General features: G+C 53.3%; 56 protein-coding genes and 3 tRNA genes (1 of these 59 cut by a window edge). 13 read left to right on the forward strand and 46 right to left on the reverse strand.

The features are described 5' to 3' along the window. From D467_RS19885 to D467_RS0116175, 7 genes are all read right to left on the reverse strand, one after another. Positions 1 to 587: retention module-containing protein (locus D467_RS19885; RefSeq protein ID WP_026285805.1), on the reverse strand; the 587-nt coding region annotated here is incomplete at its 3' end. A gap of 259 nt (positions 588 to 846) precedes the next feature. Further along, entirely contained in the window at positions 847 to 1,473 is a 627-nt protein-coding gene (locus tag D467_RS0116150) for a response regulator transcription factor (RefSeq protein ID WP_018918578.1), read from the reverse strand. Then, positions 1,473 to 2,903 (reverse strand): HlyD family type I secretion periplasmic adaptor subunit, encoded by a 1,431-nt coding sequence (locus tag D467_RS0116155; protein WP_018918579.1) that lies wholly within the window; start codon positions 2,901 to 2,903, stop codon positions 1,473 to 1,475. Before D467_RS0116155 ends, D467_RS0116150 begins: the two co-directional genes overlap by 1 nt. Next, positions 2,903 to 5,080, reverse strand: coding sequence for a type I secretion system permease/ATPase (locus D467_RS0116160; RefSeq protein WP_018918580.1), 2,178 nt, complete (start codon positions 5,078 to 5,080; stop codon positions 2,903 to 2,905). The genes D467_RS0116155 and D467_RS0116160 overlap by 1 nt, the downstream gene beginning before the upstream one ends. A gap of 161 nt (positions 5,081 to 5,241) precedes the next feature. Beyond that, entirely contained in the window at positions 5,242 to 6,693 is a 1,452-nt protein-coding gene (locus tag D467_RS0116165; RefSeq protein ID WP_244147844.1) for a TolC family outer membrane protein, read from the reverse strand. Positions 6,694 to 6,948: 255 nt separating this feature from the next. Then, positions 6,949 to 7,836 (reverse strand): DMT family transporter, encoded by an 888-nt coding sequence (locus D467_RS0116170; RefSeq protein ID WP_018918582.1) that lies wholly within the window; start codon positions 7,834 to 7,836, stop codon positions 6,949 to 6,951. Beyond that, the gene (locus D467_RS0116175) at positions 7,833 to 8,102 is read right to left on the reverse strand and encodes an Rdx family protein (protein WP_018918583.1); all 270 of its coding nucleotides are present in this window, start codon (positions 8,100 to 8,102) and stop codon (positions 7,833 to 7,835) included. Before D467_RS0116175 ends, D467_RS0116170 begins: the two co-directional genes overlap by 4 nt. 81 nt (positions 8,103 to 8,183) lie before the next feature. Here D467_RS0116175 and D467_RS0116180 point away from each other — a divergent pair, with 81 nt between their 5' ends. From D467_RS0116180 to ettA, 4 genes are all read left to right on the forward strand, one after another. Continuing rightward, entirely contained in the window at positions 8,184 to 9,506 is a 1,323-nt protein-coding gene (locus tag D467_RS0116180) for an MFS transporter (protein WP_018918584.1), read from the forward strand. 165 nt (positions 9,507 to 9,671) lie between these two features. Continuing rightward, a complete protein-coding gene (locus tag D467_RS19355) occupies positions 9,672 to 10,121 on the forward strand; it encodes a PAS domain S-box protein (protein WP_018918585.1) in 450 nt (149 codons plus the stop codon). Positions 10,122 to 10,256: 135 nt separating this feature from the next. Next, on the forward strand, positions 10,257 to 10,463 hold the full coding sequence (locus tag D467_RS0116190; protein ID WP_018918586.1) for a PA3496 family putative envelope integrity protein: 207 nt from the start codon (positions 10,257 to 10,259) through the stop codon (positions 10,461 to 10,463). Between the two features lie 204 nt (positions 10,464 to 10,667). After that, positions 10,668 to 12,329: an energy-dependent translational throttle protein EttA gene (ettA, locus tag D467_RS0116195; RefSeq protein ID WP_018918587.1), complete on the forward strand. Its 1,662-nt coding sequence runs from the start codon at positions 10,668 to 10,670 to the stop codon at positions 12,327 to 12,329. A 79-nt stretch (positions 12,330 to 12,408) separates the two neighbouring features. On the opposite strand, the gene D467_RS19745 is transcribed toward ettA, so the two are convergent. From D467_RS19745 to phaR, 7 genes are all read right to left on the reverse strand, one after another. Next, on the reverse strand, positions 12,409 to 12,567 hold the full coding sequence (locus D467_RS19745; protein WP_018918588.1) for a DUF1328 domain-containing protein: 159 nt from the start codon (positions 12,565 to 12,567) through the stop codon (positions 12,409 to 12,411). 212 nt (positions 12,568 to 12,779) lie between these two features. Then, positions 12,780 to 13,421 carry a 2-polyprenyl-3-methyl-6-methoxy-1,4-benzoquinone monooxygenase gene (coq7, locus tag D467_RS0116205; RefSeq protein WP_018918589.1) on the reverse strand — a complete coding sequence of 214 codons (642 nt, stop codon included), beginning with the start codon at positions 13,419 to 13,421 and terminating at the stop codon, positions 12,780 to 12,782. 50 nt (positions 13,422 to 13,471) lie between these two features. Further along, positions 13,472 to 13,813: a histidine triad nucleotide-binding protein gene (locus D467_RS0116210; protein ID WP_018918590.1), complete on the reverse strand. Its 342-nt coding sequence runs from the start codon at positions 13,811 to 13,813 to the stop codon at positions 13,472 to 13,474. A 51-nt stretch (positions 13,814 to 13,864) separates the two neighbouring features. Continuing rightward, a complete protein-coding gene (locus tag D467_RS0116215; protein ID WP_018918591.1) occupies positions 13,865 to 14,737 on the reverse strand; it encodes a phosphoribulokinase in 873 nt (290 codons plus the stop codon). Next, a complete protein-coding gene (locus D467_RS0116220; RefSeq protein WP_018918592.1) occupies positions 14,737 to 15,177 on the reverse strand; it encodes an acyl-CoA thioesterase in 441 nt (146 codons plus the stop codon). Before D467_RS0116220 ends, D467_RS0116215 begins: the two co-directional genes overlap by 1 nt. A gap of 55 nt (positions 15,178 to 15,232) precedes the next feature. Further along, entirely contained in the window at positions 15,233 to 16,522 is a 1,290-nt protein-coding gene (gene purD, locus D467_RS0116225; RefSeq protein ID WP_018918593.1) for a phosphoribosylamine--glycine ligase, read from the reverse strand. Between the two features lie 67 nt (positions 16,523 to 16,589). After that, on the reverse strand, positions 16,590 to 17,054 hold the full coding sequence (gene phaR / locus D467_RS0116230) for a polyhydroxyalkanoate synthesis repressor PhaR (RefSeq protein ID WP_018918594.1): 465 nt from the start codon (positions 17,052 to 17,054) through the stop codon (positions 16,590 to 16,592). A 132-nt stretch (positions 17,055 to 17,186) separates the two neighbouring features. On the opposite strand from phaR, the gene D467_RS0116235 reads away from it, so the two are divergent. Further along, entirely contained in the window at positions 17,187 to 17,900 is a 714-nt protein-coding gene (locus D467_RS0116235; protein WP_018918595.1) for a 16S rRNA (uracil(1498)-N(3))-methyltransferase, read from the forward strand. Between the two features lie 18 nt (positions 17,901 to 17,918). On the opposite strand, the gene rloA3 is transcribed toward D467_RS0116235, so the two are convergent. From rloA3 to hemH, 11 genes are all read right to left on the reverse strand, one after another. After that, entirely contained in the window at positions 17,919 to 18,467 is a 549-nt protein-coding gene (gene rloA3, locus D467_RS0116240; protein WP_018918596.1) for a retropepsin-like aspartic peptidase RloA3, read from the reverse strand. Positions 18,468 to 18,503: 36 nt separating this feature from the next. After that, positions 18,504 to 19,772: a lytic murein transglycosylase gene (locus tag D467_RS0116245; protein WP_018918597.1), complete on the reverse strand. Its 1,269-nt coding sequence runs from the start codon at positions 19,770 to 19,772 to the stop codon at positions 18,504 to 18,506. A 103-nt stretch (positions 19,773 to 19,875) separates the two neighbouring features. Continuing rightward, positions 19,876 to 21,294, reverse strand: coding sequence for a DASH family cryptochrome (locus D467_RS0116250; protein ID WP_018918598.1), 1,419 nt, complete (start codon positions 21,292 to 21,294; stop codon positions 19,876 to 19,878). Positions 21,295 to 21,643: 349 nt separating this feature from the next. Beyond that, positions 21,644 to 22,048 (reverse strand): monovalent cation/H(+) antiporter subunit G, encoded by a 405-nt coding sequence (mnhG, locus tag D467_RS0116255; RefSeq protein ID WP_018918599.1) that lies wholly within the window; start codon positions 22,046 to 22,048, stop codon positions 21,644 to 21,646. After that, positions 22,041 to 22,310, reverse strand: coding sequence for an MrpF/PhaF family protein (locus D467_RS0116260; protein ID WP_018918600.1), 270 nt, complete (start codon positions 22,308 to 22,310; stop codon positions 22,041 to 22,043). Before D467_RS0116260 ends, mnhG begins: the two co-directional genes overlap by 8 nt. Then, the gene (locus tag D467_RS0116265; protein WP_018918601.1) at positions 22,310 to 22,783 is read right to left on the reverse strand and encodes a Na+/H+ antiporter subunit E; all 474 of its coding nucleotides are present in this window, start codon (positions 22,781 to 22,783) and stop codon (positions 22,310 to 22,312) included. Before D467_RS0116265 ends, D467_RS0116260 begins: the two co-directional genes overlap by 1 nt. Continuing rightward, positions 22,780 to 24,381 (reverse strand): Na+/H+ antiporter subunit D, encoded by a 1,602-nt coding sequence (locus tag D467_RS0116270; protein WP_018918602.1) that lies wholly within the window; start codon positions 24,379 to 24,381, stop codon positions 22,780 to 22,782. The genes D467_RS0116265 and D467_RS0116270 overlap by 4 nt, the downstream gene beginning before the upstream one ends. Further along, complete coding sequence (locus D467_RS0116275) at positions 24,378 to 24,725, reverse strand: Na+/H+ antiporter subunit C (protein ID WP_018918603.1); 348 nt, start codon at positions 24,723 to 24,725, stop codon at positions 24,378 to 24,380. Before D467_RS0116275 ends, D467_RS0116270 begins: the two co-directional genes overlap by 4 nt. A gap of 18 nt (positions 24,726 to 24,743) precedes the next feature. Next, complete coding sequence (locus D467_RS0116280) at positions 24,744 to 25,175, reverse strand: Na+/H+ antiporter subunit B (RefSeq protein ID WP_018918604.1); 432 nt, start codon at positions 25,173 to 25,175, stop codon at positions 24,744 to 24,746. Next, on the reverse strand, positions 25,168 to 27,519 hold the full coding sequence (locus tag D467_RS0116285) for a putative monovalent cation/H+ antiporter subunit A (protein WP_018918605.1): 2,352 nt from the start codon (positions 27,517 to 27,519) through the stop codon (positions 25,168 to 25,170). Before D467_RS0116285 ends, D467_RS0116280 begins: the two co-directional genes overlap by 8 nt. A 306-nt stretch (positions 27,520 to 27,825) precedes the next feature. Then, on the reverse strand, positions 27,826 to 28,908 hold the full coding sequence (gene hemH, locus D467_RS0116290) for a ferrochelatase (protein ID WP_018918606.1): 1,083 nt from the start codon (positions 28,906 to 28,908) through the stop codon (positions 27,826 to 27,828). 213 nt (positions 28,909 to 29,121) lie between these two features. Between hemH and D467_RS0116295 the strand changes: the two genes are divergently transcribed. Next, the gene (locus D467_RS0116295) at positions 29,122 to 29,526 is read left to right on the forward strand and encodes a thiol-disulfide oxidoreductase DCC family protein (protein WP_018918607.1); all 405 of its coding nucleotides are present in this window, start codon (positions 29,122 to 29,124) and stop codon (positions 29,524 to 29,526) included. A 74-nt stretch (positions 29,527 to 29,600) separates the two neighbouring features. Here the strand turns inward: D467_RS0116295 and D467_RS0116300 are convergent, their stop codons facing one another. The 9 genes from D467_RS0116300 to rnr all read right to left on the reverse strand — a co-directional run bounded on the left by D467_RS0116300 (position 29,601) and on the right by rnr (position 37,469). After that, positions 29,601 to 29,903, reverse strand: coding sequence for a DUF6482 family protein (locus tag D467_RS0116300; protein WP_018918608.1), 303 nt, complete (start codon positions 29,901 to 29,903; stop codon positions 29,601 to 29,603). Between the two features lie 146 nt (positions 29,904 to 30,049). After that, the gene (locus tag D467_RS0116305) at positions 30,050 to 30,343 is read right to left on the reverse strand and encodes a hypothetical protein (protein ID WP_018918609.1); all 294 of its coding nucleotides are present in this window, start codon (positions 30,341 to 30,343) and stop codon (positions 30,050 to 30,052) included. Positions 30,344 to 30,412: 69 nt separating this feature from the next. Continuing rightward, on the reverse strand, positions 30,413 to 31,798 hold the full coding sequence (gene dnaB, locus D467_RS0116310; protein WP_018918610.1) for a replicative DNA helicase: 1,386 nt from the start codon (positions 31,796 to 31,798) through the stop codon (positions 30,413 to 30,415). Between the two features lie 291 nt (positions 31,799 to 32,089). Then, positions 32,090 to 32,536, reverse strand: a complete 447-nt coding sequence (rplI, locus tag D467_RS0116315; protein WP_018918611.1) for a 50S ribosomal protein L9 — start codon at positions 32,534 to 32,536, stop codon at positions 32,090 to 32,092. Between the two features lie 15 nt (positions 32,537 to 32,551). Continuing rightward, the gene (locus tag D467_RS0116320) at positions 32,552 to 33,403 is read right to left on the reverse strand and encodes a hypothetical protein (protein WP_018918612.1); all 852 of its coding nucleotides are present in this window, start codon (positions 33,401 to 33,403) and stop codon (positions 32,552 to 32,554) included. 12 nt (positions 33,404 to 33,415) lie between these two features. Further along, on the reverse strand, positions 33,416 to 33,643 hold the full coding sequence (gene rpsR, locus D467_RS0116325) for a 30S ribosomal protein S18 (protein ID WP_009097135.1): 228 nt from the start codon (positions 33,641 to 33,643) through the stop codon (positions 33,416 to 33,418). 33 nt (positions 33,644 to 33,676) lie between these two features. After that, entirely contained in the window at positions 33,677 to 34,069 is a 393-nt protein-coding gene (gene rpsF / locus D467_RS0116330; protein WP_018918613.1) for a 30S ribosomal protein S6, read from the reverse strand. A gap of 197 nt (positions 34,070 to 34,266) precedes the next feature. Continuing rightward, a complete protein-coding gene (gene rlmB, locus D467_RS0116335) occupies positions 34,267 to 35,064 on the reverse strand; it encodes a 23S rRNA (guanosine(2251)-2'-O)-methyltransferase RlmB (RefSeq protein ID WP_018918614.1) in 798 nt (265 codons plus the stop codon). A 2-nt stretch (positions 35,065 to 35,066) separates the two neighbouring features. Beyond that, positions 35,067 to 37,469: a ribonuclease R gene (gene rnr, locus D467_RS0116340; protein WP_018918615.1), complete on the reverse strand. Its 2,403-nt coding sequence runs from the start codon at positions 37,467 to 37,469 to the stop codon at positions 35,067 to 35,069. A gap of 245 nt (positions 37,470 to 37,714) precedes the next feature. Here rnr and D467_RS0116350 point away from each other — a divergent pair. The 3 genes from D467_RS0116350 to D467_RS0116360 all read left to right on the forward strand — a co-directional run bounded on the left by D467_RS0116350 (position 37,715) and on the right by D467_RS0116360 (position 38,084). Then, positions 37,715 to 37,801: transfer RNA gene (locus tag D467_RS0116350), tRNA-Leu, on the forward strand. A 69-nt stretch (positions 37,802 to 37,870) separates the two neighbouring features. Continuing rightward, positions 37,871 to 37,957: transfer RNA gene (locus D467_RS0116355), tRNA-Leu, on the forward strand. Between the two features lie 40 nt (positions 37,958 to 37,997). Continuing rightward, positions 37,998 to 38,084, forward strand: a tRNA-Leu gene (locus D467_RS0116360). Between the two features lie 214 nt (positions 38,085 to 38,298). On the opposite strand, the gene D467_RS0116365 is transcribed toward D467_RS0116360, so the two are convergent. Together D467_RS0116365 and D467_RS0116370 are read right to left on the reverse strand one after the other, a co-directional pair. Beyond that, on the reverse strand, positions 38,299 to 39,162 hold the full coding sequence (locus D467_RS0116365; RefSeq protein WP_026285808.1) for a DNA/RNA non-specific endonuclease: 864 nt from the start codon (positions 39,160 to 39,162) through the stop codon (positions 38,299 to 38,301). Positions 39,163 to 39,366: 204 nt separating this feature from the next. Continuing rightward, on the reverse strand, positions 39,367 to 39,642 hold the full coding sequence (locus tag D467_RS0116370) for an Lrp/AsnC family transcriptional regulator (protein WP_018918618.1): 276 nt from the start codon (positions 39,640 to 39,642) through the stop codon (positions 39,367 to 39,369). A gap of 243 nt (positions 39,643 to 39,885) precedes the next feature. Between D467_RS0116370 and D467_RS0116375 the strand changes: the two genes are divergently transcribed. Continuing rightward, positions 39,886 to 40,200, forward strand: coding sequence for a high-potential iron-sulfur protein (locus D467_RS0116375; protein WP_018918619.1), 315 nt, complete (start codon positions 39,886 to 39,888; stop codon positions 40,198 to 40,200). A gap of 70 nt (positions 40,201 to 40,270) precedes the next feature. On the opposite strand, the gene D467_RS0116380 is transcribed toward D467_RS0116375, so the two are convergent. From D467_RS0116380 to D467_RS0116400, 5 genes are all read right to left on the reverse strand, one after another. Next, entirely contained in the window at positions 40,271 to 41,833 is a 1,563-nt protein-coding gene (locus D467_RS0116380) for a SpoVR family protein (protein ID WP_018918620.1), read from the reverse strand. A 21-nt stretch (positions 41,834 to 41,854) separates the two neighbouring features. Then, on the reverse strand, positions 41,855 to 43,144 hold the full coding sequence (locus D467_RS0116385) for a YeaH/YhbH family protein (RefSeq protein ID WP_018918621.1): 1,290 nt from the start codon (positions 43,142 to 43,144) through the stop codon (positions 41,855 to 41,857). A 32-nt stretch (positions 43,145 to 43,176) separates the two neighbouring features. Next, entirely contained in the window at positions 43,177 to 45,099 is a 1,923-nt protein-coding gene (locus D467_RS0116390; protein ID WP_018918622.1) for a PrkA family serine protein kinase, read from the reverse strand. 361 nt (positions 45,100 to 45,460) lie between these two features. After that, positions 45,461 to 46,516, reverse strand: coding sequence for a threonine aldolase family protein (locus tag D467_RS0116395; RefSeq protein WP_018918623.1), 1,056 nt, complete (start codon positions 46,514 to 46,516; stop codon positions 45,461 to 45,463). A 161-nt stretch (positions 46,517 to 46,677) separates the two neighbouring features. Continuing rightward, complete coding sequence (locus D467_RS0116400) at positions 46,678 to 48,699, reverse strand: NADPH-dependent 2,4-dienoyl-CoA reductase (protein WP_018918624.1); 2,022 nt, start codon at positions 48,697 to 48,699, stop codon at positions 46,678 to 46,680. Positions 48,700 to 48,821: 122 nt separating this feature from the next. On the opposite strand from D467_RS0116400, the gene D467_RS0116405 reads away from it, so the two are divergent. Continuing rightward, positions 48,822 to 49,733 carry a DMT family transporter gene (locus tag D467_RS0116405; protein ID WP_018918625.1) on the forward strand — a complete coding sequence of 304 codons (912 nt, stop codon included), beginning with the start codon at positions 48,822 to 48,824 and terminating at the stop codon, positions 49,731 to 49,733. A 46-nt stretch (positions 49,734 to 49,779) separates the two neighbouring features. Continuing rightward, positions 49,780 to 51,348 (forward strand): bifunctional GNAT family N-acetyltransferase/carbon-nitrogen hydrolase family protein, encoded by a 1,569-nt coding sequence (locus D467_RS0116410; RefSeq protein WP_018918626.1) that lies wholly within the window; start codon positions 49,780 to 49,782, stop codon positions 51,346 to 51,348. A 117-nt stretch (positions 51,349 to 51,465) separates the two neighbouring features. On the opposite strand, the gene D467_RS0116415 is transcribed toward D467_RS0116410, so the two are convergent. The 5 genes from D467_RS0116415 to D467_RS0116435 form a co-directional block, all read right to left on the reverse strand. Next, complete coding sequence (locus tag D467_RS0116415; RefSeq protein ID WP_018918627.1) at positions 51,466 to 51,765, reverse strand: MGMT family protein; 300 nt, start codon at positions 51,763 to 51,765, stop codon at positions 51,466 to 51,468. Between the two features lie 42 nt (positions 51,766 to 51,807). After that, positions 51,808 to 52,416 carry an FMN-dependent NADH-azoreductase gene (locus tag D467_RS0116420; protein WP_018918628.1) on the reverse strand — a complete coding sequence of 203 codons (609 nt, stop codon included), beginning with the start codon at positions 52,414 to 52,416 and terminating at the stop codon, positions 51,808 to 51,810. A 163-nt stretch (positions 52,417 to 52,579) separates the two neighbouring features. Continuing rightward, positions 52,580 to 54,031, reverse strand: coding sequence for an alanine/glycine:cation symporter family protein (locus tag D467_RS0116425; RefSeq protein WP_018918629.1), 1,452 nt, complete (start codon positions 54,029 to 54,031; stop codon positions 52,580 to 52,582). A 343-nt stretch (positions 54,032 to 54,374) separates the two neighbouring features. Then, on the reverse strand, positions 54,375 to 54,803 hold the full coding sequence (locus D467_RS0116430; protein WP_018918630.1) for a secondary thiamine-phosphate synthase enzyme YjbQ: 429 nt from the start codon (positions 54,801 to 54,803) through the stop codon (positions 54,375 to 54,377). Between the two features lie 252 nt (positions 54,804 to 55,055). Continuing rightward, the gene (locus D467_RS0116435; protein WP_018918631.1) at positions 55,056 to 55,991 is read right to left on the reverse strand and encodes a LysR family transcriptional regulator; all 936 of its coding nucleotides are present in this window, start codon (positions 55,989 to 55,991) and stop codon (positions 55,056 to 55,058) included. 149 nt (positions 55,992 to 56,140) lie between these two features. On the opposite strand from D467_RS0116435, the gene D467_RS0116440 reads away from it, so the two are divergent. Then, positions 56,141 to 56,872, forward strand: partial view of a tartrate dehydrogenase gene (locus D467_RS0116440; RefSeq protein WP_018918632.1) — the 5' portion only. It continues 342 nt past the right edge of the window; only the first 732 of its 1,074 coding nucleotides appear in the window; it begins with the start codon at positions 56,141 to 56,143; its stop codon lies beyond the right edge, outside the window.

A 56,872-nucleotide genomic window follows, 5' to 3' on the forward strand; every position in this document is an offset into this window, starting at 1 on the left:
GCGTCTGCGTCTGCGTCTGCGTCTGCGTCTGCGTCTGCGTCTGCGTCTGCGTCTGCGTCTGCGTCTGCGTCTGCGTCTGCGTCTGCGTCTGCGTCGTCAATGTTGGCGTCGGCGGCTAAAGTTACGCCATCGAATTCAAAGAATTCAGCGGCGCCTAGGCTACCTGATGTTTCAAAACTTAAGGGGTCGGTTTCTTCGGCAACGCGCGCAACGCGAACGAAGTCGTGGCTTCCACCACCGCCTCCGCCAGCGCCACCAGCGGCTGTCGCGTCAAGTAGTTCAAGCAGGTCGCCGTCTTCATCAAGAGCGGCCAAGAGAGCCTCAAGGTCTTCATCTAGTACACTGGCTTCATCGGTAGCAACGATCTGTTCGTTATCAAGCTCTGGCGTCACGACAACTTCTTGTCCGCCCTCTACCAAATTGATACCCGTGCTGTCGGCAAAATCTAGCTCGACCCGGCCATCGCTTGAGGTGATAAGCGTTTCACCTTCCTGCAATACATCGCCAATGCTCAATTCGCGAAGATTGCCCGCCTCATCACGTGCCCAAGCTTGTCCGGTAATCGAGATAATAGTTGCCGCGGCCATATGTTACTCCTAGATAAACAGAGAGGCCGTCTTGGCTAGCACTGCATAAAGGCGTGTTAGATAGAGGGACGGCATATGAGCGCATAATAGGGGAGAAGGACTAGTAAAAAATACTGTACCGTTGGACAGAATATAAATTAAATCGTACTAGCCAGGTCATTGATTAGCAGCAGGTGGGCGGGCTGTGCTTAGTACTTTAATTAGTACTTGAAGCCGTACAGAAGTATGTACAAGACACCATAAAGCACAGCTTTTTTTCTTAAGGGTTGAGGCGGTAATCGTTGTTCGCAAGTTTCAGGATGAGTTGCAAGCGATCACGCACGCCGAGCTTTTTAAAGATGGCACTCAGGTGAGCTTTGACCGTCCGTTCAGTAATGTCCAGTTGCCGAGCGACTTCCTTATTGGCAGCGCCAGACGTTACGGCAATCGCAACACTCTGCTCACGCTCAGTGAGAAGGCTGAGGCACTCGGCGGTAGGCCGCGCACCTTGCTCCGTTCGCTGCTGTAGCGCTTTAAAAGACCCACCTAATACTTTAGAAAGCAGTTCCTGCCCTACCCATACGCCTTGGTTCGCCACCACCAGAGCCACTTGCTTTAATACGTCGACTGCCGCAAGCGTATGCACATAGCCTCTTGCCCCTTGATCCAGTGCTTTTAGCGCTTCCCGGTCATTGGGCGCATAGCTCAAAATAACGACGGTTACGCCTTTAGCCACTAAACGCTGCGTTAGCTCCGGCCAAACCTGCACCGAGGTTGCCAGCCAAATAATATCGTCGGCTTTTATCCGGCTCTCGATATTAAGGTCTAGCGCTGCCTGCGCATCCGGAAAGGCTGCCACCCAACGCGATTTTAGGTCGCCATTTTTTGTCACAAACCAATTTGTCATTAGCGTTCCCCCATTGAATCACGCCATGCCCTTAATACAGGCTTAAGCATAAACTGCATCACCGTTCTTTTTCCGGTCACGATATCGACTTGTGCTGTCATACCAGGAATGACCTGGAGCCGATCCGCAATGCTTTCATTTTCTAAGCTGCGTACCCGAACAAGATAAAAGGTGTTGTTATCATCATCGGTGATGGTATCTGCGCTTATAAGCTCCAGTTCAGCCTGCAAGCCGCCATAAATGGCGTAATCGTAAGCCGTCAGCTTGATAGTGGCTGGCTGTCCAGGATGCAGAAACGCAATATCCTGAGGCGCGATTCTAGCTTCTACCAATAGCTGATCATCGCTTGGCACAATCTCAACGACCTCTTGCCCAGGCTGTGCCACCCCCCCAATGGTGTTGATATGAATGCGCTGTACCACGCCGTCAACCGGTGAGCGTATTTCGGTTAGCCTTACCCGGTCCTGCAGTCCTGTGCCTGATTGCTGCAATGCATTTAAATCACCTATCGCCTGAGCAAGATCGTTACGCCACTCGCTTCTGCGCTCTGCGCTTAGCTCGCGCAGCTGTGTCTCGGCTTCCTCTACGGCGGCGGTTAAACGAGCGACCGCTGCATCAGATTGGCTACGCTCGCCGGTCGCAGCAGACACTTGACGTTGCAGGCGAAGAATTTCGACTTCAGAAACAGCGCCAGAAGCTAGCAAAGGCCGTGTCAGGTTTAACTCCTGGCTTGCCATATTGACTTCACGCTGCGCGGTATCGCGACGCGCCACGGCTTCGCGCAACTCTTCCTGGCGCTGGCGAATACGATCGCCCAACACATTACCCTGCTCACGCAGCTCTTCGCGTCGGCTTTCGTAGGCCTCGCGCTCCTGCATCACAATATCCGGCACTTCCTGGCGCAGCTCTTCTGAAGGCTCGAACGGTGTGTCAGTAGCCAACGCGCGTAGCCGCTCGGCTCTTGCCTGAAGGGCAAAACGCTGTGCACGGTTCTCACGAAAATCAGATACAAACCGGGTCGGGTCGATTTGCATCAGCACTTCGCCCGCGCTTACCATTTGCCCTTCTCTCACCATAACCCGTTCAACGACCCCGCCATCGAACGATTGAACACGCTGTAATTGACTAGCCGGTATAACGCGACCTGCACCACGCGTTACTTCATCTATCGAGGCGAAGTAGGCCCATACCAATAGCGCGATAAGGGTGAGCAAGACGGTGTAAAGAAAAAGCCGCGCACGAATGGGCTCTTGCTGCATGCGCGCCCAATCCGTGTCGCTTGCCCAGTCGCGATTCAAATGCGCTGAGGTAACCCGCTTGGCAAATAGCCGGTCCATAAAAGGACGAAACGGTTTTTGGCCTTTTTCAGAAAACCGGCCAATCGCATCGAAGCCCTTTTGCTCTGCCGTTGAAGAGGATTTTTTAGCCATTACGATGCCCTCCCGATCTGGCCATTTCGCAGCGCCTCAACCACGGTATCGCGAGGACCGTCGGCAACGACTTTGCCGGCATCCATAACGATGATGCGATCCACTAGCGAAAGCAGCGACGTACGGTGAGTAACCACCAATACCGTTTTACCTTCAGCCACTTTGGTAAGGTTGGCTTTAAACGCCTCTTCACTAGCGTTATCCATTGAACTGGTGGGCTCATCCAGCAGCAATATGGAAGGGTCTTGGACCAGGGCACGGGCAATGGCTACCGACTGTTTCTGACCACCGGAAAGCGCTTGACCACGCTCCCCCACCTGCAAATCGATTCCGCTCGGATGCCCATTCACTAGTGATTCAAGCCCGGCTATCTGTAGCGCACGCAACAGCTCGTCATCATCAATACGATCACTTCCCCCGCCAGCCACAATATTGTCGCGCAGCGAGCCGGCAAAAAGACTGACATCCTGAGGCACATAGCCGATATGACTGCGCAGCTGTAGAGGATCCAGCTGCCGGATATCGACGCCATCCAGCAAAATGGACCCAGAGGTAGGTTGATAAAAACCGAGTATCAGCTTGTTGAGTGATGACTTACCGCAGCCAATGCGTCCGAGCAAAGCAATTTTTTCACCGGCCTTGATTGAAATGGAGACATCACGTAGCGCATCACGCTCTTCATCTGGATACCGCAGGGTGACTTTATCCAGACGAATGCTGCCGGCCACGCTTGGTTTTTCAACGTAAGCTTTACCCTCATGGCGCTCCACACGCTTATCCATCACCTTGTTCAATGACTCAAGCGCTGTGGACGATTGATGGTACTGGGCAAGCAGAGCGGCAGCCTGACTGATGGGCGCCATGGCGCGTGACGAGAGCATGTAGGCTGCAATCAATCCGCCTTGGGTCAAATTACCTTCAATAATTTGATAAACCCCGACAATAATCACACATACGGCCACACTGTTCTGCGCCCACTGCGCCACGCTGGAAACAGAGGTGCTCACGTGCTTTAACTGCGCCCCGGTGCGCGATAAAAAGGCCGACGCTTTTTCCCAATGACGCTGAATACGGCTTTCGGCGCGCAACGCTTTTACCGTCTCTAACTGAGAAATTGATTCGACCAACAGTGCATTGCGCCTGGCCCCTACTTCCCACGTCGTCTGAGACAGCTCATGCAACTTGCCTTGGGCAGCAAGCGCATAGAGCAGCACAAATACGATTCCGGCCAGTACAGGAAGCACCAGCCAGGGATTGATCAAGGCAATAATAGCGGCAAATAGCAATACAAAGGGCAAATCGACAATCCCTAAAACCGTTGCCGAGCCGATAAACGCACGCACCGATTCAAACGATTGCAAGGTAGAGGTAAACGAGCCGGTGGATGCGGGCCGCTCTTCCAGGCGCATGCCCAGCGACTTGGCCATAATAGCGGACGACAGATTCACATCAGCCCGGCTAGCCGCCAAATCAACAAATCCGGAGCGCATAAGACGTAGTGCCAGATCAAAGCATAAAACGATAAAAACGCCGATCGCCAGAACCCAAAGCGTTTCAGTAGCCTGGTTGGGAACTACCCGGTCATAAACATTGAGCACAAATAGCGGCATCGCCAGAGCAAACAGGTTGACCGCTACCGAACCGAGCACGATATCCCGGTAGAGACGCCGATTCTCGCGAATAACACCCCAAAACCAGTGTTGGTCACGCTGTTTTTTTACGCCGGGTTCTGAGACGTTGTCTGCTCTGAACTTAGGGCGCACGTAAATGGCTTCACCACTATAACCGGCGTACAGCTCATCAAGGGGTATCTCAATAGCCGCTTCTGAAAGCTCAGGAAAAATAACCTGGGCTTTTTGACCTTTCAGATCCAGCGCCAGCAGCACGCAGGCACGTCCAGGTTCCAACAACAAAACGGCGGGCAATAACGCAGGGTTAAGCGCTGAAAGTTTGCTTTTTACAATACGGGCCGTCAGGCCCGCGCGTGAAGCCGCTCGCCCAAACACAGAAGGAATTAGCTTACCTTCTTCCAGGGGCAAGCCTGCGATCAAAGCTTCTGAAGAAACTTCATGCTGATGAAACGTAGCAATGGCTTTAAGGCATTCTAAAAGCTCATCATTAACTTTTTGTCTACCACGTTGCAGGGGTGCGGAAGTTTCCAGCTTGCCTTGTGTCACAAAGACCTCGTTACTTTAAGCAGTCGCGTACGTGAAGAAATGTCACCCAGGATATATAAGCTTTTCGTATGAATCCTATCGTTCAGGGGTGACCTGATCCAACCCTCTTTTTAAATAGAAGGTCGGTTCAGTCATACGTACCCAAAGGAAGAGTCAACCGCTTAACCTGCGGTAAAGTCCTGCAACGTAAAGCCCTGAGGGCCATCGGTGGTACATACCTGGCCTGGGCTTAATGAAGGATCTTCATAGCCTAAGTCAGCTAAGCTTGGAATATCATCACGCACTACTTCCAAGGTTTGCATCAATTGTCCCATTGCGGCGAGTGTTCGCGCTTCGGCTAGCGTGCGATCAAACTCAGCATTGGCGTAGGCCCGGCTAGCTTCAAAATATTCATTTTCGCTATCCAGGACGTCTAAAAGCGTACGCTGGCCAATATCAAACTGCTGTTGATAAGCACCACGTACCCGGTCGATGGATTGACGGTGATCGTTTAAGTAATTGAGCTGCTCGGTCAGACGCTGAGTATCGTTATAGGCAATCTGAGTGGTTTGGCGCACATTTGTACACGCTGTTTCACGCTGATTAATAGCCTCTTCGATACGCGTTGCTGCCGCATCAAATGCTGCTCGGTCACTGCCGCCACGGTAGATATTCATGCTGGCCACCAGCTGAATGCTATGCTCGTCGCTACGGCCAGTCAGTGAGTTATCCTGATTGTTGGTACCGGTACGTCCTTGAATATCCAGGCGTGGCATAAGCGCTGACCGAGCACTATTTTGCTCAGCGCGTTGCACCTCGATATTTTCCATCGCGGCATAAAAATCAGGGTTACCTTGGAAAGCCATTTCAACAGCTGCGTTGACACTGGCAGGCAACTGATCGGTGAGTGACGGCGCAGGCAGCATGTTCTGGGCAGGAAGCACACCCACAATCCGCTGATAGCGTGCGGTGACATCGTGAAGGTTAGAGGCTTCTGACATCAGGTTGGATTCAGCCAGCGCCAAACGGCCGCTAATTTGCTCTAGATCCACACCACGGCCTGCACCGGAAAGGGCACGCTCTTCAATTTGAGAGAAAACCCGTTGGTGCTGACGGTAGTTATCTTGTGCTAAGCGAACGAGTTCACGGTAACGCAGTACATCCAAGTACGTGCGAAATGCCTCTAACGCTATATTCTCGCTTGTGCCCAGTAGCTCGAAATAAGCAATAAGACGAGTACGCCCTAAACGCTCAACTTCACTACGTGTCGCAAAACCATCAAATACCATTTGCGTTAGGGTTAATTCGGCAAAATCACTGTTATAGCTGCCCTGACCATCATTTTGTTGGTCCTGGAGGCCTACGCCTGCTCTTACATCAATGGTTGGCAGATAGTTACCTTGAGCAGCCCGAACATCACTACCCGATGCATTAAAGTTGGCCCAGGCAGCGTTAACTTCAGGATTGGACACGATGGTTTGCTGAATAGTACTCGGCAGGTCTGTGGAACCCGGCGCATAAAGGCTTGCCGGCAATGATTGCGCCAAAGCCGAAAGCGGCATACAGGCCAGGGTAGCAACCGTTAGTGGTTGAATAGCACTATGTAAGAAAATCTGTTTTAGTTTTACTTTCATATTACCTTTCATCAAGAGTGATCCCTATTGCGTTAAACGCTTATCAAGCAATGGAGTCGCTACTTTCACCACCCCGTTGCGCTTTCATGATGCTATGCGCTTAGTAATCTCATTAATTACAAAACTAATATTTTTACTTACTTCAACACTTTAGTAGAGATTGTGTTACTGGGACTAATGAAAATTACCTAGCAAGAAAGCGTATCAGACAAAAGTTACGGCAAATTTACAAGATGCAAACAAAAATAAACATTTTCACGGTTCAGCCGTTACTGGCTTTCTCTGTAATTGCTGCAGTGCCAACCCAGATAAAATGAAAAGCAAACCCACAAAGGTAGAAGGCAGAAGTGGTTCATCAACCACTAAATAAAGCAGAAACAACGAAATAGGCGGGGAAAGGAAAATGAGCATTGAGACTTTCGATGTGCGCGAGACTTTATGAACCGCCATTTGCCATAAAACAAACGCGATACCCATTTCAAACAGCCCAACATACACACCCGCCCCGACTGCTTTCCAGCTATGCCATTGAAAGCCCGGCCCAATGAGCAATAACACAGTCAAGATCGGCAACCCGACGGTAAAGTTCTGCCACTGCCCCACTAATGGCGAGCGCTCGTCGCGTGCGTTGAGCAGCCAATATAGCGCCCACAGAAGCGTGGAGCTTAATGCCAGTAACACGCCAAGCGGATCTTCAAATGACATATTGAATACCGCGCCGCGTGTTGCAATCACCCAGACGCCCGCATAGGCCACTAAGCCTGCGACAATATCCATGCGCGTTAGCCGTTGCCCTAGAATAGGAACCGCTAAAAAGGCCATCGCTAGCGCCCACGTATAGTTAAGTGCCATGGCCTCTTGCCCAGGCAGACGGTCGTAAGCGGCAAACAGTACCAGATAGTAAGCGACGGGATTCATAACGCCTGCCCATAAGGCCGTTTTCCATCCGCTGTTTAGCGCCTGCCTCATGGTGCCCTGTTTGAGTACCAAGCCTCCCATTAATAGCCAGGAAACCAGCGCGGCAAGCCACATCAGCTCAAGCGGACTCATCCAGCCAAGGCCGACTTTAAACGCTGTCGCTACCGTCGACCAAAGCCCCACTGCGCCTAACCCATAGAGGATAGCCTGGCGATCCTGATTCATCGGTCGATATGCCCTAAGTCACGGTTCGGCTCTATCTGATCACGAACACGCTGTTTGAGCACTTTACTATCAGGAAAACCACCATCGCGCTTGCGCTCCCATAGCAACGTATCATCGCACCAAATTTCAAAGGTGCCGCCGTGCGAAGGCGCAAGCGCTACTTCCTTTAAGCTTTCGCCAAAGGTGGAAAGTAATTCCTGGGCATACCAGGCGCTGCGTAAAAGCCATTGGCACTGCGTGCAATAGCGAATCTGAATTCGTGACACTCTTAAGCTCCTTCTCAGTATAATGTGGTGGTTTCTTACTACATTTTGTCACCCTGGGATGGTAAGCGCCAAGGAGCTCTAATGGCTGAACGCAATATTTCTCAAACGCGTCTTTTTGAATGGCTGACAGGCGATGAGGATAGTCGCCTGTGTGACGACATTCCGGAGAAAGCCTGCTCCGAACAGCCCCACAATTTTTTTCTACATCTATGGGCATCTCTGGGTAACAAGCTTGCTGATGAGCTTTCAAGTGCACGTTTAGTTCTCCCCTGGCTCATGGGAATTATTGGCGCCCCGGTATGGATGGTAGGCTTGCTGGTCCCAATTCGTGAATCAGGTGCCCTTCTGCCTCAGGTATTTGTGGCAGGCTTTATTCGCTTAAAGCCTAAGCGAAAAGGCGTATGGGTGATGGGCGCGGCACTCCAGGCATTGGCGGCGTTAATACTTGCCGTACTCGCCCTTAAAGGTAGCGGCAGCGTAGGCGGCGCCGGCGTTTTAATCGTTTTAATACTGTTGTCGCTGGCGCGCGGTCTTTCATCTATCGCCAGTAAAGACGTTATGGGCAAAACCATCGCCAAACGCCGTCGCGGTACGCTGATGGGATGGAGCGGAAGCGTAGCGGGCGGTGCCACTCTGGCAGCGGGCGGCGTACTCATGCTGCTGGGCGATCGTCCCGGCAATACTGCCCTGGCGGTTTTGTTAAGTGTGGCGGCACTTAGCTGGTTATTGAATGCTTTTTGTGCAGCGCGAATTAGAGAAGTACCTGGCGCGGTTGATGGCGGAGAAAACGCCTGGGATAGCGTCAAGCTTGGCTTATCGTTGTTAAAAGAAGACCGCACGTTTCTACACTTCAACGTTGCCAGGGCTCTCCTGCTTTCCAGTGCATTAGCCCTGCCCTATATTGCGTTGCTTGGCCAGCAGCAAAGCGGCTCGGAACTCGGCGGGCTAGGCCTTCTGGTAGTAGTTTCAGGGCTTGCAGGGATGGTCGCAAGCCCCATCTGGGGAAAACTGGCCGATCAATCCAGTCGTCGCGTTATGCGCAACGCCGCTATTGGCACGGTTGCCTGCTGCTTGCTCGGTGCAAGCTTTGCTTGGCTACCCGGCACCTGGACCCAAAGCGTTTGGCCGTATGCCGTGGTTTATGCACTGCTGGTCATCGTTCACCATGGCGTCCGTTTGGGACGTAAAACGTATATTGTGGATATGGCGAGCCAAGATGATCGTGCACTTTACGTTGCGCTTTCCAACACGCTGACAGGCGTATTAATGCTACTGGTAGGTGGCGTTATCGGCGGCTTGGCGCAGTGGCTGGGCAGCGCAGCATTACTTTTGCTGCTAGCCTTAACCGCAGTTGGCGCGATACTCAGCGCACAGAAATTACCCGAGGTCGAACAACAATCATGATTGCAATGAACCGCAACGCTCGCCATCATGGCAAGCGTATGGCAGCGATATGCGGATAGTTTGCTATTCTAGAGTAGATAAGTGATTTGAAATGCCGCTTAGCTCCTGCGCTGATACACAGCGCCATGGCTACGGAAGAACCGAAGCAGCAACAGGAATCCCTTGATGAAACGATCTCCCCTGATCAGCCCCGAATTACTTGAACGTATTGTTGATGCTTCCCAGGACGGCATTGTCGTTGCCGAGCAGGAAGGCGATGAAAATATCCTCATTTATGTCAACAAAGGGTTTGAGCGCTTGACGGGTTATAGCGCCGACGAAATTCTTTACCGCGACTGTCGTTTTCTACAAAACGATGACCGTGACCAAGAGGCGCTTAACGTTATTCGTGATGCGTTAAAGAATCTGCAGCCTTGTCGTGAAGTTCTGCGTAACTACCGCAAAGATGGCTCGATGTTCTGGAATGAACTCTCCATGACGCCCGTATTCGATGAGGCCGATCACCTCATGTATTTTATTGGCGTACAAAAAGATGTCACTGAACGCGTTGAAGCCCAGCTTGCGTTAGCGAAATTACAAGACAATCAAAACACCTCTAGCAAAGCACACGCATAATAAAATCCGGACTAATACTTGACCTTCACCCCAAGTGGCGTTATATAGCGGCTAGGCGCTATTTTAGCGTTTGGCGCTTCTCTTAAAAGAAGCCGTTGTGATGCCGGTGCGCCGGCTTGGGTTGGAGGGCATACCATGAGCCGTGACCCCTTAAATCGTGAAAATTTTTCAGCGGAAGGTCATGAAGCTGAAGAGTTCGATAATCTTGATGCTGTGAATGACGAACACTACGGCAAGCACAAGCCTAGCAAGGCTGATTCGCTACGCGCTCGCCGTCAGGTAGAAGCCTGGCTTGAAGAACGTCGCCTGCAGCGTGCCATAGAAGATGACTGGGACGCTTAAGCCAAGGCAGCGCTTAATGCTTGGAGAGCCTGTTTTAAAAGCTATCAGCGCCTTGCTTTCCCAAGCACCAGATTCGCAATACCGTTTTTAACAGCGCAGCGCGATGTCATTCCCGGCGCGTTCTGGCCTTTCCAAGCGTAGGGCACTATCATTTGAGCCCTACTCAGCACTTTGCTGTCGTTTTCATCAACCTAATGGATTTCCATGGCGCAATACGTATTCACCATGAATCGGGTTGGCAAAGTCGTGCCGCCCAAGAAACAAATTCTCAAGGATATATCGCTGTCGTTTTTCCCGGGCGCCAAAATTGGCGTGCTGGGCCTGAACGGCTCGGGTAAATCCACACTGCTGCGCATTATGGCCGGTGTCGATAAAGAGTTTGAAGGTGAAGCTCGTCCGATGCCGGGTATCAATGTAGGTTACCTTCCTCAGGAGCCGCAGCTCGACGATGAGAAGAACGTACGCGATACGGTTGAGGAAGCGCTCGGTGCCATTAAAGAGGCCCAAGAGAAGCTAGATGCCGTGTACGCAGCCTACGCTGAACCTGATGCCGACTTCGATGCCCTGGCAAGCGAACAGGCACGCCTTGAAAACATGATCGAAGCAGCCGACGCGCACAACCTTGAGCGTAAGCTTGACGTTGCCGCAGAAGCACTGCGCTTACCGCCCTGGGACGCTAAAGTCGGCAACCTTTCAGGTGGTGAGCGCCGCCGCGTTGCCCTGTGCCGCCTGCTGCTTTCAAGCCCCGACATGCTGTTACTCGATGAGCCAACCAACCACCTGGACGCCGAATCGGTTGCCTGGTTGGAGCGCTTCCTCCACGACTATAACGGTACCGTAGTGGCGATCACCCACGACCGTTATTTCCTGGATAACGTTGCCGGCTGGATTCTGGAACTTGACCGTGGTCAAGGCATTCCTTTTGAGGGTAACTACTCTCAGTGGCTGGAGCAGAAAGAGCACCGCCTGACTCAGGAAGCCAAGCAGGAAGCCTCGCGTCAAAAAGCCATCAAGCAAGAGCTTGAATGGGTTCGCAGCAATGCGAAAGGTCGCCAGGCAAAAAGCAAAGCGCGTCTTAACCGCTTTGAAGAAATGCAGTCGGGCGACTTCCAGAAACGTAATGAAACCAATGAGATTTATATTCCGCCTGGCCCACGCCTGGGTGACAAGGTCATCGAATTTCATAACGTTACCAAGCGCTTCGATGACAAGCTGCTTTACCAGGATCTCTCGTTCACCATTCCCCAGGGCGCGATCGTGGGCATTGTCGGGGGGAACGGTGCGGGTAAATCAACCCTTTTCAAGCTGGTAACGGGCCAAGAGCAGCCGGACGCGGGTGAAGTGGTCATCGGGGAAACCGTTGATATCGCTTATGTCGAGCAGCTTCGTGATGCGCTGGATGATAAGCAGACTGTTTGGCAGGCGGTATCTGGCGAGCAGGATATCCTCAATATCAATGGCTACGAAGTCTCTTCGCGCGCCTATGTTGGCCGTTTCAACTTTAAGGGTAACGACCAGCAAAAGCGCCTGGATGAACTTTCAGGCGGTGAACGTGGACGTTTGCAGCTTGCCCAAACCCTCAAACAGGGCGCCAACGTACTGCTGCTGGATGAGCCTTCGAACGACCTGGATATCGAAACGCTACGCGCACTGGAAGAAGCCCTGCTGGCGTTCCCAGGCTGTGCCATGGTGATTTCTCACGATCGCTGGTTCCTGGATCGTATTGCTACGCATATTCTGGCTTTTGAAGGTGACTCAGAAGTCGTCTTCTTCGACGGTAATTACACCGATTATGAAGAAGACCATAAAAAGCGGGTAGGTAACGACACGCCCAAGCGCATGAAGTATAAGCGTATCGATGCCTAATATGCTTTAGCGCTAGCCAGTATGCAAAAAGCCCCATAGTGGGGCTTTTTGTTTACCTGGTTTTGGCTGAATAAATACGCTAGCGACGGCGTCCGGTAAATAACGATACGACGAACAGAATTAAAAACAGAACAAATAAAATTTGTGCAATGGTTGACGCAACACCTGCAATACCCGAAAAGCCGAGCACACCCGCGATAATCGCAATAATCAAAAAAAGCATCGCATTGCCTAGCATCGTCTTTCTCCTTTTCCTTGGTGACGCTTTTCCACTTAAAAGCGTACGTTACCTTACGTACGATCTGCTTTGACAAAATTAAGCTTTGGCGATAATCCGCTATTCGTCAAGAAATTAACAATAAGTTTATCGTTGTGCTTACGTACGTTTTTAGTACTTAAGCCCACCTCAAAACATTACGCTTTTAAAACTATATTTTTAAAACTATGTTTTTAAAAATAGTAAGCGCCTTTGGTCAAGCCTTGAGCCACAAGGCGCATACCCCATTTAATCGGCGCGGGAAAACGTAAACCGCCCGCCTCAATGGCCTGATGGGCATGGTGTGCCTCATCGGTGGCCATCTGGCGAAGTAATGCCTGGGAGCGCTGATCGCCCTCGATCAACCGGGCTTGCTGCAGCTCAAAGTGCTTACCAGCCACCTCTTGGGTCGCCGCCACCATTCCCAAGCTAAGGCGGTCGCTGGTCACCCCAGATAGAGCGCCTGCTGCGTAGGCTGATGCATAGAAAAGCGGAGTGAAGTGGCTTGTCCGGCTGTTTAGCTGCATCAGCCGCTCTTCACACCACGCCAAATGATCAAACGCTTCAGCCGCGGACTGCTCCATTTGCAGACGAGAGTGAGGAAGCGCCGCAGTGGCGCTCTGCCCTTGGTAGAGGCCTTGATTAAACACGCTGATCAAGTGGTTGGTGCGCATTAACCCAGCGGTATGGCGGCGCTCATGCGTGTCAAACGCGATGTCCTCTACCTTGCTAACCGGGTGATTACGCTGCGACTTGGCGGCGTTAGGGATCAGCGAGCGTAGCGCAGTATCGAACTGATGAATAACGTAATCAGACCGACTAAGTTGACGCTTCATGGCTTACTCCGCTTATCGACAAAAGGGGAAGTCAAATAAACAATGGCGGCTTAGCCTGCAGGCCAGGTGAATTGACGGCCACCGAGCAGGTGCATATGGATATGGTAGACCGTCTGCCCGCCCTTTTCGTTGCAATTCATCACCACACGGTAGCCGTCATCGGCAAAGCCCTGCTGCTTGGCAAGCTGGGCGGCAGTGAACTGCAAACGTCCGATTAGCGCCAGATCGTCTTCCTGAATATCATTTAGGGTGGCAATGTGCTTTTTGGGAATAATCAGCTGATGAGTGGGCGCCATGGGGCTAATGTCGTTAAAGGCGAGAACGTGATCATCTTCATATACGATATCAGATGGAATCTCACGATTGATAATTTTACAGAATAGACAATCCATACCCACTCCTTGTTATCGTTACGTCTGTCGCTCGGCATTTTGCCAAAACGGTTAGCGAAAGCGGCGCTGTGACAATAGATGGCGTACCAGCGGTGCTAAAATCAGCTCCATGGCCAATGACATTCGCGCTCCAGGCACCACTAGCGTATGAGGCCGAGTCATGAAGGCGTCCTTGATCATTGCCAGCAACCAGGGAAAATCCACCGTTGAAGGATCACGAAACCGAATCACCACGAAGGATTCAGCATCAGTCGGAATATCCTGTACTTCAAAGGGGTTTGAGGTGTCCACGGTAGGCACACGCTGAAAGTTGATATGCGTACGTGAAAACTGCGGCTGGATATAGCGCACGTAGTCATTCATTCGCCCCAGAATGGTATCGATAACCGCTTCCTGGGAATAACCACGCAGCTTGGTATCACGGTCGATTTTCTGAATCCACTCAAGGTTCATGGTCGGCGCGACCCCAACCAGCAGATCCACATGACGGGCAATATCGTAATCTTCCGTTACCAGGCCGCCGTGCAAGCCTTCATAGAACAACAGGTCTGTACCACACGGCAGCGACTGCCATTCGGTAAACGTGCCGACCCGGTAACCCGCCTCAATTTTCTGCTTATCTTCTGCATGAATATAGTGTCGGAAGGTACCCGAACCATGTTCGCCATACTCAATAAAAAGACCTTCAAGGCGATCCAGCAGATTGGCTTCTACGGCGAAGTGGGAAAGCTCATCCTTACGCTCGGGCTCTTCACGAAACATGCGATGAAGGTCATCACGCGTGTAGCGGTGAAAGGCGTCGCCATCCACCACGGCGGCGTGCACGTCTTCGCGTAAAAACATGCGCTCAAAGCTTCGCCTGACGGTCGTGGTGCCTGCCCCTGACGAGCCCGTCACGGCGATAATCGGATATTCGCGTGACATTAAGTCCCCCTCGCCTGGGCCAAAGCCTGTTTAACTGGCGCAGGCACCTCGACAGGCTGACCAGCCTTCATGTCGATAAGCAGTTGGTTAACGCGGGCCGTCGCCACAATGCGCTTTTCGTCGCTGGTTAAAACGCGCTGATAAACGGTTAATGCCTTGCCCTGTGGCTCGGGTACTGCGGTTTCAATAACCAACGCTTCAGGCCAACGTGCTTCGCTTTGATACTGCACGGCTAAATCAGCCACTATGCTAGGATAGCCGTGCAAATCCCACTCTGGTAAATCAAGTGCAGCAAACGCCTGAACCCGGGCCTCGTGTAACAGTGACACCAAGGCATCGTGGCCCAGGTGCCGCCCGTAGTTCATGTCGGTTATCCGCACCGTTAGGGGGTGACGATGAATGATCGCTTCAGCGGGAAAATCCAGCTTTACACGTTCCATGCCTGCTTCCTTCCGGTGATGATAGTTATCAGTTGTTATGTTTGCTGCTTAGTAATTACTTCGACACTTCGCGCGCAATAGCACGATAAGCGATATCACGGCGATACTCAGCCCCTTCCCAGTGAATCTCTTTGACGCCCTGGTAAGCCTGTTGCTGCGCCTCTGAGACACTATCGCCCAGTGCCGTTACACACAGCACGCGACCGCCTGAGGTAGTAATCTCGCCCTGAGCGTTTTGAGTCGTGCCCGCATGGAAAACCTTGCTATGCTGCTCGGCTTTTTCGAAGCCATGGATCACGTCGCCTTTGCGATAGCTGCCTGGATATCCACCGGCGGCCATCACAACGCCCACGGCGGCGCGCGAATCCCAATGACACACTTTACCCGCCAGCTGCCCCTTCGCACCAGTTAGGCAAAGCTCTGCGAGATCAGACGTTAAGCGCATCATGATCGGCTGAGTTTCTGGGTCACCAAAGCGGCAGTTGTACTCGATCACTTTAGGCTGGCCCGCCTTATCAATCATTAACCCAGCATATAGAAAGCCCGTATAGGCGTTGCCTTCAGCCGCCATCCCTTTAACGGTGGGAACAATTACCTGCTCCATAATGCGGGCATCAATTTCGGGCGTAACAACAGGGGCTGGGGAATAAGCGCCCATGCCACCCGTGTTGGGGCCAGTATCGCCGTCGTAGGCACGCTTATGGTCCTGGCTGGTGGCCATTGGCACAATGTTTTCACCATCGACCATGACAATGAAGCTTGCCTCTTCACCTTCCAGAAATTCTTCAATCACCACACGGGCGCCTGCATCGCCAAACGCATTGGCTTCGAGCATGTCGCGAATAGCCGCTTCGGCTTCCACTTCGCTCATGGCAACAATAACGCCTTTACCGGCAGCCAGCCCGTCGGCCTTGATGACGATAGGCGCGCCGACCTTTTGCAAATAGGCCAGTGCAGGCTCTACCGCCGTAAACGTTTGATAATCAGCGGTGGGAATAGCGTGGCGCGCCAGAAAGTCCTTGGTAAACGACTTGGAGCCTTCAAGCTGCGCCGCCGCCTGAGTAGGGCCAAAGATAGTCAAGCCTGCAGCCTGAAAGCGGTCAACCACGCCCTCAACCAAAGGCGCCTCGGGACCTACCACAGTCAAACCAATACGCTCGTTAAGCGCAAAGGCTTCCAACCCGGCTAAATCAGTGGCTGCTATATCAACGTTGGTCAGCTTGTCTTCCGTGGCGGTACCAGCATTGCCCGGCGCCACAAACACATGCTCAACATTCTGGGATTGCGCCAATTTCCACGCCAGCGCGTGCTCACGGCCACCGCCACCTATCATCAAAACCTTCATGTTCTTCCTTCTCGAACGGGAGAGCGATTATGCGCCGCATTATGCCACAACGAGGCCTCTCTTGGCGTCAGGAGGTTTTATCCTCTTCATTGCTATCGCTGGGCGGCGGAGACTGGTTCATCGTATTCTGCCAAAAGCGCATATTTTCTTCGGCAAGCTCACGCATAAACTCCATCGGCGTATGGCGCATGGCTTGCTTCCATTGACTCTGCAGGCGCTTTTGCTGCTCAAGCATAAGCTGCGTGCCCTGCTCAAGATAGCGCGCCAGTGGCAGCGGAGACGACATATCGTAAACCCGAATCAGCTGCGCGAGCAGATCGTTAGAAAACACTTCGGCGTTATTATCCGACTGTTCCTGCTCAATAATGATCGAAAGTAAAATGGTACGCGTCAGGTCTTCACCGCTTTTCGCATCTTCAACCCGAAACGGCTCTTCTTCAATGATTAAACAGCGCAGGTCCTCAAGCGTTACATAACGGCTTTGCTGAGTATCGTACAACCGGCGATTGGCATACTTACGAATTACGCGCACAGCGCATCTCCTTAAACGCAATAGGGGGTGCCCCCAATGGTATTATTGTGCCTGCACCACGCACCCATGCAAACCATGTGAGTAGATTAGTGCGGAACAGCGTGCCAATCCTTTGACCAATAGATGCCGATTATGAATTTGATTTTGCTTCATCCCAGTGACCTCGACCAGCAAGGCTACGCACGCATCAGCGATCCGCGCAGGCTAGCGCATTTGCGTGATATCCATCGTGCAACACCCGGCAGCCGGTTAACGGTGGGGGTTCAAGGTGGCTTGATGGGCAAGGCACAGCTTATTGAACTCACCCGCGAGCAGGCGGTGTTTGCATTAGATTCTTTAACTGATGTCGCCCCACCCGCATTGCCCGTTCATCTGGTGCTCGCCCTGCCTCGTCCCCGCATGCTGGCGCGTACGCTTGAGCATGTGACGGCGCTCGGGGTAAAAGAGATTACGCTACTGCATACCAAACGGGTAGAGAAAAGCTACTGGCAATCGCCTGAGCTCCTGCCTGAAAAAATTCATCAACATCTGATATTAGGATTAGAGCAGGCGCGCGATACCCAGCTGCCCAACGTGATCTTAAGCAAAGGATTTCGACCGTTTATTGAAGAGCAGCTGCCTGACCTTCTTCGTGAGCATCGTGGTCTGGTAGCTCATCCGGGCATGCCCATGGCCTGCCCGCGAGGTATTAGCGAAAAGACCTTGCTGTTAGTGGGCCCTGAGGGTGGGTTTATTCCATGGGAAGTTGAAAAGCTGTTAGAGGCAGGCTGCGAAGGTATGCACTTGGGCCCCCGCATTCTGCGCGTAGAAACAGCCGTGACGGCGTTGCTCGCCCGGCTGTTTTAGACGCTTTTAGCTAATCTGCTAGGATTGTTTATCTTCTGGATCATGCGACACTACGGTTGCATCCTCACCACATGAGGGCTCTTGCTGGAACGTGCTACGCACATCCAGAAGGCCTAAATGGCTGATAGTGCGCCGACCCAGCAACAGCGGGTAGAGCATTTCCTCGCGATCCCGAAGGCTGAACTGCTCCTCGTAAATCGTATCGCCCATACAAACGTTCATCAGAACTACCGGCCGCTCATCGCGGCCGCCTGCGCCGCGTACCGACAGCTCGCGGTAGAGCGGCCGTTCAAGACGGTCGCTAAATTCTTCTCCGCTGCCCTGATCCTCAAGCTTCAAGCGAAAGCGCACCCAATCCTCGCCGTCTTTCTCGAACATTTCGATATCACGTGCGTCAAGCGATGAGGTAAGAGCACCGCTATCCAGCTTGGCTTTCACCATGATGCCCCACGGCTCTATGGTGGCATTTTCAACCCAGCCAAATACTTGCTCATCACTGGCAACGGCACTAGCCGTTAAAGCACTCGCCAGCAAACCACCTGCCAGCATTTTTTCCACAAACCTCATAGCATCGTCCTTGGTGAAATAAGAGATTAATCGTTTTCAGCGCACCTGCCGCAGTCGTTCAAGAAGCGACTGGGTAGCAAATGCATCCGGCGTTAGCCCTTGCTGACGCTGGAAGGCGCGCAGCCCTTCACGGGTATTGGGACCCATGACGCCATCCGCCCCGCCTACCCCGTAGCCTGCGTCATTCAAGCGTTGCTGAAGCTCTTTAACATCATCGCGGGTTAAGGCTGCCTCCCCTCTTGGCCACGACTGCTGGATGCCGTCCCGCCCAGCAATTTTATCGGCCAGCGTGGCTACCGCCAAGGCATAGCTGGTGGCGTTGTTGTAACGTAAGATCGCCCGGAAGTTAGGCCCTGTGAGAAACGCAGGTCCCTGCGCGCCAGCGGGAATAACAAGCGCTGCACTCTCAAAATCAGGCAGCTCGCCCTCCAGGGCACGAACGCCCTGCCGGCTCCACTCAGCACTGCTGAGCCGTTCAGTTTGGGAATAATCAAACGACGTTGGCAGTACGACCTCAACACCCCACGGCTGACCAGTTTGCCAACCCGCCCGAGCCAGGTAATTAGCGGTCGAGGCCATCACGTCTGGAATACTGCCCCAGATATCGCGGTGCCCGTCGCCATCGCCATCTACGGCATAGGCTTCAAAACTGCTGGGAATAAATTGAGTATGCCCCATGGCGCCTGCCCAGGAGCCTTTCATGCGTTCGGCAGAAATATCGCCCTGCTCAATAATGCGCAGGGCGGCCAGTAGCTCGCCGCGGGCAAAATCTCGTCGGCGCCCATCGTAGGCCAGGGTAGCCAGCGCTTCAATAGTCGAAAAGTCGCCAAAGTTACTGCCGTAATTACTTTCGATACCCCAAATGGCGACGACAATTTCTGCAGGCACACCAAAACGTTGCTGCATCTCCAAGGCCGTTTGGCGGTTCTCTTCAAACCGCTCACGACCGGTATTGACGCGCGTATCGGAGGCGGCTGAATCAAGATACTCCCAAATAGGGCGCACAAATTCAGGCTGATAGCGATCTAGTTCAATGACGCGATCACGATAACGCACGCCATTCAGTGCCGTTGCCAGTGTTGCCTCGCTAATCCCTTGAGTGGCCGCAAAACGGCGGAACTCATTTAACCATTGCTCAAAATTGGCATAGCGCAGCTCTTGGGCTCCGCGTGCATCCACTTCCGTCATTAACTGAGGATTGGCTTGCAGGCTACCGCTCAGCAGCATGGACAGCAGTCCTGTGGAAAGCGTAAGCGACGTATGGTTAACCACACGGCGCAGCGGTAAATCGATCTTCAACGACATAGCATCTATCCTTGAGCAGTCCTTAGCATGCCTGATGATGGCCTAGAAAATAGGCAGATACTAGCCTTTCTCTATAATTCCCACAGGCCCTTATTGCCATGCTTTACTCGTCGGCTTCTTCCAGTTCGGTACGTTCGATGAGCCAGCGCTGCCACTCCTCGGGCATTACGCAAGGCTTGGCAAATTGGGCTGGCGCACTACACCAAGGCTGATGGCGCTCAACCCCATAGGGAAGCGAATCCAGGCTGGGTAGCCAGTGAGCCACATAAAGCCCTTTCGGGTCATAATGACTGGCTTGTTTCAACACGTTAAAATAACGGTTCTGGCGTGGGTCACGCCCGATGCCCGCAATATAGCGCCAGTTGCTCCAGTTGTTGGCCACGTCATAATCAATCAGACAGTGCTCAAACCACCAAGCGCCCAAGCGCCAATCAACGTTTAAATCCTTAACCAGGAAGCTTGCTGCGTTTTGACGCGCGCGGTTGGAAATCCACCCCGTCTGGCGCAGCTCTAGCATCGCCGCATCGACAAAAGGCATGCCGGTTATCGCCTTACGCCATGCGTTAAATGCCTTATTGGGTGTGGGAAGATCATGCTCCCCAAAGAGCTTGGCGCCTTCCAATTGGGCTACCAGATGAAAGTACTCGCGCCATAAAAGCTCAAATGAGATCCAGTTACTCGATTCGTCGCTACCGTGCAGTGACTCCCAATCGTTAACCGCATCATTTGCCTGGCGCGCCGATAGGCAGCCGCGAGCCAGCCAGGGAGAAAACCGCGTCGAAAAGTCAGCACCCAATAAACCGTTACGGGTTTTCTTATATTTCGCAGGACCATTCTGGCGCCAGATATACTGGTGCAGACGCTCATGGGCAGCATTCTCACCGCCAACATACACAAAGCCCTGGCGCTCATCGGGTTGCCAGTTGGCCGAGTACTCACAGACTGATTTTAACGGTGGAAAACCACGCGAAGCATCTGGCCAGCCAGGCAGCGTCACAGGCGCGGCAAGCGCTTTGGGGATAGTGCAATACTTTTCCACGCAGCGCCGAAAAGCAGAAAAACTTTCCGGCAGTTCATCAGGCTCAAATGGAAGCGCGGCGCTATCGAACAGACGTCCACTTTCAACGCAATAAAGGTTTGATGTCTTAGGCAGCGTTTTGGCTACCTTTTGAATATGCTGGGCTTCTTCAAATCCTGCGTGTTGTGCTACTCGGACTTCCCGGGCCTGAAGCGAAGAGGCCATTTGCACGACAACGTCAGCAGGGTTACCAATACGCACCAGCAGGTCACTTCCCCGCTGTAAAAGCTCGCCGCGTAACTCCATCAAGCTTTGCCATAGAAACCGCAATCGGGCGGGGCCTATCCGGGGCGTGGCCTCCTCTTCTATCACAGGTTTCAGCCACTTTTCATTGAGTACATATAGACACAGAAGCTGATCAGGTTTTGAGGTGAATTCGAGCAGGGGGTTATCTGCGACACGCAAATCGTCTTGCAGCCAGACAATATCGATCGTGCTGTTCATGCTCTTGCCTCCTCGGCATGCTTTGCTGCTGGTTTCATAGCCGCAGCGCTTACTGCAATAGCGCACAGATTCCAACAGCACACTTATCTTCTATTGAAGCTAAGCGTGGGTATTACTTTAAACGCCTATTTAATGCGTTAAATATTACGGGTAACGCCTGCACTTAATAGGTTTTAAATGTGCTTGACGAACCAAAAACGTAGACATCATAACTTATACAGTACAATTATTGTACATAAGGATATTTTTTAAATTCAATGTCATCCCACCGAAATACTGCGTAAAAAAAGCCACCTTGGCGGTGGCTTGTTAAGGCTCATACTTAAAAAATCATTAGCGTTTGAAGCCATTAGTCCGGATCAGTTGCGCGTGGTTGGCGCTTGGCATTCTCATAGGTTTCCAGGCCGCTTTTCAATTCATGGGTCAGCGGGTCATAGTTAGGGCGCAGCTCATCTTTTACCGTACCGCTCCAAAGCCGTGAGCCGACAAAATAGCCCGCCCGACCAATAACATGTGCTGCTACCGGTGCGGTCATCAGGATAAAGACAATCACCGCGAACGAGCGGGCCACTACGCCAACCTCTGAAAAATGCATGGCCGCCGCCAGCATAATTAAAATAACGCCTAATGCCGCCGCCTTGGTGGTTGCATGCATACGCGTTAAAAGATCCGGTAAACGTAATAAGCCAACCGCTGCCAATAGCATAAACAAAGAGCCCGTCAGCAGAAGTGCGCCTTTAATTGCCTCAATCATCGCGTGGCCCTCCGCGTTCCAAAAAGCGTGCAAAACCGATGGCGGCTAAAAAACCCATTAGAGCGATCACAATGGCGGCATCCAGAAAACTGGCAACGCCTGACTGAATTGCATAAACGCCCACCAGCCCGACTACCGTGGTGGAAAACAGCTCAAGCGCTACTACACGATCAGGCAGGCTTGGGCCTCGCACTACGCGCACAAAGGTCAATATAAGCGCCAGCCCCATAATGACCTGACTAATTAACAGAACCGTATCCATTAGCGAAATAACTCCAGGGCTCGATGCTCCATTTCTTTCAAGTTGCGCCGCAGTTCTTCTTCGTCATCCAGGAACATGGCATGTATATAGAGCACCTTACGATCATCGGAGACATCCAAACTCAGCGTTCCAGGGGTTAATGAAATCAAGTTGGCGACCATGGTGATTTCCATTTCCGTGCGTGCTGAGAGGGGCATGGCGATCACCCCCGGCTGCATGTGCCAGGGCGGCGTTACAATATCAAACGCAACGCGCAGGTTAGCCTGCACAAGCTCTTTCATGAAAAAACCCAGAAAGCGGATAATCAACGGTATGCGTGCCGGATATCCTTTGAGCGCGCTTACCTGCGGCTCAATAAGCACCAGGGCGATATAGCCAAACACCATACCAACCAGCAGATTCAAGCCGGTAAAATCGCCGCTCAGCAGCACCCACGCCAACCCCAGCAGCAGGTTCCAGATAGCACCGGTCATGGAGTACCCTCCCCGCCACTCGTGTTCATTTCGGGTTGAGGATCATCTGCATTCAGCAGCGCCTCTTGGGCATTGGCTGCAACGCCCAGCACCGCCTCAATGTAGCCGTCCGGCTCAAACAGCTGATCACCGATGGTATTCATCACCAGCATGATCGGCTCGGCAAAAATACCAATTAAAAGTGAAAACAACGCCAGCACAACCACCGGAAGGTACATCATCCACAGGCTTGGCTTGATCAAGCGGCCGTCGTCGCCGCTTGGCGCGGCGGATACCGGCACAAGATTCTCTTCCGGCAGGCCTTTCCAGAATACCTCATTCCAGATCTTGACCATGGAATATAGCGTCATCAGACCCACCGCCAACGCAATGCCGGTCACCACATACGCTTCGGCTTCAATGCCCGCACGTACGATCACGAACTTGGCAAAAAAGCCCGAAAGCGGCGGTACCCCGGCAAGCGAAAAGGCTGAGATAAAGAAGGCGACCGCAAGCCAGGGGCGCTCTTTGTAAAGTCCCCCCATCTTCTTCAACTGATAGGTGCCCTGCAGGCGGTGGGTAATCCCGCTGATCAAGAACAGGTTCGTCTTGACCACTATGTTATGCATGATAGCGAACACGCCACCGGCAATGGCCAAAGGTGTATAAAGCGCGAGCCCCAGAATCATGTAGCCAATCTGGCTGACGATATGGAAAGAGAGAATACGCCGGAACTCGTACTGCGCCGCAGCCCCCAACACGCCGGTTACCATGGTCAGCACTGCGCCCCAGAGCATGATGTCCTGCAGGTAGCCCATGGACTGATCAAAAATCAGGGTGAATACACGAAACAGTGCATAGACCCCCACCTTGGTAAGAAGACCGGCAAACAGCGCGGAAACCGCTACGGGCGGCGTATGGTAGGAAGCCGGCAGCCAGAAAAACAGCGGAAACGCGGCCGCCTTGATTCCAAAGGCCACCATGAACATTACTGCCAGTACTTCAACCATGCCGGCGTGCTCGACCATATCGATTCGCAAAGCGATATCCGCCATGTTCAGCGTACCCACGGTGCCATATAGCAGACCAACCGCCGAGAGGAAGATAACCGAGGCCAGCAAATTCAGGGTAACGTACTTGATCGCGCCTTCCATCTGCGCCCTTTCGCCACCTAAAATCAGCAGCGCAAAAGACGCCACCAGCATAACCTCGAACCATACGTAAAGGTTGAAGAGGTCACCGGTCAGAAAGGCGCCCGCCACCCCGGCGAGCAACAGGTGCATCAGCGGGTAATAGCCAAACTTTTCATGCCCGTGGCCGGTGGTTGCCAGCGAGTAGATGCCCATGGCCAGACCTATGATACCGGTCATCAGAATCATGACGGCGCTCAGTACATCAGCGATCAGCGTGATCCCGAACGGCGCAGGCCAGCTCCCCATCTGCATGGTGATGTAGCCTTCAGAAAGCGTGGCTGCAAATAACCACACACTGGCGACCAAAAGGGCAAGATTACCGGCAACGGCAAGAAACCGCTGCATGGGACGCGAGCGCCAGAAAAGCAGGGAAACGGCCCCCGAAAGTAGGGGCAAAAGAATGGGAAGAGCAACTTCAGGCCTCACGTATCGGTATCCTTCATCTTGTCCAGATCATCGGCCTTAACCACTTCATAGGCACGGCGAATCAATACGACTGCAAACGCCAGTACCCCAAATGCGATCACGATGGCGGTCAGCACAACCGCCTGGGGCAGCGGATCGGCCACCTCGCCAACAGGCTGTAGCATGCCTTCCGGAATCAACGGAGGCGCGCCCCGCGTCATACCTGCCGTGGTAAAGATCAGCAGGTTGGCAGCATTGGAAAGCAGCAGCAGCCCAATCACCAGCTTTACGATTGAGCGTCGCAGCATCATAAAGATGGCGGTTGCATACATCACGCCAATCGCTAGAGCCATTAACGGTTCCATGCGCATCCTCCTGTTAACTTATGGCTCATCCTTGTCCACCTCCATCAGCGCCATGACCATGCCGATTACCGACCCCAATACCGACAGATAAACACCGATATCGAAAATTAGCGGCGTCGAAGCCTTGAAATCAATAACAGGGATTGTCCACCACTGGGCCGTCAAGAACGGCTGACCCATGAACCAGGCAGGAACCACTGAAACGATGCCCAGCAATAGACCCACGCCAATCAGATCGCGCGGGTCAACCATGCGCAGCACTTCCTTGGTGGCACTAACCCCAAAAGCCAGCAGGTACAGCGTGAACGCCCCCGCTGCCACTAGCCCGGCGATAAATCCACCGCCCGGCTCATCGTGCCCTCGGAACAGCAAAAAGACCGAGAACATCAGCTGCAAGGGCATTAAAAACCGCGCCGCCGTATTAAGAATGATCGTCCCTGACTTAACCATCGTACGGCTCCTTGATATCTGACTTGCTGCCTTCGACGGCTGTTTTGGGGCTTTCCGGCTCGTGGCGCAGCTTAAGCATGGCGATCACCCCGATAGCCGCCAGGGCCAGTACAAACATTTCGCCCAAGGTATCCAAGGCACGGTAGTCGACCAGAATCACGTTGACGATATTGCGGCCATAGGCGAGCGGCGCGCTATTTTCGACCATGTAGGTAGAAATGGACTCAAACTGATCAATGCTCCAGGCGGTCATGATCAACAAGAAGATCAGAATACCCATTATTGCGGCCACCGAACCGTCACGGATGCGCTCAAGCGGAGTGGAAAGGTGAGAAAAGCGCGGCAGCCTAAACAGCACCAGGACCAGCAAAATAACTGTGAGCGTTTCCACCAGAAGCTGCGTAATACCCAGGTCAGGCGCGCTGAAAAGAATAAAGATGAGGGCAATCGAGAACCCCATAATACCCACAGACACCACAGCACCCAGGCGCGAGCGGGTAACCGTGGCAAATAGAGCCCCCATCACCATGGTGCCCACCACAATGACTTCGTGAAACCGCACATCAAGATCAAAAGCCAGCAACGGAGAGTGGCGCAACAGAATGGAGTTACCAATCAGGATGATCAGAACCACCAGCATGACCAAGATATAGTTACGCATATAGCCGTTTTGCAGCACGCGCGTTTGCCATTCAGAGAATTGCACCACGCCATTTAATAAGCCTTCATAGCCGGCTTCAGGGCCATAGCGCATGACAGGGGCCAACAACATAAGCTTGCCTCTTACGTTGTCCCAGTATTTGAAGAGCAGTAACCCCAGCCCCAGGCTAATAACTGACATTATCAGTGCCCAATTAACGCCGTACCAAAGTGACAGCGCAACGTCTCTCGGCTCTCCTGCCACCGCGCTTGCGGCGGACGATAAAAGGGAATCAACACCAAACGTCGCGGGCGCCAGGCTAAAGACCAGCGAGCCTACGCTTAACAGCGCAGGTCCCATTAACATACCCAATGGCGCTTCATGCGGTACTTTTGGCGTTTCATGACGTTTACCATAAAAAGGGCGTAGTGCAACAATCGCCGCCACAGCGATGGTCAAAATAGCGCTAACAAATGCGAAGACGACCAATAAGCCCTGAAAATCCCCTGCGCCAAGCACCGCTTCAAACTTGAGCTCTTTACCAATAAAGCCAAGTAAAGGCGGCACACCGGCAAGCGATAATGCCGCTACCAGGGCAATGGTGGCCGTCACCGGCATCAAAGGTCTTAACCCACCCATGGCGGTAACATCTTTGGTACCGGTTTCATGATCGAGAATCCCCGCCACCATAAACAGCGCACCCTTGTACAAGGAGTGGGCAAGCAGAAAGGTTACAAACGCCGTCATGGCGTACTCAGTACCTATGCCCAGCAGCATGGTCAATGTGCCGAGCGCCATAATGGTTGAGTACGCCAGCAGTTTTTTAATATTCGTGTGATTGATAGCCAGGAATGCGCCTACCAGCAGCGTGATAGCGCCAACTACAGAGAGAACGCCTATCCAAAGTGGCGTTCCCCCCAGCTCAGGCTGAAGCCTGGCCATCAGGTAAATCCCTGCTTTTACCATGGTAGCGGAGTGCAGATAGGCCGATACTGGTGTCGGCGCTGCCATCGCGTTAGGCAGCCAGAAATGAAACGGAAACTGGGCGGATTTGGTAAAGGCACCCAACAGCAGGCAAATGAGCATCGGCGTATAAAGGGCATGCTCGCGTAAATCGGCTTCCATCCCGCGGATATCGGTCAATGACCATTCACCGCTGGAGACGCCCAGCAATACGAGCCCGGCCATTAGGGCAAGCCCGCCTGCAAACGTGACAAAAAGCCCTTGGCGCGCTGATTTTCGTGCCTGCATATCGGTGTGGTTAAAACCGATCAACAGATAGGACGTAACACTGGTCAGCTCCCAAAAAATAAACAGGGTAACCAGTCCATCGGCCAATACCAGCCCCAGCATGGAAACCATAAAAGCCAGTAAGGCTATATGGAAGCGCGCAATATCCCGGTGGCCTTTTAAATAGCTCCCTGCGTAAATAAGCACAAATGTGCCAATAACAGAGATTAATAGGCCGAAGAGTAGTGACAGCCCATCCAGCATAAAGGTGAGACTGATACCCAGTGAAGGCACCCACTGCCACTCCATTAGCATCGGGCCTTCATTGATTACCGTGGGCGCCTGAGCAAATAACCACGCGGCGATCAGAGCAGGAAAAATGGCTAATACCAGACTCGTACGGTCTGCAAACCAGCGCTGCATTAGCGGTGCCAGCGCGGCCAATACAAACCCCATTAAAACGGCGAATTGCATCTAGCGATATCTCCTGGGTAACAGCCCCGCACGAGGCGGGTACTATGGGCGTACGAGTCCTCTCACGGCGAGCAGATGACGTTATCCCTGTCTTCTACTCGTAACCACTTCTGAAGCATTTAAAACGTAAAGGCCCCTGACTTTTTACTCGCCATAAGTACTTTTTTGATCGCGTTAAACGTCAAATACAAGTGATCATAAAGTCGTAGACTCTATAACAGACAGCAGCGAGTTGCCAGACAACCTTTAAACGAAATCAAATAGATAGCGTGCTTATTTTTATGTTTTTCCGCCCTGCTCAATCACTTACTCCGTCAACGGAAGCCAGCCCAAAAGCTCGCTATTAATTACGCTAAGTAAAGCATCGATATGATCATCCCGGTCATTTAAACAAGGGATATAGCTAAACGTTTCTCCACCGGCGGCAATAAAACTGTCACGGATTTCTTCCTGAATTTCTTCAAGCGTTTCAACGCAATCAGCAGAGAAGGCGGGCGATAAAATAGCGATATGCTTGTGGCCCTGTTTAGCCAGCGTAGCGACATGTTCAACGGTCGGCGGACCTACCCACTTTTCCACCCCAAACTGCGACTGAAACGCGGTATCCACTTCCTCTTTGCTGAAGCCTAGCGCTTCGCGCAGTAGCCGCGTGGTTTTCTGGCAGTGGCAGTGGTAAGGGTCCCCTTCCATCAAATAACGCTTGGGAACCCCATGGTAACTCGCCACCAACTTGGTAGGCCGCGTTTCCAGCTGGGCATACATATCGGTGACGGAATTGGCCAGAGCCTGTATATAGACAGGGCGATCAAAATAGGCAGGCACGGTGCGAATAGCCGGCTGCCATTTCATCTTCATCAAAGTGCGAAACGCCTGATCGTTGGCGGTAGCCGTCGTCGGCGAGCCATACTGAGGGTAGAGCGGGAAGAAAACGATACGCTCGCACCCCTTCTCTTTCATGCGGTTCAACACGCTTTTAGTGGAAGGATTGCCGTAGCGCATACAGAAATCGACTTCGACACTGTCGCCATAAAGCGTTTTTAAACGCTCGGTCAGCTTCACCGTTTGAGCTCGGGTAATGGTGAGCAATGGGCTTTCGTTTTGCTCATTGTTCCAAATACTTTTATACGCTTTCCCCGAAGAAAAGGGGCGTCTGGTTAAAATGATCAGTTGCAGCAGTGGCTGCCATTTCCAATCAGGATAATCCACCACCCGCTTATCCGAGAGGAACTCACTCAGATAACGCCGTATTGACCAATAATCGGTGGCATCGGGCGTTCCCAGGTTAGCCACCACTACGCCCACTTTTGCGCGCGGTACGCCAGGATGATCACTTGAGGCATGCGCCAAGCGCCCTTCTCCAGGCTGGTCGATTACAACGCTCTCGGTCATTACGCTTACTCCCGGAAAACTACGGTTGAATAACCAAAATCTTACCATTTTTCGGTAAAGTTGCGGCATAAAGTTATACTATTAGCGCTATTTGTATAATCTCCGACTAATTCGTGTCCATCGCTTTACACTCGCAGCTAATGCTCAGGCCATGAACACACCAAAGGTGCTTCTACCTATCGTTTAGCGCAACGTTACCTAAAAGAGATTTTAATGAGCGATGTTCAACTGTTTAGCGCTGCGCCGCCTGTCACGCTCTATTACGATGGCCAATGCCCGTTTTGCCGAGCAGAGGTTGAGTGGCTAAATAAGCATCCGAATCGCAAATACATCCGGTTGATAGATATTCGACAGGCGGACGTTGGTGCCGCTGAAACGGGCTATTCGTTCGACACCCTGATGGGGCAGCTACATGTGCGAGACAATGAGGGAAACTGGTATGTGGGCATGGATGCCAGCCGGGCCCTGTATGCAACGCTAGGCTACCGGCGGCTGGTAAAGCTTTCTTGCTTACCGGGCCTGCGAGGCGTAATGAATGCAGGCTACCGTTACTTTGCCCGTCGCCGAATCAGGCTTGGGCAGTGGTGGGAAAAACGTTACAGCAAACGTGACAACTAATGTTACAACTAGTGTTACAACTACAGTTAATGAATGCTAATTCGACAGACAATCTCTGCGACTTAGCGATTTTTTTAGAAAACCAGCGGCATACGTGACGTCAATGGCTCACTGTAATGCGCGTCCCGGCCGATCATTTCGTCCTGCGGCACATGTTGAACCAGATACGCACGATGAATGCCGGCGCGTTTCAGCTCCAGATATACATCGTCTAACGAGCGAAACAACATTGGCTTACCACGCTGGGTGAGCATATGCCGTTCACCTTCTACATCTTCAAGTTCAAGTTGATAAAAACGACTACCTGAATGCGTAATGACGCGAATTTCAAAGTTATCGTGGCTTTCGACGAACTGTTTAAGCGCGATCAGTTCCATGGTTCCCTCCTATTATTGGATACAACAATAGGGCACAGCATGACTGTGCCCTATTACATTCCTGTTACCTTTACCTTGGCACTTATTGGCTAAGACGGCAACTTTTCAGGAGAGTTTCAGACTATTCGCGTAATTAGATACTTGAGTTACTGGTACTCTGAGGGATCAATCGCCTTGCCTAGCGAATTGCGGTCAATCCAGTTACCCGCTTTGGTTTCTTTATAACGAAACACCACTTTATCGCCTACTGCTACTGGCAAATCGGCATCTTCTGTTTGGTAACTATACTTTTGCCCCTCTACCACCAGGTAATAGCGATAAAGGTCAGGCATTCCCAGCCACTCTTTAAAGGGGCCCTCTTTCTCCAACTCCTGAAGCTCGCCACGTCCTTCAAGTTTAGGAAGACGCTGACGATTACCACGCCGAAAACCACCTGCCATGTGTTACTCCCGTTCTCTGTGTTGCCGTGTTCTGTGTTCAATAAGAGCTGGCTTCCGCCCTGCCCCACACTAATCGCCGAAAGCCTCACCATAGCTATCGGGGGCCAAATCTTCAAAGCGGGTATATTTACCAATAAATGCCATATGTACCGCGCCGATAGGACCGTTACGCTGTTTACCGATGATCAGCTCAGCAATACCCTGGTTGTCCGGGTTATCCGGATTATAGACTTCATCACGATAAACGAAGGCGATAACGTCCGCATCCTGCTCGATGGCGCCTGATTCCCGCAGATCCGACATTACCGGGCGCTTGTTGGGACGCTGCTCCAACGAGCGGTTAAGCTGAGAAAGTGCCACCACCGGACAGTTAAACTCTTTTGCCAACCCCTTGAGCGAGCGCGATATTTCCGAGATTTCACCGGTACGGTTTTCAGAAAACCCGGGGATCTGCATCAGCTGAAGGTAATCAATCATGACCAAGGCCATATTGCCATGCTCGCGCACGACACGGCGCAACCGCGAGCGCATTTCGTTGGGCGAGAGCGCGGCTGTATCATCAATAAATAACTGCTTGTCTTTAAGCAAGTTGACCGCCGATGTCAGGCGTGGCCAATCCTCATCCTCCAGCTGGCCGGAGCGTACACGCGTCTGGTTAATACGCCCAAGCGAGGACAACATCCTAAGCATCAGCGATTCCGCGGGCATCTCCATGGAAAACACCATAACCGGCTTGTCGCTGGCAATCACGGCGTGCTCCACCAGGTTCATCGCGAACGTGGTTTTACCCATTGACGGACGCCCGGCAATAATCACCAAGTCTGACGGCTGTAACCCCGAGGTCATTTCATCCAAGTCGCGGAAACCAGTCGAAAGCCCGGTCATTTCGCCTTTAAGATTGAACAGCTCATCGATACGGTCAACCGCTTTGGTCAAAAGCTCACTCATGCCGATAGGCCCGCCCGTTTTAGGGCGCTCCTCGGCAATCTGAAAGACTAACCGTTCCGCTTCGTTAAGTAGCTCATCAGCAGGCCGCCCTTGTGGCGAAAAAGCACTTTCGGCGATCTGGTTCGCCGCACGAATCAATTTTCTTAGCGTCGCCCGCTCTCGTACGATATCGGCATAGGCGCGAATATTACTGGCCGAAGGCGTATTGCGGGCAAGCTCTGCCAGAAACGCCAGGCCGCCAACGGTATCTAAGTGATCACGCGCTTCCAACGCTTCTGACAGCGTAATGACATCAAGCGGCTGTCCGGATTCAGCCAGATGAATCATCACGTTAAACACCAGCCGGTGCTCATAGCGATAGAAATCATCAGTTACCAGGCGCTCCGAAACATTGTCCCAGGCCTGGTTATCCAGCATTAGCCCGCCCAACACCGACTGCTCCGCCTCCAGCGAATGCGGCGGCAGCTTTAGGGCTGCCGTTTCCTGATCAGCAGAAGGCTGGTCCATCGCGAGCTCCTTTCAACAGTGCAGCATAGCCAATAAAGGCCACTATTTTAATCGGACAAACCGTTTACAACCACCTTCAGGTCGTTGCGTTAAGCGTTATTGCTAAGCAGCCAACGTTACTTGAAATCACCTGGCTGCTTAGCAATAACTTCTAACAAATAACCGCATACAAATATGCCTGCATACAAATAACCTGCATATAAGTAACCCGCGCATAAATAACCCTCGCATAAATAACAAAGGGCGCGGGAAATCCCGCGCCCTTTGTGGCGTTAATAGCAGTAGCAGGAATTACTCTGCGACAACTACCACGCGAACAACGGCGTCCACTTCTGCATGCAGGTGGAGGGCGATGTCGTATTCGCCAGTTTGGCGAATCGGGCCTTGCGGCATACGTACTTCGCTCTTGGCAACATCGATGCCAGCAGAGGAAATAGCGTCAGCCAGGTCACGCGGACCGATAGAACCAAACAGCTTGCCTTCGTCGCCAGCTTTAGACACCAGAGAAAGCTCGATGTCGTTCAGCTGTTCAGCGCGCGCCTGGGCTTCTGCCTTGCGCTCAGCGGCTTGAGCTTCAAGCTCAGCACGCTGTACTTCAAATGCTTCAACGTTTTCCTTGGTGGCCGGTACGGCTAAACCGTAAGGCACCAAGTAGTTACGACCATAACCAGGCTTAACAGTGACCTTGTCACCCAGGCCGCCCAGCTTACCAATGTTGTCGAGCAGAATGACTTCCATCTCGTAAACCTCTTGTCAGTTGCCGCGGGCAAGGCGTGCGCGAATTTTCGCGAATGTATCAATCAGCCCCAACAGCAGCACAATGAGAATCGTGGGCCAGGTCGTGATCAGCAGCACATAAAATGCCACCAGCCACAGCCCGTTCATCCCCTTTAATCCAATATAACCATGCACTAACGCGATGCCAGCAACCAATAGCGGAATCCAGCCAAGCACCGCCACCGAATGCGCCCCCAGCATCATGCCAACCACACCGAGTACCGCTAGTACGGCAAGCTCTTTAGGTGTGAGTCTAAAGGCATGAAACTCTTCACGAAAACCGTGCGGGTTATACAACCCCGCCTGCCAGCTTCGTGCCAGGGCCAAACATGCGATAGCTACGACCAAAACCACAAGACCCGTAACACCACCCACCACAATGGAGGCAAGCATTTGAGTATCGTACCCTTGGCTAGCCAGCTCCGTGAGCATGCGATCAACGTCCGAAGAACCTTGTCGCAGTTGCTCAAGCATTAGCTCCATACCGCCAGGCGGGCTAAAGATGCCGAACTGTACCATTGCCGCCGCCACTAATGTGCCCGCAAGCAATGCTTCACTCCAACGCATCCTTTCACGCAGAACCGTCGCCATCAGCGTTACCAGCAATACGCTGGTAAGCGGAATAACGTCGCCCTGCGCCCACCAAAAACCTGCCGGTAGCGCAGCGGCGATGATGACCGGTAGTGCAGGCGCGAAGCCTTTACGCAGGGTCACTAACGCCGCAATAGCTGCACCTAACCAGAACAACCAAGGCACTAGCGTTGCCAGCGCTGCCCCGCCTACGGCGTAAGGCAGCCCTCGCATTAGCCATCTTGCCAGTGCCAGCATCACGTTAAACGCTTACTGGTGGCTATCGGAGTAGGGCAGCAGCGCCAGGTAGCGCGAACGCTTGATAGCAGTCGCCAGCTGACGCTGGTAGCGTGCTTTAGTGCCGGTGATACGGCTCGGAACAATCTTGCCAGTTTCGGTGATGTAAGCCTTCAGGGTGTCGAGATCTTTGTAATCGATCTGCTTGACGCCTTCAGCAGTGAAGCGGCAAAACTTACGGCGACGGAAAAAACGTGCCATGGATTAGCTCCTTAAAACGTGCAGTGGATAGAATCAGGCAGTTTCGATTTCTGAATCAGAGTCAGCATCAGCGCGCGGCTTGTCTTCGCGACGCGGACGCTTCTCTTCTGCCGGTTTCATCATCGGGGAAGCTTCGGTAACCGCTTCCTTGCAGCGTACAACCAGGCTGCGGATGATGGCATCGTTGAAGCGGAAGATGTTCTCGATTTCTTCGAGCGTCTCGCCAGTACATTCAACGTTCATCAGCACGTAGTGGGCTTTGTGAATCTTGTTGATCGGGTAAGCCAGGTGACGACGGCCCCAATCTTCCAAGCGATGCACGGTACCAGCGTTTTCAGTAACGATGCTGGTGTAGCGCTCGACCATGGCCGGCACCTGCTCGCTCTGATCCGGGTGGACCATAAATACGATTTCATAATGACGCATAGGATCTCCTTGCGGTTTGACAGCTTCCGGTGTGTGTACCCGCAGTAAGCGAAGAACGACGACAGGGAAGCAAGGAGTTAACTGAAATGCACCCAACTTACCGCTAGGCGGCAGCTAAGGCATTAAGCAGAACTACTGTTTGAAAACCTGTGCCCGCCTGTAGACAAACGGGCGCAGGTATTCTAGTGGGCAAGCGGCTAACTTGCAAGCTGACGTTGGCGTACCGCTTCAAACAAGCAAATACCCGTAGCCACCGAGACATTCAGGCTTGAAACCTGACCTGCCATGGGCAGCTTGGCCAGGTTATCGCACGCTTCACGGGTTAAGCGTCGCATTCCCTTCCCTTCTGCTCCCATCACGAGCGCAGTAGGTCCGGTCATATCGATAGCATAGATGCTGGCATCGGCCTCTCCGGCTGTACCGGTAATCCATACGCCAGCGTCTTTTAATTTGGCGAGCGTGCGCGAAAGATTGGTTACCTGATAAACCGGCACGACCTCAGCCGCGCCACAGGCTACTTTACGCACCGTGGCATTGAGCGGCGCCGCTTTATCTTTAGCCACAATTACACCGTGCGCACCCGCCGCATCGGCACTGCGCAAACAGGCACCAAAGTTGTGAACATCGGTCACGCCATCAAGTACAAGCAGTAGCGGAGGCGTTTCGGCCTTCCAGGCGCGCAGCTTCAACCACAAAGACTCTTCACCTTCAGGCGTTAGCGGCGGACAAAATGCCACCACCCCCTGGTGAGCGGCCCCTTGAGTTAGCTGGTCCAGCAAGTCGCGAGGCTGTTCTTTAATACGTGCGCCGCGCGCTTGCGCCTGCTCTACAACTTCGGCCAAACGGCTGCCTGCCCCCTGCTGCACCCAAAGCTCACGCGGCGTTTCACCGCGCTCCAACAAGCTTTGCAGAGCATGCACGCCATACACCTGGTCCAGCCCATCAGGCGTGCGAACCATAGTGCGCGGGCCACGTCGAGACGACGCTGACTTCATGCTCAACCTCTCTTCGGTGATGACTGACGCGTGCGCCGTGGGCCGCGACGCGTGGATGGCTTATCTTTCGGTTTATCTTTCTTAGGTGCCGCATCGCTCTTGGGCGCAGCCGCTTCATTAGTATCGCCACTGCGGCGCTTACGCGGCTGACGACGTGGGCGCGGCTTATCGTCGGTCAAGCTGAAATCAATCTTGCGATCATCCATATCAACGCGGGCAACCTGCACGGTTAAGCCGTCGCCCAGTCGATACGTGGTGCCCGTCCGCTCACCTTTAAGGCGATGCTTCTCCGCCTCGTAGTGGTAGTAGTCTGACGGCAGCGAGGTCACGTGAACCAGGCCTTCGACATAAAACGCATCCAGACGCACAAACAGACCAAACTGGGTAACCGATGCGATCGTTCCTTCAAAGGTTTCGCCCAGCTTGTCAGACATAAACTCACACTTGAGCCAGCTCTCGACATCGCGCGTGGCCTCATCGGCACGACGCTCGGTCATCGAGCAGTGCTCGCCAAGTTCGAGCATCTGCTCAAACGTATAAGGGCACCATTTGCTCGGTGGATCGACCGGGGCACCTTCAACGCGTATTACCGTATTGGTCTGACGCGGACCACGGATCACCGAACGTATCGCGCGGTGAACCAGCAGGTCAGGATAACGACGAATCGGCGAGGTAAAGTGGGCATAGGCCTGATACGCCAGCCCGAAGTGGCCTTCATTCTGCGGCGAGTAAACGGCCTGGTTCATGGAGCGCAGCATGACCGTCTGGATAATATCGGCGTCGGGGCGATCCTTGATCGCCTCGCGTAGCGCCTGATAATCCTGCGGCGTAGGCAGATCTCCGCCACCCACAGAAAGCCCCAGTTCGTTCAAGAACAGGCGCAGCTTGTCCAGTCGCTCAGGCGTTGGCCGCTCGTGTATCCGGTACAGTGCAGGAAGGTCGTGCTTGTCCAAGAAACGTGCGGTCGCCACGTTAGCCGCCAGCATGCACTCTTCAATGACCTTGTGCGCATCGTTACGGCTACGCGGCACGATCTTGTCGATTTTGCGCTCTTCGTTAAAGATAATCGCCGTTTCGGTGGTATCGAAATCAATCGCCCCACGCTCGTTACGCGCCTCACGCAATAAGTGGTAAAGCTCGTGAAGGTCATTCAACGGCTTGACCAGCGCTTTGTGCTCTTCACGCAGAGCAGCGCCGTCTTCGCTTTCGTTATCAAGCATCGCCGCCACCTTGTTATAGGTGAGGCGCGCGTGAGAATTCATAACCGCTTCATAAAAAGAGTAGCGGCTGATCGCGCCGGTCTTGGAGATATTCATCTCACAAACCATGACCAAGCGATCTACGTGCGGATTCAGTGAGCAGAGGCCGTTGGATAAAAGCTCCGGCAGCATCGGCACAACCTGCCCCGGGAAATACACCGAGTTGCCTCGTATGCGCGCTTCATTGTCCAACGCCGTACCCGGACGCACGTAATGTGAGACGTCAGCGATTGCGACCAACAGTTTCCAGCTACCCGATTTCGTTTTCCACGCGCACACGGCGTCATCGAAATCCTTGGCGGATTCATCATCGATCGTCACCAGCGGAATATCCCGCAGGTCAACGCGGTGCTGTTTATCGTCTTCCAGCACTTCGGCGGAAATACCGCTGGTTTGATCCAATACTTCAGGCGGAAACTCAGCCGGGATATCGTAACTGCGAATCGCAATATCGATTTCCATACCCGGGTCCATACGCTCGCCCAGCACCTCAATTACCTCACCCACAGGCTGTACGCGTGTGGCAGGCTGCTGAACAACTCTGGCCGAAATCACCTGGCCATCCTTTGCTCCAGCACTGGCGCTGTGCGGAATGATGATTTCCTGGGTAATACGCGGATTCTCAGGAATCAATATGCCGAATTCAGGCGTATTGCTCCGGTATACCCCGACGATAGTTTGCGTATTGCGGGCAATCACCTCGGCAATCGTCGCTTCATCGCGTCCACGCCGGTCGGTGCCGCTAACGCGCGCCAGAACGTGGTCGCCGTGGAACACGCGACGCATTTGGCGTGGCGGCAATAGCAGGTCAGGCTTTTTGCCATCGTCACGGATCAAGAACCCGAAGCCGTCCCGATGCCCCAGGACATTGCCCTTGATGAGATCAAGCTTATCGATCAGCGCATACGCACCGCGACGGTCGCGCAGCACCTGCCCGTCACGCTCCATGGCTGCCATACGGCGACGAACGGCTTCAAGATGATCTTCATCCTCGATGCCCAGCATACGGCTCATGTTTTCATGAGTAATCGGTTTGCCGTAGGTTTCAAGCGCAGCTAACAAATATTCACGGCTAGGTGCCGGATTATCATATTTTTGCGCCTCGCGCTCAGCGTGCGGATCATCACTCAACGTCCAATACTTCATGCGATCGACATCCTTAATGGCGTTTGCGGGAGGCGGACAAAAAAAGCAGCAGACATCAGCTGCGTTTGATGGGTTTCAGCAATTATCAGGCTGAAAAAATTAACGTTATGTTTGGTCATACCCGCAGTATAGCGCTGCATGATCCATGACCCAACCACCTTAAGCAGCAATTCTGCGATTTACACTATAAAATTAGCTTACTGGTCTTGCATTTAATCGCGACCCGCGTATTATACGCGCCACTTGCCCAGATGGCGGAATTGGTAGACGCGCTAGCTTCAGGTGCTAGTGTCCGTATGGACGTGGAGGTTCAAGTCCTCTTCTGGGCACCATACTTTGTTATGTCAGTGTTTTTATAGCCGACTTAACCGAGTAGGTAGTTGAGTAAGACATTTGTGTTCGCCCAGGTGGCGGAATTGGTAGACGCGCTAGCTTCAGGTGCTAGTGTCTGTATGGACGTGGAGGTTCAAGTCCTCTCCTGGGCACCATACGAACACAAATAGATGTGCTATAAGTAATAAATGATGCGCCCAGGTGGCGGAATTGGTAGACGCGCTAGCTTCAGGTGCTAGTGTCCGTATGGACGTGGAGGTTCAAGTCCTCTCCTGGGCACCATTCAATGGTTCCCGTCCGCATCATTATCTCTAGATTTTCCCCTATTTGTTCCCCCCCTTATGTTTTTCTATTTACGTGCATACTTAACGTATTGGCACTGACCATGCTCGGCTTATCGTCTGATTATTAATGGCGCTTTACAGCTGTAGCGAGAGAGAGATCTAAAACTTAAGATCTTGCTCCCGAACATCCGCTATTGCTTTTTTATCCAAGCTTACTGAAACCGCCCTGGCCGCCGGGCTATCTGTTCTAATGCCCACCCCTGGGTATGCAACTCACCTTCTAGTACGGCTTCTATTTCCGGTGATAGGTCGGGGAAAAAGTTAAGTCCCGTGCGCGCCTCTATTTCATCAATCGTCACGAGATAATCATCCAGCGGCTCATTGCCACGCACGTCTTGCGGCATAATAAACGCCAGCGCCAGCGGGGCTTCGTTATGCGGGGCAACGATAATTTTATAGAACGCCTCAGGCACTTCGACAAAGCCTACCCGGTTAAACACATTATCCATAAAGTGTTCAGGAAAGATGGGGCCGGTAATGACCTGCAAACGGTCAAAGCGCGGTGCGAAGTGATCCATGACTGACTCTTCCAGACGCTGCCAGAGCTGACGATTAAGATTAGGCCGCTGCGGCGTCATGTTGCTCATTAAAAACGTATCTGTTTGAGCCTCACGCCCATGCACCGCCGCAATCGCATAGTTGGGCGCCATATGCCCACGGTCATAGCCACTGCCTGAATAACTGTCCGTTTTAACTGGCCAAAGCGTTCGCCAATCAGCCCGAAAATTCGGCCGAGGCCCAATGCTCGTATCGTCAGCAATCGCCGTCAGTTGATAGCTTACCCATAGCGGGTTGACACGCACATCGGACCACCCTACCAGATAGCCGTTATTACGCAGTACGCGGTGAAACGTTGTAAATTGAAAACCATCCCAGGTCGGCACCCCCATCCAGGTATACTCATCCTGATACTGGCGTTCCTGAAACTCCCATAAGCCAGCCCCGGCGACAACAAACAGCACGGCAACGCCCAAACGCCGGCCTTGGCGACGCAAGCGTAGAAGTGATCTTCCCAAGCTCCCCTACTCCCTACTCTCTTTAATTTTTCTATTCGCTTCGCCATTTAGCACGTCGATAGCCAAAGCCAGCACTCAAGGGCCTCATTCTTTTGGCGTCGGTGCTATGCAAAAGGGAATGCGCCACCAGCAGTGTCGACGCTTAAGCTCCCTGTAAGTAAAGCGTCAACACATCCTATATGTCATAAAGTGCTTAGTCTCTGGTTACCAGCCCAGTGAAAACATGGTTTCCAGGTCATGACGTGAGTGCACCTGCATGGCGTTGAGCGTTTCTGTATCGCTAATGCCCTCAACTTCATTAAGGCGCTCGGTAACCAGTTCAGCGAGGCTTTCAAAATCCCGGGTGCGGGCAATCGCCACAAGATCGTAACGCCCGCAGGTCGAGTACACTTCACTGATGCCTTCCACGTCCGCTAAACGCTCAGCCACTGCTTTGACCTGGCCTTTTTCGGTATTAATTAAAATAACTGCGTTTTGCATGGCGTCCTCACTAAGAATGTAAGTGATACGAAAAGAGAGTGGAGTATAACAGGCCTAATGCAATCCGCAGCTCGGGCGGGCTATTCGGCAAGTCGCGTATGACGTTACCATTGGCGAGCATGGCAGGGATAATCTCACGGTAATAGCTGTCATAGAGTGGCTAAACTAAAAAGAGCTAACAAGAGGTGGCTTAATCACCCGTTCCCCGTGACCTATTTGTAAGTGTGATCTACAGGAGAAATCATGGCTAACCAGAGCCGTCGTCATTTTATACGTAGCAGTGTATTGGGTTTGGTAAGTCTACCCTTGGGTATCGGTATTCTATCAAAAACGGCATTTGCTCAGTCATTGCCGCGTCTTGACCCTTCCGCGCCCAGTGCCCAAGCGCTGAGTTATGTCGAAGATGCCAGCAATGCCAGCGACCATCCCGCTTACGAAGCCGGTGAGCGCTGTGATAACTGCATGTTCTACACCGCCGATACCCAGGGCTGTCAACTTTTCCCTGAACATAGCGTCGCCCCAGCTGGCTGGTGTCAATCCTGGGTCGCGCAGGGCTAATGTAACCAGAGCCCACTTAAGAACATGGTTAGCTTAAAAAAGCCCTGCCCAATGCAGGGCTTAGTATCACTTAAGACTTGTCTTTGCTCTCCTCTTCTACCGGCCAGCGATAGCGATGCGTTACGCGCCCTTCATCCATGGAAACCAACCGCACTGGAAACCCCCAAAGCTCATGCAAATGGCGGATTACCGGGTAAACGCTGCGGCCGAGCGGGCGTCGGCTATCCTGTATATGGTGCAGCGTTAAGGAGCGGTCACCCCGAATAGCCGCTTCAACTACTTGAATATTTGGCTCTTTAACTGAAAGCGCATACTGAGTGGAAAGCGCGTCGCGTACCCGGCGATAGCCCTGCTCGTTGTGAATAGCCCCCACGACAAGCGTCTCGACTTGGTCATCATCCACAATTAAAAACAGCTTAAGATCGCGCATCACTTTGGGCGATAAATACTGCTGGATAAACGATTCATCTTTGAAGTTGCACATGGCAAATTCAAGCGTGCTTCGCCAGGGTGTGCCCGCAATATCCGGAAACCACTGCTGATCTTCCTCCGTCGGCGCTTCGCAGATCCGTTTGATATCCATAAAAATGGCAAACCCCAACGCATAGGGGTTAATCCCGTTGTAATAAGGGCTATCAAAATCGGGCTGGTTGATCACCGCCGCATGAGACTGCAAGAACTCCAGCATTAAGCCTTCATCAACATCGCCCTCGTCATAGAGGCGATTCATTAGCGTGTAATGCCAGAAGCACGCCCAGCCCTCATTCATTACCTGGGTTTGGCGTTGGGGATAAAAATATTGCGCCAGCTTGCGCACAATGCGCACCATCTCACGCTGCCATGGGGCCAGTAGTGGCGCGTTTTTTTCAATAAAATACAGCAGGTTTTCCTGAGGTTCCGGCGGATAATTGCCACCGCTGTGCAACCCCAGAGGATCATCATCACTGTGTAGGCTGCCAGGTAGCGGCGTTGCGTTGCCGGGCAGCTCAGGAATCGTGCGCCACAGCATATTTACCTGCGTTTGCAGGTAGGCCTCGCGCTCATCCTGACGCTTGGCCTCCTCTTCTGCGGAGATAGGCGAAGGGCGCTTATAGCGATCAACGCCGTAGTTTTGCAATGCGTGGCATGCATCCAACAGTTGCTCAACGGCATGTACGCCATGGCGCTCTTCGCACTGAGCGATGTATTGGCGTGCAAATACTAGATAGTCGACGATCGATTCGGCATCGGTCCAGGTGCGAAACAGGTAATTACCCTTGAAGAAGGAGTTATGCCCGTAACACGCATGGGCCATTACCAACACCTGCATCATTAAGGTATTTTCTTCCATCAAGTAGGCGATGCAGGGGTTGGAATTAATTACAAGCTCATAGGCGAGGCCCATCTGGCCACGCTTGTAGGCCTGCTCGACGGCCAGGAACTGTTTACCAAACGACCAATGGTGATAGCCCACCGGCATCCCCACACTGGCGTAGGCATCCATCATTTGCTCGGTGGTGATCACTTCAATTTGATTGGGGTAGGTGTTCAGACGGTACTCATCGGCAAGCGCGGCGAGCTTATCGTTAAAGCGCTCCAGATCATTGAAGTTCCAGTCAGAACCCGTCGCTATGGGCTTTTGGGACGCACTCATGGCGCACTCCTCAATACGCGGTTAACGCGCTTGATTTAAGCGGCGTTTAAACAGCTCACGAAACACGGGATAAATATCGCCGGCTCCGACAATTTGCTGCATCGCAAAGCGTTCTGGAAAGTGTTCCGCTACGCTCTGATATTCATGCCAAAGAGATTGATGGTCATGGGGGGTAATCTCCACATAGGCGTAGTACTGCAGCTGTGGCATCAATTGTTTAATCAGCAAATCGCGGCAGGTATTGGAGTCATCATCCCAATTATCTCCATCAGAGGCCTGCGCCACGTAAAGATTCCACTTCTCGGCTGGGTAACGCGCCTGAATAATTTTATTCACCAGCGTCAGCGCGCTTGAAACAATCGTGCCTCCCGTTTCTCGTGAATAGAAAAACTCCTCCTCGCTGACCTCCCTTGCGGCGGTATGGTGGCGCACAAACACCAGCTCCACTTTTTCGTAATGCTTTTCCAGAAACAGATACAGCAACAGGAAAAAACGCTTGGCGATATCTTTGTGGTTTTGCGTCATTGAGCCGGAAACGTCCATGACGCAGAACATCACTGCCTGGCTTGAAGGTTGCGGCTGAGCGCTTAACTGGTGATAACGTAAATCGTAGGTATCAATAAACGGCACGGCCTCAATGCGCTTTTCCAGGCGTTCGATCTCGGCTTTAAGCTCGACAATACGCGCTGGATTACGCAGTACGGTGTCTTTACGCTCTTCGTCCTCCAAGGCTTGCTGAGCCTCTTTTAATGCCCGTTTGATGGGTGCCCGCATGGCAATACGCCTTGCGTAGGCTTCCCGCATGGAGCGGGTAATGCTGATACGCGCAGGTACGCCATCTCTGGAAAGCCCTGCACGCACCATTTTGATTTCTTCCAACGACTTAAGCGGCTTGCGCTGCAGATGAGGAAGCTCCAGACCATCAAAGACAAACTCTAAAAACTCCTCCCGGCTAAGCGTAAACGCAAATTCGTCATCCCCTTCACCCTGATTGGAAGCACTACCTTCACCAGCGCCGCCCCCGCCACCCTGCCCGCCAGGGCGACGAATTTTATCTCCCGGCAAAAACTCTTTATTACCCGGCGCGACAATATTGCGCGCCCCGCCAGGGCCATGCTGGAACACCGGCTCAGAGATATCCTTGGTCGGAATAGAGATTTTTTCACCACGCTCCATATCGGTAATCGAGCGCCGGTTAACCGCTTCCTCGACTGAGCGCTTGATATGCTTACGATAGCGCTCCAAAAAGCGCTGCCGGTTAACCGCGCTTTTATGCTTTGCATTTGGCCTTCGATCAATAAAGTAGGTCATACGACCTCCCTAACCGCCAAGAGTCTTTGCCGCTACTGAGACTTGCGCACGCGCAGATACCATTCGGAAAGCAAGCGTACCTGTTTCTCGGTATAGCCCCGCTCAACCATACGCTCTACAAAGTCTTCATGCTTATTCTGATCCGATTTCGACGCTTTAGCGTTAAACGAGATAACCGGTAGAAGCTCTTCGGTATTGGCAAACATCTTGTGCTCAATCACACCTTTGAGCTTCTCATACGACTGCCAGCTAGGATTCATGCCGTTATTCTGGGCACGCGCACGCAGTACAAAGTTGACCACCTCATGACGGAAATCTTTAGGGTTGGAGATACCCGCGGGCTTCTCGATTTTTTCAAGCTCTTCATTGAGCGACTGACGATTTAGCAGCTCACCGGTTTCAGGGTCGCGGTACTCCTGATCCTGAATCCAGAAATCGGCATAGGTGACGTAGCGGTCAAAAATGTTCTGACCGTATTCACTGTAGGATTCAAGGTAAGCCGTTTGAATCTCTTTGCCGATAAACTCCACGTAGCGCGGCGCCAGAAACTCTTTAATAAAGCCCAGGTAGCGCTCGAACACTTCCGAAGGCAGCTGTTCGCGCTCAAGCGCCTGCTCAAGCACGTAGAGCAGATGTACCGGGTTAGCTGAAACTTCGGTACCGTCAAAGTTGAAGACTTTTGAGAGAATCTTGAAGGCAAACCGGGTGGAAAGCCCCTGCATGCCTTCATCTACACCGGCGGCGTCACGGTACTCCTGAATCGATTTGGCACGCGGGTCGGTATCCTTGAGGTTTTCACCGTCATAGACACGCATTTTAGAGTAAATACTCGAGTTCTCCGGCACTTTCAGGCGCGAAAGTACCGAGAACTGAGCTAGCATGCGCAAGGTATCCGGCGCACACGGGGCGGCATTGAGTGAAGAGTCTTCGAGGAGTTTCTGGTAGATCTTGATCTCTTCGGATACGCGCAAGCAGTAAGGCACCTTGACGATATATACCCGGTCTAAAAACGCCTCGTTGTTGCGGTTATTGCGAAACGCCTGCCATTCGGATTCGTTGGAGTGGGCCAGAATCACGCCGTCAAACGGGATAGCGCCCATGCCTTCGGTCGGGTTGTAGTTGCCTTCCTGAGTCGCCGTTAAGAGCGGATGAAGCACCTTGATCGGCGCTTTAAACATTTCAACGAACTCCATCAGCCCCTGGTTGGCGCGGCAAAGCCCGCCTGAGAAGCTGTAGGCGTCTGGATCATCCTGGGAGTAAAGCTCAAGCTGACGGATATCGACCTTACCTACCAACGAGGAGATATCCTGGTTGTTTTCATCCCCTGGCTCCGTTTTAGAAATGGCAATTTGATGCAACCGAGAGGGGTAAAGGCGTACCACACGGAACTGGGAAATATCCCCGCCGTACTCTTTTAAACGCTTGGCCGCCCAAGGCGACATCACGCTTTTAAGATAGCGCGGTGCAATCCCATACTCTTTCTCCAGCAGCTCGCCGTCCTCTTCAGGCGAAAACAGCCCAAGCGGTGACTCATAAACCGGCGAACCCTTGATAGCATAAAAAGGGATGCGCTCCATGAGCAGCTTCAATCGTTCAGCAAGTGACGACTTACCGCCCCCCACAGGCCCAAGCAGATAGAGAATCTGCTTGCGCTCTTCAAGCCCCTGGGCCGCATGACGGAAGTAGGCCACGATCTGCTCAATGGCTTCCTCCATGCCGTGAAATTCCGCAAATACCGGATAGCGGCGTATCACTTTATTGGAAAAGATACGTGATAGGCGAGGGTCTTTAGCGGTATCGATAACGCTAGGTTCACCAATGGCTTCCAGCATACGCTCGGAAGCACTGGCATAAGCCTTTGGGTCACGACGACAAAGCGCCAGGTACTCTTCCAGGCTCATGTCTTCTTGCTGAACGCGGGCAAAACGGTCTTGAACGTGATCAAAGATGCTCATGGAACTCTCCTATGGCCATCCCCAGACAATCACCACCCAGACGAGTATTTTTGTTGTGGTGTGCCGAACGAGGTGTCGCTCTATTAGCGTAGCCAGCATTAGCAAAATGTGATGACTAAAACTTCAACGCAACGCCACAACGTTCGTGCAAACACCCCCCCACAGCATAGCCATCTAACGATAGGCTATTGATGAAAAAGCAGTTTAAGACCCAAGCACACAGCCAACAGCGTTTAACGCTTAAATTCTGATAAGGCATTGTCTGAGTGAAAAACACCTACAAAAAAGCCGCTACACGCGTAGCGGCGTAATCACGATAAGCGTAAAGACGCTAAAGGATAAGCACTTAGGAGTGCAGCGCTTATGAAGGGCTGTCTTCCAGCGCTACTTTGACGTCAGCGATCAGCAAATCGAGTAATTCAACGGTCGTGTTCCAGGCACACACAAAACGCGCGCCGCCCGCGCCGATAAAGGTATAAAAGGTCCACCCTTTAGCCTTCAACGCGCCAATCGCATGGGCAGGCAATTCGACAAATACGCTGTTTGCCTGGGTGGGAAACATGAGCGATACCCCCGGCAGCGCCTGCAAGCCTTCCGCTAAATACTGCGCCATGGCGTTGGCATGCTGAGCGTTGGTGAGCCAAGCCCCGCTTTCCAGCAACCCAAGCCAGGGAGCCGAGATATAGCGCATCTTGGACGCCAGCTGACCGGCCTGCTTGCAGCGATACGAAAAATCTTCCGCCAGCTCGCGGTTAAAAAATAAAATAGCCTCACCCATCGCCAAGCCATTTTTAGTACCCGAAAAACATAGCGCATCGACGCCCACCTGCCAGGTTAGCTCGGCAGGCGTAGCATTCAGGCCGGCACAGGTATTGGCAAAGCGTGCGCCATCCATGTGCAGGCGTAAATCATGCTTATCGGCAATCGCGCGGATGGCCAGCAGTTCTTCACGGGTATATACCGTTCCGACTTCCGTCGCCTGGGTCAGCGAAACCACTTTAGGCTTGGGGTAGTGAATATCGCTACGCCGTGTCACTAACGCCTCAATACCTTCAGGCGTCAGCTTGCCATTCGCCCCCGGCGAGGTCAGCAGTTTGGCACCGTTGGAGAAGAATTCGGGGCCACCACACTCGTCCGTTTCTATATGCGCCAGCTCATGGCAGATCACGCTGTGGTAGCTACGCCCCATCGCCGACAGTGCCAACGAATTGGCGGCGGTACCGTTGAATACAAAAAACACATCGCAGTCGTAGTCGAACATTTCGCGAAAGCGGTTCGCGGCACGCTCGGTCCAACGGTCATTGCCATATGCCAAATCATCGACCTGATTTGCTTCCAGCAAATACTCCATGGCTTCCGGGCAAATACCGGAGGTGTTATCGCTGGCTAAAAAACGGGGGGTACACTCCGACGTCATGACGCTGATCCTTTTTCACTGGCATTGTCTTGTACAGACACAGTTACGGCGCCAGCTGGGTGCCACTAGCGCCTTTAACATCACGTTATGCTTAATAAGGTGATGGACCAGCCAGTCTATCGTCATTTATGGATAAGCGTCACCCGCCATTATCAACGCGCTTATAGCTTTGCGGCCAGGCGCATCCCTTGGTCAATGGCGCGCTTGGCATCCAGTTCAGCCGCCTCATCGGCACCGCCAATGACATGCACTCGCTTACCCGACGCTTCTAACGGCTCGATCAAGTCGCGCACCGACTCCTGACCGGCACATACCACAATGCTGTCCACATTCAGCACGCGGTCTTCACCGTTGTGGCGAATATGCAGTCCGGCATCATCAATTTTGACGTACTCGCAGCCGGTTAAGGTGGTCACGCCCCGTGCCTTGAGCGAAGCCCTGTGTACCCAGCCGGTCGTTTTGCCCAGGTACTTGCCGGGTTTGGAGGTTTTGCGCTGTAACATGACAAGCTCACGCGATACGCGCGGCGCTATAGGATTTTTTAAACCACCGCGCTCGCTAACGGCCAAATCAACGCCCCACTCGTCGCACCAGGTATCAATATCCAACGCCGGGTGCTCCTCGTGAGCTAAAAGCTCAGAAACATCAAAACCGATCCCACCCGCGCCAATCACCGCTACCCGGCGGCCTACCCGCTGAGGAGATTCAATCGCCTCGGCATAGCCCATCACTCTTTGGTGCTCGGCACCTGGCAGCGTCAGGGTTCTTGGGCGCACCCCGCTGGCCATGACGATATGATCAAATTCGGCCAAGGCGTCTGGCGTTGCGCGAGTATTTAAACGTACCTCCACCGCGTACTTTTCCAACATCACGCGGTAATAGCGCAGGGTTTCGTTAAACTCCTCCTTGCCAGGAATCTTGCGGGCATAGTTAAACTGCCCACCCAACGCGTCACGCTGCTCAAACAGCACAACGTGATGGCCACGGCTGGCGGCGGTAACCGCCGTGGCAAGCCCTGCTGGCCCACCGCCGACCACCGCGACTTTTTGAGGTGTTGCGGCAGCCTCAATCACAAGCTCAGTTTCATGGCAAGCGCGTGGATTAACCAAACAGGAGGTTAACTTGCCCGCAAAGGTGTGATCCAGGCAGGCCTGGTTACAGGCAATACAGGTATTGATTTCATCCGCCTGCCCCGCTCCGGCTTTGCGCACCCACTCAGGGTCAGCCAGAAACGGGCGCGCCATGGATACCATGTCGGCATGGCCTTCAGCCAGCACCTGCTCGGCAATCTCCGGCATATTGATACGGTTGGTGGTGATCAGCGGAATCGAAAGCGCCGCTTTAATGCGTCGGGTCACTTCCGTAAATGCCGCACGGGGTACGCTGGTGACAATGGTGGGTACCCGCGCTTCATGCCAGCCAATCCCGGTATTGATGATGTCGGCGCCCGCCGCCTCAACCGCTTGGCCAAGCGTGACAATCTCTTGCCACGTGCTGCCCTCTTCCACCAGATCAATCATCGACAGGCGAAAGATCACCACAAAACGCTCCCCCACCGCCGCCCGAATACGCCTGACAATCTCCAGCGGAAAGCGGATGCGGTTCTCAAACGGGCCGCCCCAGTCATCGTCACGTTGATTGGTGCGCTGGCAGATAAACTGGTTAATCAGATAGCCTTCCGAGCCCATGATCTCGACACCGTCATAGCCCGCCTGCTGAGCCAGGCATGCACAGCGCACGTAGTCAGCAATTTGCTGCTCGACGTCTGCATGGCTTAGCTCACGCGGCGTAAACGGGTTAATCGGCGCTTGAATGGCCGAGGGCGCCACCAGCTCAGGTGAATAAGCGTAGCGACCCGCATGGAGAATCTGCATGCACAGATGCCCACCTTCGGCGTGTACCGCCTCTACCACCTGACGGTGCTCCGCCAGATGCGATTCATCGGTCAGCGCATGGGCGCCTTGAAAAACCGCCCCTTCGGCATTGGGTGCAATCCCCCCGGTGACAATCAAACTTACCCCTGCCCGCGCCCGTTCCGCGTAAAACGCCGCCAGACGGTCAAAGCCATTGGGCGCCTCTTCCAGATTGGTATGCATGGAACCCATCAGAATGCGATTGGGCAGCGTTAAATGGCCAATCGTAATCGGCTGAAAAAGATGCGGGTAAGCAGGCGCACGGGTCATCACGGTTCTCCTTGGCATTATTCAAACAAGCGTATGACATCCTAGCCATCACGTACAGTCTTAGCGCTTGCTCCCAACGCTAAAGCACGTAACATTATCCGGCTAACGACAAGGAAACTGTGATGCCGCTGATCTACTTTCTACCGCCACTTGCCACCGTCCTGATCTGGTCGGGCAATATGACCATCAACCAGTTGACCGTGGGCGCCATTGCGCCCAGCAGTATCGCCTTTCTGCGCTGGCTGCTGGCGCTTCTGGTTATGACGCCTTTCGTGCTGCCCGCGGTGATTCGCCATCGCCCGGAAATCGCCCGGAACTGGTACAAGCTGGCTTCCTTGGGGCTTTTGGGCATGGGGCTATGGCAAGGGCTTGCCTATGTGGCGGCCGAAACCACCACGGCGACCAACATGGGCATCCTGGCCGCCATGGTACCGCTTCTGACCGTTCTGCTGAGTGCGCTGATTCTGCGCGAGCCGCCCACGCTTGGCGGCGTCATGGGCGGTGTGCTGGCGTTTATCGGTGTGACCGTACTGCTGGGCCGCGGCAACCCCCTTTCGCTTCTTAATCTTGAGGTGGCGCGGGGCGATGCCCTGATGGTGGTCGCCGCCAGCTGCTACGCGCTTTACGGTGTCATGCTCAAGCGCTGGAAAATGAACTTACCGCCCTGGGTGATGCTCTATGCTCAGGTATGTTTTGCGGTGCTGTTTCTGCTCCCACCCTACCTGATGGGCCCCATGACCCCGGTAGATACCCAGAACATCGGGCTGATCGTGTATGCGGGTATTCCCGCCTCGGTAATTACTACCTATCTGTGGATGCGCGCCGTACGCCAGATCGGCGCCAACCAGGCGAGCATCTTCATCAACCTGATGCCGCTGTTCAGTGCGCTGATCGCCATGGCAATGCTGGGCGAGCAGGTAGCAGGCTTTCACTTTACCGGTGGCCTTCTGATTCTGGCAGGCGTGATCATGGCGCAGACTCTAACGCGCCCGCTAGTGCGAAGCGTGGCGGCAAATAAGCCGGGCAACGCCTAGTCATCTTGTACTAAGCTGTTTTCTTTATATTTTGGAACCCCCTGATATGTCCTTAGAAGAACTGCATCTAAATCTGCGCAACCTGACGAGCGATGATTACGATCAGCTCAAGACATTGATGGACGCTGTCTATCACGATATCGGCGGTGCTTGGCCTCGGCACACCATCGATAAATTAATTCAGGAGTTTCCTGACGGCCAGATCGCCATTGAAGACGACGGCAACCTGGTAGGTGTAGCGCTGACGGTGCAGGTGGATTACGACGAGTTTTCTAACCCGCACAAGTATGACGACCTGATCGGCCACCGTGAGATCATTCTCAACAATCAGGAAGGCGATGCGATGTACGGGCTGGATGTGTTGATCCACCCGGACTACCGCGGCTACCGCCTGGGCCGTCGACTTTACGAAGCGCGCAAGGAGCTGTGCCGCTCGCACAACCTGCGTGCCATCCTTGCCGGCGGGCGAATCCCTGAGTACTACCAGCACGCCGATGAACTGTCCCCGGCTCAGTACATCGACAAGGTCTCCCGCAAGGAGATCTACGACCCGATTCTGTCTTTCCAGCTGGCCAACGATTTCCAGGTCAAGCGCCTGCTGCGCAAGTACCTGCCAGAAGACGAACAGTCCCGGGGCTACGCGACACTGCTTGAGTGGAACAACATCCTCTTCGAGCCCGCCGAGAATGTGCTGGACACACGCCCGACCCAGGTGCGGGTAGGCGCCGTTCAGTGGCAGATGCGTGAATTCGCCTCGGTGGAAGCTGCCCTCCAGCAGATCGAATACTTCGTGGATGCGCTGTCGGATTATCAGAGCGACTTTGCCGTTTTCCCGGAGCTGTTCACCACGCCGTTGATGGGCTTGCAGGACCGCGCCGCCCAGCAGGACCAGATGGGCGCCATCCGCTTTCTGGCAAGCTTTACCGAGCGCTTCAAGGCCGAGCTTTCACGCATGGCGGTGTCCTACAACATCAACATCGTGGGCGGCTCGATGATCGAGGTGGGCGAGGACGACCGGCTTTACAACGTGGCCTATCTTTTCCACCGCGACGGCGACATTGATAAGCAGGCCAAACTGCATATCACTCCACAAGAGCGCCGTGACTGGGTAATCGAGGGCGGCGACAATCTGCAGGTATTCGATACCGATGCAGGCCGGGTAGGTATTCTGATCTGTTACGACGTGGAGTTTCCGGAGCTTGGGCGCCTGCTGGCCGACCAGGATATGGATATTCTGTTCGTGCCCTTCTGGACCGATACCAAGAACGGTTACCTGCGAGTGCGTCACTGCGCTCAGGCTCGGGCTATCGAGAATGAGTGCTACGTGGTGCTATGCGGCAGCGTCGGCAACCTGCCCTCGATCGAAAATCTGGATATCCAGTACGCCCAGTCAGCGGTATTTACGCCGTCCGACTTTGCCTTCCCTCACGACGCGGTGCTCGCAGAAACCACGCCCAATACCGAGATGATCTTCTTCTCGGATTTGGATCTGACCCGCCTGACCGTGGTACGTGCCGAGGGCTCGGTGACCAACCTCAAAGACCGCCGCAAGGATCTGTTTGATCTGCGCTGGCGCGACTGGTCACTCAAGTCCGGCGGCTCTACTGAAGGATAATTCTACTGAAGGGTAAACAGTAACCCGCCTTGGTAACGCAAAACGCCGCCCAGCTTTATGAAGTCACTGGGCGGCGTTCTTGTAGGCAGGTCATGTTTATATAGTGCAGTGTTAGCGTTAATCAGGCCAAACCAGATGAGCGGGTACACGCCCTTTTGCATCAAAGGCCACGCCTTCGTCACGCAGTTTTTGGTGCTGACGAGCAGCACCACCGTGATCGGCAAGTTTTAACGACGCCGCAATCACCCGATGCCAAGGCAACTGATGACCATCCGGTAAATGGCGCATGGCTGAGCCTACCATGCGCGGCGTAGCGCCTTCGGTCATGGCGGCAATCCGCCCATAGGTTGTCACCCTGCCTGCCGGAATCTGATCGACAATCGTGTAAATCTGTTCAAGCAGTTCAGGGCGTGCCATCGCGGGTATCTCCGTTTCAACCTCAGGCCTTAAGTCTCGACCTTATAACGCGTCCACCTGCTGATCAATCGCTTGGAACGCTTCTTTAAGGGCAGCGCCGCGCGTTGCGTCACCCATGTTTAAACCTTCAGCGTAGACCACATCGACATCTTTGATGCCCATCAGGCCCAACATGCTTTTCAGATGGGGCGTTTGGCTATCAAGCTCTGTACCGGCATACATGCCACCACGAGCCGCCAGAATGATCGCACGTTTACCCTCTACCAAGCCCTGAGGACCAGTTTCCGTGTAGCGGAAGGTTTCGCCAGCGCGCAGCACGCGGTCAAACCAGGCTTTTAACTGCGAAGGAATGCCCAGGTTATACATCGGCACGGCAATCACCAGCACGTCACTCGCACGCAGTTCAGCAATTAGCTCATCAGAACGCATCGCCAGCGCTTTTTGCTCTTCACTGCGCTCATCCGCCGGGGTTTGCCATGCGCCCAGTTCGGCGATATCCAAGTGGGGCAGCGCGTTGGCAACCACATTGCGTGCGGTTACCTCTACCCCATCGCGAGCAGCGGCACGCGTTTCAAAATGGCTTGCCAAGGCGTTGGACTGACCATTTTCACCAAGTACGGAGGAGGTTATCAGCAGGGCGCGAGTCGTCATGTAAGTGCTCCAGAAACATAGTAAATAAGAGGATTGGAGCTATTTTACGATGATTCTGATTAATCAAAAGCGCAATGATCTGCGCGTTATATTCGATAAAATCGAATCATTAAGCCATTCATAAAAAACCCCGCTCGAGGCGGGGTCTTTAACTGGCTGGCTATTACGGCTTTTTGGGCCATGCATTGGGGTCAACCTTATTAGCAAGCTTAGGGAACTTGCTGGGGTCGAAGGTGGGCTCTTTGCCCGCTTTTAACTGCTGCTCATAATCACGGAACAGCGCAAAGGCAACGGGGGACAGCATCAAGATAGCCACCAGGTTAATAATCGCCATCATGCCCATGGAAAGGTCGGCAAAGTTCCAGATTGCGCCCAGGCTTGCCACCGAACCCACCATGATCATCGCCAGCACCGCCAAGCGGTAAATAAACACGGCAACCGGCGCACGCCGACCGGCCAGATACTCAATGTTGGATTCGCCGTAGGAGTAGTTGGCGATCACCGATGTGAAGGCGAACAGTAAAATCGCGACCGCAACGAACATCGCGCCCCAGTCGCCCACGTGGCTTGAAAGCGCCATCTGAGTCAATTGAATGCCGTTATTCTCTTCGCCCGCCAGAAGCTCGGGGCCTGCCATAATGATAATCGCCGCTGTCGCGGTACAGATCACCAGCGTATCCAGAAATACGCCCAGCATCTGGATAAAGCCCTGCGCCGCCGGATGATTGGGCCGCGTGCTGGCCGTGGCCGCCGCGTTAGGCGCCGAGCCCATACCCGCTTCGTTAGAGAACAGCCCGCGCTGGATACCGTTCATGATCGCTTGCGAAATGGCATAGCCGACGGCACCGCCAGCGGCCTGCTCAATACCGAAGGCGCTGCGGATAATCGTCATGATCGCGGCAGGGAAATCACCGATATTAAGCGCCACCACTACCAGTGCAAGCACCAGATACAGCAGCGCCATCAACGGCACAACCAGCTCCGCGACCTTGGCGATAGATTTCAAGCCACCGAAGATAATCGGCGTAACAACGACCACCAAGACTAACCCCATGGCCCAGGTGGGAACGGCAAATGCCTGCTCCATGGCCTGGGCGATGGAGTTGGCCTGCACGCTGTTAAACGCCAATCCAAATGCAATGATCAAACAGATAGAGAACAGCACCGCTAGCCAGCGTAGCCCGAGCCCGCGCTCAATATAGCGTGCCGGACCGCCGCGGAAGGTATTGTCGCCGTGGTCGGTCTTGTACGCCTGGGCCAGGGTGGACTCGATGAAACTGGTGGCCATACCCACCATCGCGGTCATCCACATCCAGAAGATCGCCCCCGGGCCACCGAAGTAGATGGCTACCGCTACGCCTGCCAGGTTGCCGGTACCTACACGGGCGGCCAAGCTTGTTGAAAGCGCCTGAAACGAGGAAATGCCCTCGCCGGCATCGCGCGAGGTGCGCAGCAGCTTGAACATATGGCCGAAATAACGCACCTGAATGCCACCGGTCCTTATCGTGAAATAAAGCCCCGCGCCAATCAGCAGGTAAATCAGCACGCTGCCCCACAGTAGTCCGTTGCTGCGGTCAACGGCCGCAGTCAACAGCTCTGGAATCGTAAAATCCATACCCATGCCCTTTTTTAACTTATCGAAGGCGCTTCATTCTTCACGCCTGCACCAAAATGGCAAGAAAATTGACGTATTTATTCCGATGTTGCGCCCATAAACTTAAATTTGGCTGATTAGCCACTGCCAGTTCATCCACTTGGCGGTTGCCCCTGCATGCAGCAAATCGGTTTACTTACTCAGGCGCACCTTATCGCCTTGGTAGCCTGTAGCAGTCGCTACCGGCTTACTTTGAGCTTGACTGGGGATTGGCTTACGCCACGCTGGGCATCTTCACCGAGTTTGCGAGGGCATTTAGAACGACTTATTCATGAGACCAGAAACAAGATAACGGTATAAAAATTTAGCGTGTCTCGCAGCCATTTAATGTCGCGAGCAGTCGGCGAGGCCCGCCGTGGTCGCGATGCTCTCCTAACCAAAGGCCCTGCCATGTGCCCAGCGCTAATCGTCCATCGCGCACGGCAAGCGTTACCTGGGTTCCCAGCAAACTGGCAGCCACATGCGCTGGCATATCATCGGGGCCTTCCAGCGTGTGCCGAAAGTAGCTCAGCCCTTCGGGTATCAGGTTGCGCATAAAGGCATTTAAATCGTGCCGTACATCCGGGTCGGTATTTTCATTGAGCGTAAGCGACGCGGAAGTATGCATTAGCTGCAGGTGCAAAAGTCCGACACTGCATTCCGACAAGCACGGCAGTGCCCGAGCCACCTCATCGGTAATTAAATGAAATCCCCGCGCCAGCTCGGTTAAGTGAATTTCCTGCTGATGCCACATACAACACTCCTTTGTTTATTACCGCTTGGGGAGCACGTCTCGGCGTACCCTTCTTGTATCGTTACTATTATCCCACTATCAACCTGTGCCGATGTCCTGCTGGCGACAAGGGTAAGATACTAAACTTACCGGTTGGTTTCCGACAAAACGTTGAAACCGTATGCTAACGCGGCAGCGCCCAATAATACCTGTAGCGCCCCGCCAGTAGAGGATAATCTATATTCTGAAGCATGGTGAAGAGTGCCCTCGCCACTATTGAAGGCTGTTTACTGAGGGTAGCGGTGGTACCCGCCCGGTTATCTCACGCTGCACATAGTCGATAAACGTGCGTAACCGGGTGGGCACATGGCGGCGCTGTTCAAACACCGCGTAGAAATCTGCTCGCACGCCCTGCCACTGCGTCAATAACGGCTGAAGTGCTCCACTGGCAAGGTGCTCGTTCACATCCCACCAGGAACGCAGCATAACCCCATGACCATCCAACGCCAGGCGGGTAACTACCTCACCATCATTACTGGCAAGCCGCCCGCTGACTTTCACCGACTGAACGTGCTCCGGGTCATCGCAGCGCTCAAAACGCCACAGCGGAAAATCCGTATCGTTTTCACGAATCAGCAGGCAGGCCTGGCGTGTAAGATCCGCAGGTGTTGTCAATGCCGGCATTTGGGCAATATAGGCAGGGGCAGCACACAGCACTCGGCGATTGGGCAAAATGGGCTTGGCGATTAAACGCGAATCAGGCGGCTCGCCAACCCGGATGCCCACATCAAAGCCGTGATCACTTAGGTTCATAGGAAAATTGGTGAGCTCTAACCACCCTTCTACATCGGCGTGGGCTTCGCAAAAGCTGGATAGCAGCGGCGCGATATGCCGCCTCCCAAAGCCGAAGGTCGCGTTGACCCGCAGCCGCCCGCTAAGCCCATGGAGATGCGTATCGGTGAGTGAATTCTCAAGCTCCCCCAGCTCATCCAGAATCAGCGCCCCGCGGGATAAATAGCGCTCGCCCTCTGCCGTTAGCGTTAGTCGCCGGGTGGTGCGTGCGGCAAGCTCCACGCCTAACCTTGCTTCCAACTGTTTTAAGCGTTTGCTTACCGCCGACAGTGAAAGCCCCAGCTCGCGTGCCGTAGTCGTTAAGCTTCCCGCACGGGCCAACGTCTGGAAAAACGCAAGATCGTCTAGTGCCGACATGGATTCTCTACTTTTAAGCAACAATAGCTTGCATAGTAGCCTGATTATTATCTTCTCCAAAGCCGCTACACTTTTCTAGCTAGTATTCATAAGCACTTTTTTTAATACGAGTCTTAATAACGCGTCTTAACAACAAACCAGGAGTCCATATGGCCCACCGCATTGCAGTTATCGCTGGCGACGGCATTGGCACCGAAGTCATGCCCGAAGGTATTCGTGCCTTAGAGGCCACCGCCAAACGCTTTAATATTGACCTTGAGTTCACAACTTTTGAGTTTGGCAGCTGCGACTACTACCTTGAGCACGGCCAGATGATGCCGGACGACTGGTTTGAACAGCTCAAAGGTTTTGATGCGCTGTTTTATGGTGCCGTAGGCTGGCCTGAAAAAGTCCCTGACCACATTTCCTTATGGGGGTCGCTACTCCAGTTCCGCCGCCGGTTCGATCAATACATTAACTTGCGCCCCTGCAAACTGATGCCCGGCATCAAAAGCCCCTTGACCGGTCGTAAACCGGGCGATATCGACTTCTACGTGGTACGCGAGAATACCGAAGGCGAGTACTCAAGCATTGGCGGCAAGATGTTTGAAGGCACCGAGCGCGAAATCGTCATCCAGGAAACCGTGATGAGCCGTACTGGCGTTGACCGGGTACTGAAATACGCGTTTGACCTGGCCCAAACCCGCCCGCGTAAAAAGCTCACCTCGGCCACCAAGTCCAACGGCATCTCTATCACCATGCCCTACTGGGATGAGCGGGTGCTGGAAATGGCCAAGCAGTACCCGGATATCAACGTAGATAAATTCCATATCGATATCCTGACCGCCAATTTCGTGCTGCATCCAGACTGGTTCGACGTGGTCGTCGGCAGCAACCTGTTT

This window comes from Vreelandella zhanjiangensis DSM 21076 (genome assembly GCF_000377665.1).
GTDB classification, from domain to species: domain Bacteria; phylum Pseudomonadota; class Gammaproteobacteria; order Pseudomonadales; family Halomonadaceae; genus Vreelandella; species Vreelandella zhanjiangensis.

Excerpts from the sequence above, each read along its gene's own strand:
- D467_RS0116150 (WP_018918578.1), bottom strand. The coding sequence starts at position 1,473 with ATGACAAATTGGTTTGTGACAAAAAATGGCGACCTAAAATCGCGTTGG.
- D467_RS0116155 (WP_018918579.1), bottom strand. The coding sequence starts at position 2,903 with ATGGCTAAAAAATCCTCTTCAACGGCAGAGCAAAAGGGCTTCGATGCG.
- D467_RS0116165 (WP_244147844.1), bottom strand. The coding sequence starts at position 6,693 with ATGAAAGTAAAACTAAAACAGATTTTCTTACATAGTGCTATTCAACCA.
- D467_RS0116170 (WP_018918582.1), bottom strand. The coding sequence starts at position 7,836 with ATGAATCAGGATCGCCAGGCTATCCTCTATGGGTTAGGCGCAGTGGGG.
- D467_RS0116180 (WP_018918584.1), top strand. The coding sequence starts at position 8,184 with ATGGCTGAACGCAATATTTCTCAAACGCGTCTTTTTGAATGGCTGACA.
- D467_RS19355 (WP_018918585.1), top strand. The coding sequence starts at position 9,672 with ATGAAACGATCTCCCCTGATCAGCCCCGAATTACTTGAACGTATTGTT.
- D467_RS0116190 (WP_018918586.1), top strand. The coding sequence starts at position 10,257 with ATGAGCCGTGACCCCTTAAATCGTGAAAATTTTTCAGCGGAAGGTCAT.
- ettA (WP_018918587.1), top strand. The coding sequence starts at position 10,668 with ATGGCGCAATACGTATTCACCATGAATCGGGTTGGCAAAGTCGTGCCG.
- D467_RS19745 (WP_018918588.1), bottom strand. The coding sequence starts at position 12,567 with ATGCTAGGCAATGCGATGCTTTTTTTGATTATTGCGATTATCGCGGGT.
- coq7 (WP_018918589.1), bottom strand. The coding sequence starts at position 13,421 with ATGAAGCGTCAACTTAGTCGGTCTGATTACGTTATTCATCAGTTCGAT.
- D467_RS0116210 (WP_018918590.1), bottom strand. The coding sequence starts at position 13,813 with ATGGATTGTCTATTCTGTAAAATTATCAATCGTGAGATTCCATCTGAT.
- D467_RS0116215 (WP_018918591.1), bottom strand. The coding sequence starts at position 14,737 with ATGTCACGCGAATATCCGATTATCGCCGTGACGGGCTCGTCAGGGGCA.
- D467_RS0116220 (WP_018918592.1), bottom strand. The coding sequence starts at position 15,177 with ATGGAACGTGTAAAGCTGGATTTTCCCGCTGAAGCGATCATTCATCGT.
- purD (WP_018918593.1), bottom strand. The coding sequence starts at position 16,522 with ATGAAGGTTTTGATGATAGGTGGCGGTGGCCGTGAGCACGCGCTGGCG.
- D467_RS0116235 (WP_018918595.1), top strand. The coding sequence starts at position 17,187 with ATGAATTTGATTTTGCTTCATCCCAGTGACCTCGACCAGCAAGGCTAC.
- rloA3 (WP_018918596.1), bottom strand. The coding sequence starts at position 18,467 with ATGAGGTTTGTGGAAAAAATGCTGGCAGGTGGTTTGCTGGCGAGTGCT.
- D467_RS0116245 (WP_018918597.1), bottom strand. The coding sequence starts at position 19,772 with ATGTCGTTGAAGATCGATTTACCGCTGCGCCGTGTGGTTAACCATACG.
- D467_RS0116250 (WP_018918598.1), bottom strand. The coding sequence starts at position 21,294 with ATGAACAGCACGATCGATATTGTCTGGCTGCAAGACGATTTGCGTGTC.
- mnhG (WP_018918599.1), bottom strand. The coding sequence starts at position 22,048 with ATGATTGAGGCAATTAAAGGCGCACTTCTGCTGACGGGCTCTTTGTTT.
- D467_RS0116260 (WP_018918600.1), bottom strand. The coding sequence starts at position 22,310 with ATGGATACGGTTCTGTTAATTAGTCAGGTCATTATGGGGCTGGCGCTT.
- D467_RS0116265 (WP_018918601.1), bottom strand. The coding sequence starts at position 22,783 with ATGACCGGTGCTATCTGGAACCTGCTGCTGGGGTTGGCGTGGGTGCTG.
- D467_RS0116275 (WP_018918603.1), bottom strand. The coding sequence starts at position 24,725 with ATGGAACCGTTAATGGCTCTAGCGATTGGCGTGATGTATGCAACCGCC.
- D467_RS0116280 (WP_018918604.1), bottom strand. The coding sequence starts at position 25,175 with ATGGTTAAGTCAGGGACGATCATTCTTAATACGGCGGCGCGGTTTTTA.
- D467_RS0116285 (WP_018918605.1), bottom strand. The coding sequence starts at position 27,519 with ATGCAATTCGCCGTTTTAATGGGGTTTGTATTGGCCGCGCTGGCACCG.
- hemH (WP_018918606.1), bottom strand. The coding sequence starts at position 28,908 with ATGACCGAGAGCGTTGTAATCGACCAGCCTGGAGAAGGGCGCTTGGCG.
- D467_RS0116295 (WP_018918607.1), top strand. The coding sequence starts at position 29,122 with ATGAGCGATGTTCAACTGTTTAGCGCTGCGCCGCCTGTCACGCTCTAT.
- D467_RS0116300 (WP_018918608.1), bottom strand. The coding sequence starts at position 29,903 with ATGGAACTGATCGCGCTTAAACAGTTCGTCGAAAGCCACGATAACTTT.
- D467_RS0116305 (WP_018918609.1), bottom strand. The coding sequence starts at position 30,343 with ATGGCAGGTGGTTTTCGGCGTGGTAATCGTCAGCGTCTTCCTAAACTT.
- dnaB (WP_018918610.1), bottom strand. The coding sequence starts at position 31,798 with ATGGACCAGCCTTCTGCTGATCAGGAAACGGCAGCCCTAAAGCTGCCG.
- rplI (WP_018918611.1), bottom strand. The coding sequence starts at position 32,536 with ATGGAAGTCATTCTGCTCGACAACATTGGTAAGCTGGGCGGCCTGGGT.
- D467_RS0116320 (WP_018918612.1), bottom strand. The coding sequence starts at position 33,403 with ATGCTGGCACTGGCAAGATGGCTAATGCGAGGGCTGCCTTACGCCGTA.
- rpsR (WP_009097135.1), bottom strand. The coding sequence starts at position 33,643 with ATGGCACGTTTTTTCCGTCGCCGTAAGTTTTGCCGCTTCACTGCTGAA.
- rpsF (WP_018918613.1), bottom strand. The coding sequence starts at position 34,069 with ATGCGTCATTATGAAATCGTATTTATGGTCCACCCGGATCAGAGCGAG.
- rlmB (WP_018918614.1), bottom strand. The coding sequence starts at position 35,064 with ATGAAGTCAGCGTCGTCTCGACGTGGCCCGCGCACTATGGTTCGCACG.
- rnr (WP_018918615.1), bottom strand. The coding sequence starts at position 37,469 with ATGAAGTATTGGACGTTGAGTGATGATCCGCACGCTGAGCGCGAGGCG.
- D467_RS0116370 (WP_018918618.1), bottom strand. The coding sequence starts at position 39,642 with ATGCAAAACGCAGTTATTTTAATTAATACCGAAAAAGGCCAGGTCAAA.
- D467_RS0116375 (WP_018918619.1), top strand. The coding sequence starts at position 39,886 with ATGGCTAACCAGAGCCGTCGTCATTTTATACGTAGCAGTGTATTGGGT.
- D467_RS0116380 (WP_018918620.1), bottom strand. The coding sequence starts at position 41,833 with ATGAGTGCGTCCCAAAAGCCCATAGCGACGGGTTCTGACTGGAACTTC.
- D467_RS0116385 (WP_018918621.1), bottom strand. The coding sequence starts at position 43,144 with ATGACCTACTTTATTGATCGAAGGCCAAATGCAAAGCATAAAAGCGCG.
- D467_RS0116390 (WP_018918622.1), bottom strand. The coding sequence starts at position 45,099 with ATGAGCATCTTTGATCACGTTCAAGACCGTTTTGCCCGCGTTCAGCAA.
- D467_RS0116395 (WP_018918623.1), bottom strand. The coding sequence starts at position 46,516 with ATGACGTCGGAGTGTACCCCCCGTTTTTTAGCCAGCGATAACACCTCC.
- D467_RS0116400 (WP_018918624.1), bottom strand. The coding sequence starts at position 48,699 with ATGACCCGTGCGCCTGCTTACCCGCATCTTTTTCAGCCGATTACGATT.
- D467_RS0116405 (WP_018918625.1), top strand. The coding sequence starts at position 48,822 with ATGCCGCTGATCTACTTTCTACCGCCACTTGCCACCGTCCTGATCTGG.
- D467_RS0116410 (WP_018918626.1), top strand. The coding sequence starts at position 49,780 with ATGTCCTTAGAAGAACTGCATCTAAATCTGCGCAACCTGACGAGCGAT.
- D467_RS0116415 (WP_018918627.1), bottom strand. The coding sequence starts at position 51,765 with ATGGCACGCCCTGAACTGCTTGAACAGATTTACACGATTGTCGATCAG.
- D467_RS0116420 (WP_018918628.1), bottom strand. The coding sequence starts at position 52,416 with ATGACGACTCGCGCCCTGCTGATAACCTCCTCCGTACTTGGTGAAAAT.
- D467_RS0116425 (WP_018918629.1), bottom strand. The coding sequence starts at position 54,031 with ATGGATTTTACGATTCCAGAGCTGTTGACTGCGGCCGTTGACCGCAGC.
- D467_RS0116430 (WP_018918630.1), bottom strand. The coding sequence starts at position 54,803 with ATGTGGCATCAGCAGGAAATTCACTTAACCGAGCTGGCGCGGGGATTT.
- D467_RS0116435 (WP_018918631.1), bottom strand. The coding sequence starts at position 55,991 with ATGTCGGCACTAGACGATCTTGCGTTTTTCCAGACGTTGGCCCGTGCG.